Raw genomic sequence first — 57,671 nt, 5'->3', positions numbered from 1 at the left:
TATTGCTAGGGAAGCCATGCGCGATTACATCGTTGGCGGAGGCACAGGTCGCATATTGATAGCCCCTATAACCTTTCTGGTATGGCTTTGCGCCGTTCTTCAACATAATGTCCTCGAATATGCGCTCAATCTCGTTGGTGGTAATACCCGGTTTGATAAGCGGGGCGATTGTACGATGACATTCAGCCACCACTTGGCATGCCTTGCGGATAGCCTCAATTTCATGCTTGCTTTTTAAAATGACCATGTTCGTATCAGGCCTCCTTCGTAATAGCTTGGATAGCGAGTCGGGCGATTCGATCGACGTTCAGATCGGAATTGCCCGCATAGTAGTGCAGCCCACAGCAACCGACCAGCACGGCAAGCATATGGTCGACGCTATCGTCTTCGCACTGGGCGATCGATTGGAGTGGAACGTACAGGCGTTCCATAAACCGTCTCTTGGCATTTTGTCGATCCCTTTCAGACAAGCCTACATAATGTTCCGCCGCCATTTTGTAGACGAGATATGCGCGGGCGTCCGACTGCCACAGCTGGAGCAGCGCTTTACAATACATCAACAACTGCCAGTCATCCGGTGGGCTGCCGCTGATGTTCACCCATTTTGCGATAACTTGTTCACATCGCTCGAAGCCGCTTTCTAACACATCTTCTATTAATAAATGTCGATTGGGATAATAATGGTATACTGTGCCGTAACCAAGACCTGCCTCGCGGGCGACGTCGCGAATATCAAAGCTGCCTCCCGTGCGAAAGTAGGAGCGCGCGGCGACGTCCAGGATCTGTTCTTTGCGCTGTATGCGTATGAGCTCATTTTGTTCTTTGGTACGGGGGCACATAGCGTGTAACCTCCTTATTTAGACCTGCAAATTTGTCAATATAAAAATAGTAACCCATGGGCTGAAGAAATGCAAAAGATTTGTTGATTTCCGATAAAATGAAGTACTGAACAATAAGACTGGGCGCTGGAAATTCTTCAATTTAAAAATCGCATTAATTCAACGAATCCAGTCTAATACTTTATTTCCACCGAAACACGAAGCGATCTCTTTTGTTAAAAAACTGCTTTTGGTTTAAAATGAGAACTGTAATCAATTTTGCTGCAACGGAGGAATTCACTATGATTTTTATTGATAACACAGGGATCACTGACGCTTCCATCAATTTGGCGATTGAGGAATATGCGCTGAAACACTTGCCGATGGACGAGAGTTACCTGCTTTTTTATATTAACAGCCCATCTATCATCATCGGTAAACATCAAAATACGATTGAAGAAATCAATCAAGAATATGTTAAAGAGAATGATATTAAGGTTGTGCGGCGTTTGTCCGGCGGTGGAGCTGTCTATCACGATCTCGGAAATCTTAACTTCAGCTTCATTACTAAGGACGACGGCCAATCCTTCCATAACTTCCTGAAATTCACCCAGCCGGTGATCGACTACTTACAAAGCATGGGTGTAAACGCTGAGCTTAGTGGACGGAATGATCTTCAAGTCGGCGAACAAAAAATTTCCGGAAACGCTCAATTCTCCACACGTGGACGCATGTTCAGCCATGGCACACTGATGTTTGACCTCAATTTGGACAATGTACAAGCCTCTCTAAAAGTAAATCCAGAGAAGTTCAAATCGAAGAGCACCAAATCCGTACGTAGTCGCGTAGCCAACATCAAAGAGCTGCTAGGTACAGACATGACCATTGAAGAGTTCCGCTCCGGTCTCCTACGTTCGATCTTTGGCATGGAGCCATCCGAGGTCCCTCAGTATAAGCTTCAGGAAGCAGACTGGGACAAAATCCACGAAATTTCCAAAGAGCACTACCAGAACTGGGACTGGAACTACGGTCTGTCACCAAAAAGCAACGTCAAACACACACGTAAATTCCCTGCTGGAATTATTGATATTCGTATGGATATTGAGGATTCCCTCATTAAGGACATCAAAATCTATGGTGACTTCTTTGGGGTTGGTGACGTAGTAGATATTGAAAATGCACTTCGTGGCAAACGTTATAATGAGGCAGAGGTTAGAGAAGCATTAGCTGATCTGGATTTGAAGCATTATTTCGGACGTATTGAGCCGGAGGACTTTATCGGACTGGTTTTCTTAGAGGAATAGTTATACAAAAACTAAAGGGGCCTGCTTATCCTCTGCGCAATTTGCGTAAAGAATAGACAAGCCCCTCTTTCATATTCATTTTAGTTCAAGGAGAAAGTATAAATACATAGACAACGAACGCTAGAGTCAGCATGATGCAGATGTTCTCTACGGCTCCACCTTTTTTCGTGCCTGTACTCATTAGCTTGAGACGCAGCTTAAAGGGGATTGGCGGCAATGGTGTAATTCCTCTTTGAGTAAGGGAGTCTGCCAGTAGATGAAGTGCATACGACATACCGCCAGCTATCCATAAACTGCCACCGTTATTTATACCGGCTGAGGCGAAATACAATAAGGCGCTCCAGCCCGCAACACCATACAAGGTATGTGTCAGGCCTCGGTGTGGGACAATCGATGAAACGACGAGCACGCACGCTGCAATGTAGTTCCATGGATCATAGGCTTCCCCGAAGGCAAAAAGTGCTATGGCGATTAAAATCATGACCAAATGGCGCAGCTTTCGGCTTGGAAGGAATGATACACTACCTACAAGCAATGCCAGCACCATATTCCAAGGGCGTTCCACGATTCCGGCAAAATAGAGATAAATTGCCGCGCCTATCAAAGCAATTTGCAGCGCTCTCAATAGAAACTCTGGAATCGCCTTGCGCACGAGCAGCGAATTCGGTTCATCGATATCAGGCAGCAAGGAGCTTAATGCCGTGACAGCAATAACCGGAATCGTAATCTCATGGTTCATCAAACTCATTACAGATAGGGTAACCCCAGTGCTGATTATTAAATGGGATCTGCCCATCATGGTGAAACCGCTCCTTTCTAAGATGCGAAAAACAAGAACAAATGTGCGGTTATCGAAGTATATCAAGACCCTGTTTTTTTGTCTAGCCTAATCCCTTTAATCCCTTTAATTATAAGCCTTTGAGCGATTCCTATCTTGTCCTCCCCATGAATATACGATACAATTTGGACAACTTGACCTTGTCGTTCTTACAAGGACGGCATTTGCCGAAGAGAGGATGACCTTAGAAGTGAAGCGTTCCCGTATGGCCGATTTCAGCCTGCTACTTGTGGCGATGATGTGGGGATGCACCTTTCTGATTGTTCAAAATGCTGTCAAAGTGCTCCCTCCGCTCGCGTTTAACAGCATCCGCTTTACAGGTGCTGCCCTGTTGCTGGCTCTAATCACTTTTATTTTTTACCGCAAGGAGTGGAAGCAGTTAAGCTTCCGCATGGTACGCGATTCTCTGCTGCTAGGCCTTTTTTTGTTTATGGGCTATGGCTTCCAGACCATGGGACTTCTATATACAACCACCTCCAATACCGGATTTATTACCGGTCTATCGGTCGTATTGGTTCCGTTTCTCTCTCTGGCGCTACTAAAGCATGCTATTTCACGTTACACTTGGTTCAGCGCGGCGCTTGCCGCAGTAGGTCTTTACCTGCTGACCTTCACAGGCTCTGCTTTGTCCCTGAATAAAGGTGATGCTCTTATCCTGCTATGCGCCATAGCTTTTGCGCTGCAAGTCGCATATACTGGCGTTTATGCGCCTCATTATCCGGCTTTGCCGCTGGCAACCTTGCAGCTCGCCTTCGTTGGACTGTTCAGCATTGTCGCTTCGCTTATCTTTGAAGGAGCTGCACCGCTGGCACACAGCGCAGAGCTTATCAAGGATCCAGACGTTCTCTGGGCACTTTTAATCTCTATTGGTCCTACCAGCGCTTTTGCTTTCTGGATTCAAACCGCCTGCCAGAAATACACTACGCCTTCCCGGGTAGCCATTATTTATGCCACAGAACCTGTATTCGCTGTGCTGACAGGCTTAGCCTTTGGGGGAGAAACGCTTGGTATGTCCGCTCTGCTCGGTTGTGGTTGTATTCTGGGAGCTATGCTTATGGCAGAGCTGAGTCCGGAACCGGGTCAGAATCAACATAAGAAGAATTATTTTTCCAAATTACATTTATTTAGAAAGAGATAAGGAGAGAGACAAATGTACAAATTGATCGCAATTGATATTGATGACACTCTAATTAACGATGACAAGGAAGTAACTCCCGCTACACAGACTGCGCTTGAAGAGGCTGTAGCCGCTGGCGTTGTTGTAACCCTAGCTACTGGCCGAGCTTATGCTTCTGCGCAAGCCATTGCCCGTCAAACTGGACTTAACGTGCCAATCATCACTTACCAAGGCGCTCTCGTTAAGAACTTGCTCGATGAAAAGGTACTATATGAGCGTTACGTGCCACAAGATGCGGTACACAAGCTGTTCACTTACTGCGTGGAGCATAATCTGCATTTGCAAACTTACATTGACGACAAGCTGTATGCCCGTGAAGACAACCAGAAGATCAAAGATTATACAGACCTGAACAAAACGCCATATTATATTGAACCAGATTGGGAGAAGCTTGTTCCACAAAAAACACCAAAAATGCTGATTATCGATGATCCTGCATTCTTGGATGAGCTGGCTCCAATTCTACGTGAATTGCTCGGCGATTCCGTGCATATTACCAAATCCAAACCACAATTCCTAGAAATCATGCATCATGAAGGAACCAAGGGAATTGCGCTTGAATTCCTAGCCAATCATTTTGGTTGTGATCTCTCCGAGACTATGGCTATGGGTGACTCTTGGAACGACCATGAGATGCTGGAAGCTGCCGGTCTTGGCGTTGCTATGGCGAACGCTATTCCTGCGCTGAAAGAAATTGCTGATTTCGTAACCCTGAGCAACAATGAAGATGGCGTAAAATACGCGATTGATAAATTCATTCTCAATAAAGTGAACTAAATCGGCTGAACTTAATAGTTTTATATACGTTAAACTTAAGATTTTTCTATTAAGGTAAGTGCGTGACTGCGGGGAATGTTTTAAAGTTCAACTTATATAGAGTTAAAGTTCAATCTATATAAATTCACTTTCTTAAGAAAAGGGTGCTGTAACGTCATGATATATGACGTTGCAACACCCTTTTGTTATTTCAGCAAGCTCGGTACTCCTGTAGATGCAAACTCTAATGCCTCTTGCTCACCCTCCCCAGCCTCTTCCTTTTCCAGCTGAGAATAGTACAAATCATGATATCTTCCTTCTGCTGCAAGTAGCTCCTCGTGGGTACCACTCTCCACAATTTCACTGTTCTCCATCACTAGAATGACATCAGCGTTCTGAATCGTTGATAGACGGTGAGCGATAACGAGTGTGGTTTTGTCTCCCATTAATTTACGAATCGCTTGCTGCACCAGCTTCTCCGATTCATTATCAAGCGCAGCAGTAGCTTCATCCAGCAACAAAATTGGAGAGTTCCTAAGAATCGCTCTCGCAATCGATAGTCGCTGGCGTTGTCCACCGGACAGGCGTGAACCTTCCTCACCGATATCTGTATCGAGGCCCTCCGGTAAGTCCATTACAAAATCATAAGCGTTCGCTTGTCGCAAAGCTTCCAGAATTTCATGCTCATCTGCATCTGGATTTCCATTTCGGATGTTATCACGGATACTTCCTGTATAAAGCCCGGACTCTTGCGGCACATAAGAGAAGTGACTCCTAAGTTTAGCTAAACTCATCTCGCTTGTCTTCTCATTATTTATAAACACTTCACCCTCATCAGGTTCATACAACCCAAGGAGCACCTTAAAAAGTGTAGATTTCCCTCCACCGCTCGGTCCCACAATTGCCATTTGAGCCCCTTTATGAAGCTCTAAGCTGATCTTGTTCAAACTATGTCTCTCCGCTCCCGGATAAGAAAAGGATACCGAGGACATGACCATACGCTCAAATTCAGGCTGTTTCGTAGCTGCTTCGGGTAAAGCCTCCACTTCTACAGGGCTATCCAACACTTCAAAGATCCGTCCCGCCGCCCCAAGTGATTGCTGCATCGAATTGATCAGTCCTGGCAATGCCGAGAACGGCATCACTAAATAATTCATGAGCTGGATGAAAGCAATCATCGCACCGACCTCAAGTGATCCTTTGGCCACAAAATAACCAGCCACGACCAGCGCCAGAAGAAACGTAAAGTTTCCCAAAAAAGAGGAGAATGAGCCAGTAGCTCCCTCAATTCTTCCCCGTTTTAATTCTTCGGAAGTGATATTCTCACTATGTTCCTGATACTGCTTCATTAGTCTGCGTTCAATGCTAAAGGATTTAAACACCATACTACTGCCTAGAATGTCATGTAAAAAGGAAGTAATCTTGCTCATATTAGTCTGAATCTTCACACTGTTCTCACGCATCGCTGAACCGAAGATTTTTCCCGTAAGGAACATCAAAGGCCCCATTGCAAAACAGATCAATGCCAGTAGCCAGTTAATATAGAGCAAATAACCAAAAGCCGCAAGAGCAAGCAAAGGGTTACGGATTAAATCAATCATTACCTCGCCGGTAGCATTACCCACAGATTGATTATCATTAGTAAAGCGGGACAACAAATCTCCGGAGTGATTACGGTCAAAATAAGACTGAGGAAGAGCTAAAGCATGTCGCATCATATCTAGCCGCAGTTCATTTCTGATCTTGGCTGAGATTTTATTTTTGAGATAGCGATCGAAAAAACCGTTGATTGCACTCACTAATAAGTAGATTAATCCGAATACAACCAGCCCTTTAAAAGCTTTCACATCAAGTCTAACTGCCGCATCCGTAATTACTGAGAGCAGCCAAGCAATTGTTAAATCCAGAACAATCCCAAATAAAGTCGTAAATAATAAAACCGTATATAAGAGCTTGTGCCTTAACATGTATGTACTTAATCTTGAGAAAACACCTTTCTGTTTCAAAAAAATCAGCCCTCTCCCCTATTAGCTACTTATTACTCCCTTCCTGTCGTTGATAATTATTCTATATATGTAAATATAAGACGGCAATACTTTCTGATTATAAAGTATATACCTGCTTCTGAATACAGGATGAAATAGAAATCACAAAAGGGACATCAACAGGCTGATTGTTGTTTTCTTTTTCATGTATACTAGAACCAGTTTGACTATCTTAACAAAAAATAGAGGAGTAACTTCACAACATGATCAAAAGACTTTCTGCACTATTTTCAATTCCCTCTTATGCCTTACTCTTTTTATGTATGCTACTTCAGGGAATGGGGATTTCACTCAGTTCACCCTTCTTATCCATTTATTTCACGGAGCAGCTTGGTGTATCTGTCGGATTGTTTGGTGTTTTTCTAGCCACCACGTTAATCTCCGGAATATGGATCAGTACACTAATCGGGAGACGCTCTGACCTCGGCTTAAATCGAAAAAACATTTACCTTGTTGCCACACTCTGTAATGCGCTGGCATATAGCGGGTACTTGCTCATTCAGGATTTCACGATCTTGTTCATCTACATGATTGTGTTCACCGCCCTCGGTGCACCAGGGATGCCTCAATTGTTCGCCATTGCTAGAGAAGCAGTGAATAAGAGCAATTTTACGGATACTGCGTTTGCTAATTCTACCTTGCGTTCAGCTTTCTCTCTCGGCTTTATTACAGGTCCTTTAATCGGCACCCTGCTAATCGCTGCTGTTGGATTTAAGGGGATTTTCACGGGTACGATCGGTGTATTCCTGCTTATTGCCTTACTCGTTTTCTTCTTTCTCAAATCAAATTCAGATACAGAGCTGAGCAGCAACAAGGCTGAAGTTAAAGTGAAAACTTTCCGGCTCAGTCAGAACCGCAATATTCTGCTTCCTTTTCTGATTCTGATACTCATGTATGTAGCTCACTGGACGAGCAGCATCAATACAGCCCTCTTTATTACAAATAATCTAGGGGGATCGACAAGCGATGTCGGTCTAGTCAGCAGTATATGTGCTGCGCTGGAAATTCCGTTTATGATTATGCTCGGTTTACTCAGTGCGAAGTACAGTAACCGAGCCTTGATGATGTGTGGGGCCATTTTAGGAGGAGCATATTATCTCGTTGTCATTTTCTCAGGCGAGATGTGGCAGATGCTTGCAGCCCAAGTTCTACTAGCCGTTTTCGTTGCTGTGATATCAGCGATTGGCATTAGTTACATCCAGGACCTGCTCCCAAACATGCCTGGGTATGCATCCACGCTTTATTCTAATTCATCCACGATCGGTAGACTGATTGGGAGTCTTGTTGGCGGGGGCTTAGCCAGTATTGTAGGTTACCGGTATTCATTTGTGCTCTGTTTTATACTCATCATTGTTTCCTTAGTCATGCTCGCGGTAAGCGGACGTCACCCTTTAAATGAACCAGAACAATTAACTGTTTAATCCGTTTATTTCTACTTGCCCATTCTCTTCTAAAGTGAAGAGAATGGGTTTTTGTATATTGGAATTCTCATACCTGTCTGGGCTAGAGTAACGTTCTCCGGTAAAATATATGCTTCTCTCATATCCACATCATGCGACATATGGGTATACACTGCCTTATTAGGCTTCACGATTTGCAGTAGCTCCGCTGCCTCCGTCATGTCGTACACAGAGCGAGTGGATAGCTCCGCCGCTTCATAATAGAAGCTTGTACCAAGGACCAGCAAGTCCGCTCCATGCATCAGGCGTGTTTCCTCAGCCCCAAGAGATATGGAATCAGGACAATACACCCATATATAACCCTCCTTTTCTAGCCGAAAGGCGTACGAATATCCATTCTTACCATGGTTTACTTTCCAGGTATCTATCTTCCAGCCGTCCAGTTCTATCCCTTCATCACAGGGAATCATCTCGATGTGATTTCGCAGCCAAGGGTATTGCCTTTCGATAATAGGAATAACTTCTGTTGGAGTATAAAGTTCACCCTTAATGCCCGTCCATCGACAAGCATCTGCCCATTCCGGTAGCCCACCAATATGATCAAAATGAGCATGCGTCACCAGCAGTCTTCGCATATTCCGAACTCCCTGCGCCTCCATCTGACGTCGCCAATCTGGCCCACAATCAATCACTAGAAAGTCACTGCCATTATCTATAAGTACAGAGGAACGCAGCCTTGTATTGCTCCCATGCTCCCTTGCTTCTGTGCAGGTCTCGCAGCTGCAATATATCCGTGGAACACCCATGGCATCCCCAGTACCCAAAAATACCAACGTATCCATAATCTCTCTCTCCTTCAGTTCCCATCAAGGAAGTCTTAAATTATCATATGTCTATCTTAAAGATGCTCACCAAAATATCCCCACAAAGTGGAGCTTTGCGGGGGCCCCAAATATATTCTCTCGTCAAAAAAGTCATCCCTTAAGCAGGAGCCCTGCTAGGATGACTCTATTTTTACACGTATACCTATATTCCGGCAAGTACCTGATACCAAATCCCCCGCTTGGAATAAAGCGTGCTTCGCACCTCATCCCAGCCCCCTAAATAATTGATATCGAAGAGACCCGCTGGATCGGGGTAGCGGCTTTTATTCTCCGCATAGACCTGTTTATCTACGGGACGAAAGCCATATTTTGCAAAGATCTCTTGTGCCTGTGGGGTCATCAAGAAATCAACTAATGCTTCTGCTGCCGCGCGTGTCCCATGCTTATCCGCATACTTCTCTACGACAGCCGCTGGGTTCTCAATCAGCATTGTATTTTTAGGAATAATGACTTCATATTTAACACCCTGAGCAATCCGGGCCAGCAGTTCATTCTCATAGGTGACAATGACATCACCCACTCCATACTCGAAGGCAGCCATAGATGCACGTCCGCTCTTATCCAAAGACTCCACATTGGCATGTACACTTTCTAAAAAAGCTTTCGCTGCTGCTGGATCCTTAACGCCCTCTTGCTCCTCTGACAGCTTCAGACCAGCCCCATAGATCGCGTTAATATCCCACTGCGCACCGCCGGATGTTTTGGGATTTGGGTATAACACTTTAATCCCTGGCTTGGCTAAGTCTGCAAAATCGTGAATTCCTTTGGGGTTTCCCTCACGGGTACCAAGTGCGACTACCGAACGTGTCACCATGCCTTGTTCACCCTGCTCTTTCCACGTTGGCGCTACGAGTCCAGCCTTAACCAGCTTCTCGACATCACCTTCCATGGCTAGCAGTGTAACATCTGCTTCGAACCCGCCTACGATTGCACGTGCCTGTGTTCCGGAAGCTTCATAGGACTGTTGAAAACTAATCTCCTGTCCAGTATCCGCTTTCCACTGCGCTGCAAATAACGGCAAAATATCTTCCATCGCATCCTTAGCCACGCTGTATGCGCCAACGACTAGCGTAACATCCCCTTGCTTCGAAGGATCTGCCATCGTCGTAATCGCCTTCTCATTCCCGCAACCGACTGCTGCCAGCGTGAGTATGGCCAGCATTAGGGCAGCAAAACATCCGTGCAGTTGTCTGCTCCTTTTGAAATTCATTGCGGCCCACATCCTTCGAGATAATGATTTTAAATATTTCCTTGAAAGTAGCTCTATGGCTGAACTTAAAATTCAAGTAACCAACGTTCGGTATTTGCCGTAATTACGCGGAATGTTTGGACTTTCGGCCGCTGTTATGCTCTAATTTCTTGATTGGAACCGTATTACGGTTGAAATTAGAGCATAAAGGCGGTCGCTACCGCTCCTACAGTTCCAAACTTCCACTCCATTACTTTTTACCTTTACATCATTTTCTTATATTCTTAGCTCATCTCACTTCGCTACTCTTCAAAAAACATTCAAAATCATATTTTTATTAAATAAAAATCGGCATCGGATCTTCTTTCAGGTTGTTCTCCTGGATCCAGCTTCGCTCATCATTAAACAGGTAAGCGCGGTGCACAAGGACTGAGATATCCTGTCCCGGCTGCAATGTTTCTTTCTCCAAAGAACGGTAAGTGACCAGTTTATGACCATTAACTTCAACCTCAACGAGCCATTCACTTCCACGGAAGTGCAGATGCTTTACGACGCCTTTTTCCGTAGCTGAAGCCATCTTGAACTCATGCAGGTTACCCACTTCAATATACTCAGGACGAATCAGTGCTTTGGTAGGCTTACCGTCTCCAGCGCCTTTAAAGCCTTTCACCTCAGAAGCATCTTCAATCAGTGTCGACTCCCCGATAAAAGTTGCCACAAATGGTGTTTTAGGCTCCTTATAAATATCCCAAGGTGTACCCTTTTGTTCCAACTGCCCTTGGTTGATGATCATAATCTCGTCCGCGACTTCAATCGCTTCGTCTTGGTCATGCGTTACGAAGATGGAAGTGATGCCAACACGCTCAATCAGCTCACGTAGCCAAGCGCGCAGCTCCTGACGGATCTTCGCATCAATAGCTGCGAACGGCTCATCTAAGAGTAATAGCTGTGGTTCAGGCGCAAGTGCACGGGCAAAGGCCACACGCTGACGTTGTCCACCAGATAGCTGATGCGGATAACGCTTCTCGAAGCCTTTTAATCCCGTAAGCTCCACCAGTTCCATAACACGGTCACGAATGGCAGTTTTGCTGGCCTTCTTAACTTTTAATCCAAATGCAATATTATCAAAAACAGTCATATGCTTAAATAATGCATAGTTCTGAAAAACGAAGCCGATCCCGCGCTCTTGAGGAGGAAGATTGTTAACTGTCTGACCATGAAAAATGATCTCGCCATTATCCGGTGTCTCCAGCCCTGCGAGCATACGAAGAATCGAAGTTTTACCGCCACCACTCGGGCCGAGCAGTCCGATCAGATGACCTTTTGTAATGGTGAAATTGACGTCCTTGACCGCATGAAAATCTCCAAAATGCTTATTTAATCCCCGCACTTCAACATGCATATTACTGCACTTCCTTTCTTCTCTTGGTCCATTCCATCAACAACAGTAGACCTGCGGAAAATGCAGCCAGAACTAGCGCTATTCCTCCAGCAGCCGTTACATTAAAATTCTCAACATCCTGATAGACTAGCGTCGTCGCCGTCTGGGTTTTGTTCATAATGTTACCCGAGACCACGAGCACCGCCCCGAACTCACCTAGTGAACGAGCCACCGTAAGGATGACCCCATACACAACCGCCCAACGAATCGAAGGCCAAGTCACCTTCCAAAAAATTGTCCAGCCACGAGCGCCCAGTGTAGAAGCAGCTTCCTCCTGCTGTGAACCAATCTCCTGAAGCACCGGCATTACCTCACGCACCATTAAAGGAAAGGTTACGAACAAGGTGGCAATGATCATTCCGGGAATCGCATAGACGATCTTCAGCCCAATCCCTTCAAAAATCGCACCCAAGGCGCTATCCGGACCCAGCAGCAGGACAATCATCAGCCCGCCAATGACAGGGGACACAGCATAAGGCAAATCAACAATACTGTTAAGCAAGCCCTTTAGACGTCTATTTATCCAGTTCGCCCGGACAAGATACAGAGCCATCATAATTCCGAACAACGTATTTAATAACGTAACTACGATCACAACAAGCCCAGTCATCATAAGCGCATGCAGCGCTTCAGGCCTAGTCAGTGCATTCCAGAAACCACCAAATCCTTCACTAAAAGCACCTATAGCCATTTTCCCTAGCGGTGCAGCGATTAGCAGAAAAAACACCAAGTAGGTGAGTCCGATCCACAATTTTCTCATGAGCGTCTCCCCCGCATCTGCAGCATATTAATGAGCCAAAGAATGAGAAAAGATAAGGTCAAGAGAATGACAGAAACCGCTGCTGCGGAAACCGGATTATCACTTTCAACTTCACCAAAAATAAAAACAGAAGATACGAGTGTACGACCTGGAATATTGCCTGCTACGAGGACTACAGCGCCGAATTCAGCAAGCGCCCGCGAGAATGCGAGCATTCCACCGCTGATCATCCCAGGAGCCATAGAGGGGAGAATAACATGCCAGAAGACTCTAGTTCCCTTGGCACCCATTGTATATGCCGCTTCCTCTTCGGAAGGATCAAGTTCCTCCAGCAAGGGCTGAACCGCTCGAATCACGAAGGGAAAGGTTACGAAGACCATAGCAATTACGATTGCCGGTTGATGAAAAACAATTTCAAAACCAAGCGCTTCTGCAGCCTTGCCGATAAGACTACCAGGTCCAAGCAAGAGCAAAATCATCAAACCACCAACTGCTGTCGGCAGTGCAAATGGTAAATCCACAAGACTATTAAGCAATGCTTTACCAATGAATTGATAACGAATAAGAACCCAGGCAATCATTGTTCCTAAAAAGACATTAATTAAAGTAGCGATGATCGCCAGCTTTAAGGTTAACAGCACCGACTTCCAGGCTATCGGGTCGCTTATGCTTTCCACAAAATTACCGAAACCCAGTGAAAAAGAGTTGTAATAGACCCCAAGTATAGGCAGCACGATCAATACTACAAAATAGAGCAAAATTGTAGTTCGGAAACCCCAAGTCCAACCTTTGTGTCTAAGCAGCGAATTCAATGCTTTTGCCCTCCCACCTCCGGATAACCGGTCGGTATACTAACCAACATCTCCATTAATTATTCCTATTTATATACTTGGTTTTATATTATTACTACTTTACCAAATCCTTCTCGTTGTCGTCAATTACTTTCAAGTGAATTTGGGGTAAAATATATATAACAAAGGTTAGGAAAAAGTGGCACATCACAGGAAGGGGAATGATTATGCTGCATACACTGGAGATTACTACAACGAAACGGGATGAATTACGGGATATTACTCGTGAAGTCATTTCTTTTGTGAAAAAAAGCGGGGTGCGTAGCGGGGTGATCGTAGTTTATTGTCCACATACCACCGCAGGAATTGCAATCAATGAGAATGCAGATCCTGATGTGAGGCATGATGTTCTTATGCGTTTGGATGAAGTCTACCCTTGGGAGCATCCGAAGTATCGACATGCTGAAGGCAATACTGCCTCCCACCTTAAGTCTATTACATCCGGACCTTCCCAGAGCATAATCATCCATGATGGCGAACTATTACTTGGACGTTGGCAGGGTATTTATTTTTGTGAGTTTGATGGACCTAGACGTAGACAATGTTTCTTAAAAATTATTGAGGGATAAACAATGAATGGCCGCTTCCGTTATTGCTACGGAGCGGCCATTAAAATATAACTAGAATTAAATATTACTTTGACCAAGCAGAGAAGTAGCGTTATACCAATGCACAGCTTTAAAGTGTGAACTTATAAAAAAAACAGCATGTTAAAAGCTGCGACATAAAACCTTGATATGAGCTGATGCTGCCTCTTTTACATCCTCAAATGATACTTTATCTTGGATATAATAAGATATAAATCCGTGAGCGGATAAGAACAAGGTTAGCGGCACATTCTGCCAATCCTCGGACACATATCCCTCTTCCTTCATATGACGGCGTACAATACTTGAGAATAAATCAAAACATCGTCCCTGCTCTGCTCTACAATAAGCCAGCAGCTCTTCATCACGAATCATGAACATAATTTCATACTGGTATGGATGATCTATTCCAAACCTTATAAACTCCATAATTAGCTGCTCTACTCGAGTCATACCCTCTTCAGGTGGCTTATTCATTACTTGGCCAAGCAAAGTAGCCACATGATTAAAATCTTCGACAACAATGGCGTAGAACAATTCCGCCTTCTCTTTGAAATGATAATAGAGAGAGCCGTGGCTGTATCCCAAATGCTGACCGATGCTTCGCATTGAAATCGCTCGATACCCTTTGGTAATAAACAGATGCCTAGCGGCCTCTAATATTCTTTCCCTCGACAACTCCTGCTCCACTGCTCTCCTTGCCATATACCTAATCCCCTTCGCTGTAGTAAATCCGCCGCCCTTCTGTTACCAAGGCTTGCCCTTGGGTTAGATCTGTTATCCATGCCATAAATGCGTCTCCCTCATCATTTCGCGGTAAACATAACAACGTTACTTTATCGGTGAACAAAGTCTCGCCGGTCTGAATACCCCTTCCCCGAAGTTCGTTCTCAACCTTGCCTAGCCAAGTGTAATCAATTTCTACGAATACCTCTCGTCTTAGCACACGGGTGATTACTTCTCCTGCTTCAAGCGCAAGCACTGCCCCATCCGTATAAGCTCTAATCAGCCCTCCGGCACCCAGCATAATGCCTCCGAAATAACGGGTAACAACAATTGCGACATTTTTAACTCCCTGGTTGCGAATCACTTCCAAAATCGGTTTGCCGGCTGTTCCACTCGGCTCCCCGTCGTCCGATTGCCTCTGGATTTCGTCTCGCTCCCCAATCACATAAGCAGAACAGTTATGCGTTGCGTCCCGATGTTTCTTCTTGATGTCTTCGATAAACAACAATGCTTCTTCTTCATTCTCAACTGGCATAACATGACCAATGAAGCGAGATTTGCGGATTACGACTTCCTTAGAACCGGAAGATCGCACCGTTCGATATTGTTCTAACATAATTATTCCAGTCCTTATATACATATGATGTCTTCATATAATGTCAGGAGCAGCCCCGGTATTGGATTACCTATGGACTGCTCCTGGTGACTTACACTAGTATGAATGGTCTCTAAATTACTGCTGCAATACTATTCTGTAAGTCTTGCTTCCAGCTCTGCCTTTTCTTTTTCGTAACCCGGTTTGCCAAGTAGCGCAAACATATTCTTCTTGTATGCTTCAACGCCTGGTTGGTCGAATGGGTTAACACCGAGCAGGTAACCGCTGATGCCGCAAGCTTTTTCAAAGAAGTAAACCAAATAACCAAATGTGTATGGTGTTTGATCAGGAATAGTAACGATAAGGTTAGGTACTTGACCATCTGTATGCGCAAGCATTGTACCTTGGAAAGCCTTCTTATTTACGAAATCCATAGTCTTTCCTGTTAAGAAGTTCAAGCCATCCAGATCATCTGGATCGTTCTCAATGGTCACATGATGAGCCACTTGATCTACTTGAATTACCGTTTCAAAGATATTACGGTTACCTTCTTGGATAAATTGACCCATGGAGTGTAGATCCGTAGAGAAATCAACGGAAGAAGGATAAATTCCTTTGAAATCCTTACCTTCGCTCTCGCCAAACAATTGTTTCCACCACTCCGATACAAAGTGTAAGGATGGCTCATAGTTAACGAGGATTTCAGTTGTCTTACCTTTGCGATACAGAGCATTACGAACTGCAGCATATTGATAAGCTTGGTTAGTAGCTACATCTGGATTATTGAACTCATCCGCAGCGGCAGCAGCACCTTGCATCATCTCTTCAATGTTAATACCTGCTACAGCGATTGGAAGCAAGCCTACAGGTGTCAATACGGAGTAACGTCCGCCTACATCGTCTGGAATGATGAAGGATTCATAACCTTCTTCAGTAGCCAATTTCTTAAGGGCACCTTTTTCCTTGTCTGTAGTAGCGTAAATACGTTTGCGAGCTTCTTCCTTACCATATTTCTTCTCCAGAGCTGCGCGGAAAATGCGGAAAGCAATGGCTGGCTCAGTCGTAGTTCCTGATTTGGAGATTACGTTCACGGAGAAGTCTTTGCCTTCTACTAAATCAAGCAAATGCGTGATGTATGTAGAACTGATGTTATTACCAGCGAAATAAACTTCTGGAGTTTTGCGCTTATCTGTAGAAAGGTTATTGTAAAAAGAATGCGAGAGCGCTTCAATCGCTGCGCGTGCTCCCAGATAAGAACCACCAATACCAATTACAATCAGTACTTCGGAATCGCTCTGGATCTTCTTTGCGGCTTGCTGAATGCGTGCGAATTCTTCCTTATCATAAGCTGATGGAAGATCAATCCATCCAAGATAGTCGGAACCTACACCAGTCTTATTATGCAACTGTTCGTGCGCTAACTTAACTGGAGCGGCAAGGTTGTCAATTTCTTGTTGGTTGAAGAAAGTAAGGGCTTTGGTGTAGTCAAAATTAATCTTCTTAGACATCGGTAATGGAAACCTCCTATTTATCTCTTTAAATTTGAAACCGCTTGTTACAACTTTATAATTAGGATACTTTAATTTGCCTTGACTGGCAAGGTCTTAGGGCACATCCCGGGCTTTAGAACCAAGTTTTCGAAAGTTTCATGGAAGCGTTTCCCGCATCATTAGGCATGGCTGAGCTGTGGTGCTAGCCTAAGTGCCGTGATAGAATGAAGAAAACGGAAGGTGGCTATACAAATGAAACAAATCGGTTTTATCGGACTTGGAACAATGGGAGCGCCAATGGCTTCCAACTTGCTTCGTGGCGGCTTTCAGGTGACGGTGTACAACCGTACAGCAGCTAAATGTAAACCTCTTGAAGCAGAAGGTGCCCTGACTGCCCTTACGCCACGTGCCGCCGCTGAAGGTAAGGATGTTATTATTACCATGATCAGTAATGATGATTCGGTTCGTGAAGTGTTTTATGGTCAGGATGGTATTCTTGATGCACTTAAGCCAGGCGGCTTAATTATTGATTCCAGCACAATTTCTCCAGGACTAGTTCACGAAATTGCCACTGCTGTAGAAGCTCGAGGTGGACATTTCCTTGACGCGCCAGTGACTGGAAGCAAGCCGGCAGCTATTGAAGGAACTTTGGTGTTCATGGTTGGCGGCAGTGCTGAAGTTATAGAACAGCATCGCGATATCTTCGATACTTTGGGCAAAAAGCTGATACATATGGGTGAGAACGGCAGTGGTGCTGTAGCCAAGCTGGCTCATAATGCTATGGTCGGCATTCACAACGTTGCCCTGGCTGAAGGATTCGCTATCGCTGTAAAATCAGGTGTTCCAGCTGACAAGTTCCTTGAACTAGTACAGCTTGGTTCTGCGGGTAGCAAACAAGCAGAGCTTAAAGGCCGTAAAATCATAGAAAATGATTTCAGCAATCAGTTCTCCCTTGCATTAATGTTAAAGGATTTGAAGTTAGCCTCCGCCCACAGCGATTTCACAGGCGTCCCTTCTCCAATGCTGGAACTAGCTAAAAGCATGTTCCAAGCTGGGTTTACCCAAGGCTATGGCGACGAAGACCTCTCCGCTGTAGTGAAATGCTATGAAGAGTGGATCGGACAAAAAATGGGTTCTACTGTATCCGAATAACATTTCACTTACTCATGACCGTTTCCCACATGATTTCCAATGTGAGAGGCGGTCTTTTTAAACGAATTTTCAATCTAAAAATACGAACACTTGTTTGCAATAATAATACTAAATTATTCTTTGTAGTGCAAGAAAAAAAGGAAGCCCTGCTTTTCAGCAGAGCTTCCTTTAGTTATATCTTTATAGAACCGGGTAAGAACAGCAATAATCAGTTACTTCAAATACTTCCAACGCAAATTTTGAGTTGCCAGGGACATTGAACGTTGCCGCTCCCTTAATCTCCTGCCATACCTCAGTGCCGGGAAGCAGCACTTTAAGATCGCCGGACAGAATCTCCATAATTTCAGGTCCATCCGTACCAAATTCATATACACCAGGCAACATGATACCAAGTGTGACCTTAGTTCCATCTTGCAAAATTACCGTACGGCTTGTTACTTGTCCGCCATAATATACATTGGCTGCTTTTTCAATCGTTGCGTTGTTAAACTGACTCATTACTTGTTCTCCCCCTAATGATTATTCAGTTAATTACAGAAGTGCTTTCACACGGCTAACTACGTTCTCAACAGTAAAGCCGTATTCTTTCATTACTCTGTCTCCAGGTGCGGAAGCCCCGAAAGTAGTGATGCCGAGGATATCGCCTTGGTCACCAGTGTAACGTTCCCAGCCAAAGGTTTGTGCCATTTCGATTGCAAGACGAGCCTTAACGCCTGGAAGAATTACGGAATCACGGTATTCTTTATCTTGTTTTTCGAACAGATCCCAGCTTGGCAAGCTGATTACACGAACATCGATACCTTCTTCAGCCAAAGCAGCTTGTGCTTTAACAGCCAATTGTACCTCAGAACCAGTAGCGATCAGTTGTGCTTGTGGAGTGCCATTCTTGGAATCAGAAACAACATAACCACCACGTTTGATGTTTTCACGAACGCCATCAACTGTTCCAGCAAGAATTGGCAAGTTTTGACGAGTCAGAACCAAAGCAACTGGATTCTCTTTGTTTTCCATAGCATAAGCCCATGCTGCAGAAGTTTCGTTAGCATCAGCCGGACGAATAACAGTCAGACCTGGGATGATACGCAGGGAAGCCAATTGTTCGATTGGTTCATGCGTAGGACCATCTTCACCAACTGCAATACTGTCATGTGTCAGTACATAGGTTACTGGCAATTTCATGATCGAAGCCAAACGGATGGCTGGACGCAGGTAGTCTGTGAACACGAAGAATGTTCCTCCGAATACTTTAAGACCTGTGTGCAGTGCAATACCGTTCATTGCAGCAGCCATACCAAACTCACGTACGCCGAAGTAGATGTTGCGGCCATCATAAGATTCTGGTGTGAACGATGTCAAACCATTCAAATGTGTCATAGTGGAGCTTTCCAAGTCAGCGGAACCACCCACAAGCTGAGGAACGCCAGCAGTCAGACCGTTAAGCGCACTACCGGAAGCTACACGAGTCGATACTGCCTTATCTTCAGTAGTGTAAGTTGGGAGGTTAGCATCCCAGCCTTCTGGAAGATCGCCGTTGATTACTGTTTCGAACTGTGCAGCAAGCTCTGGATATGCTTTTTTGTAAGCTGCAAATTTGTCATCCCAAGCTTTGTTAGCTGCGATTCCGTTTTTCTTCACTTCTGCAAAATGAGCACGCACTTCGTCAGGTACATAGAAATCTTCTTCGTATACCCATTTGTAGAAATCTTTGGTAAGCTTAGCTTCTTCTGCTCCAAGTGGGGAACCGTGAGTACCGCCATGGCCGCCTTTACCTTGTTTGTTAGGGCTACCATAACCAATTACAGTTTTCACTTCGATCAAAGTCGGTTTGCTAGTCTCAGCTTGAGCTTCAGCAATCGCTTTGGCAATAGCCGGAAGATCATTTCCGTCTTCAACGCGAAGTACTTGCCAACCATAAGCATCAAAACGTTGAGCCACGTTCTCGGAGAAGGAAAGGTTCAATTTACCATCAAGGGAAATATCATTTGAATCATACAATACAACCAATTTGCCCAGTTTCAAATGACCAGCGAGTGAAGCGGACTCGGAAGAGATCCCTTCCATCAGGTCACCATCACCACAAATAGCGTAAGTATAGTGGTCAACCACTTTATGTTCATCTTTGTTGTAGGTAGCTCCCAATTGAGCTTCAGCCATAGCCATACCAACAGCCATACCAATACCTTGTCCAAGTGGACCTGTTGTTGCATCGACACCAGCGGTGTGACCTACTTCTGGGTGACCCGGAGTCAAGCTGCCCCATTGACGGAAATTTTTCAATTCTTCCATAGGAAGATCATAACCACTAAGGTGCAACAAGCTGTACAGAAGCATAGAACCATGTCCTGCGGACAATACAAAACGGTCACGGTTTACCCATGTTGGATGATCAGGGTTATGTTTCATTGTTTTTGCAAACAATTGGTAGCCCATTGGTGCAGAACCCATTGGCATACCTGGGTGGCCGGAGTTTGCTTTTTCAATGGCGTCAATCGCCAAAGTACGAATCGTTGTAATGGACAGGTTATCTACAGTTGAGTTTTCTTCCTTTTGAATCGCTTGTTCTTGTTCACTCATTTAATAGTTCCTCCTCTGAAATCTCAAGAATGTCATTTTGACTCTTATTGTATCATTAGTGTGGAAGCAATTCCAATTGTTTTTAAAAACTCTTTATTTGAACAGCTTATCTTTTGCAATATCGACGTATTTATATACACACAAGAACTATGAGACAAGCCAGAATTGCACTAGTCTATGGTCTAGTTTTTAATTGCGACTAAAGATTGTTTTACAATGCTCAAATATACAGTAAGATGGAGTTAGTTAAGCATAATTTTCATTCATTACCCAACATTTCCTAGTGGAAAGGAACTTTGAACATGAGTTCGAATAAGGACATCTTTATTGTGCTTACCGGTACAGGTACGGCCTTTAGTGGTTTTATTAAGTGGTTTACAAAAGCCGATCTGAATCATGCTTCGATCGCCTTTGACTGTGAACTGCGGGAGGTATACAGCTTCGGAAGAAAAAAAATGCACAATCCATTTGTGGCAGGACTAATCCAGGAGAACTTTATCGACCCTTTTTATAGCAGTGCTAATTGTTCCATCTATCAGTTGCGTGTTAGCGCTGAGGAATACGATACGATGTACAATCACGTCCAAGGGATGATGCAAAATCAAGAGCGTTATAAATACCATCTTTTAGGATTAATCGGTGTGCTTCTGAATATTAAAATCGATAGAGAAAATGCTTATTTTTGTTCCCATTTCGTTGCCTCTTTATTTGAAGAAACTGCAGTTCAGCCTGTGAATAAGCCTTCCTGCTTCGTTACACCGGAAGATTTCGCGCTTTCACTCTGTGCACATAAGATTTTTACTGGCAAGCTATCCTATTATTTACGTAGAGCTCAGAGAGCCTCTGCGCGCCCATCCTCTTTACCATTACATACTACTTCGGTTACCGCACGAATGATGCGAATGAATGAAGACCGGACTGAAGGGGTCGTATAAAAGGTTCTATGCTTGTGAAAAAGGACTAAGCGGATTTAAATCTGCTTAGTCCTTTTTCATTAACCATCAAACAACAAACTCAACCATGTACTGTTTGCACATAAGCTCATAACCGATGGATTGATATAGAGAAATTGCGCCTACATTTTCCTCAAGGACATTCAAATACACGTTAGAGGTAACCCTTCCCCCCGCTCTGGTGAGCTCAGCACAGATCTTTTTCCCGTAGCCTTGCCTTCTCCATCTTACATCCGTTCCGATGTTCCCCAATTCAACGTAATCTTCGCTATAAATATGGTATCCACCTACCGCAATCAGCTCATGTTGTTCCATCACACCATAGAACGGATACTGTAATTCTTCTTTTGAGAACGCCATTGTATCTAAATCGGCCATTTTCGACTCAATAAGCTCAAAATTAGAGGGGCCCAAATGTAAAACACTTGTATCCACCGGTGGTAACGCTTCTTGATGGATATGCTTCATTAGAAGCAATTTCTTGGGAGACTTAACAAGTTCAAGCTGTGAAGCGAGTACAGCCATAACTTCTTCATTCACGATTACATTACCAACAACATCGTCAGGTAAATTCAGTTGTGCTTTCATAAATGAAAGCACGGACCGGAGACAAAATGACTTCTCCACAGGGAATACGGAAAAAGCATAGAATGGAAGCCCTCTTAAAAAGGCCAATACGCCGAGCAATTCTCCCTGGTCAGTAAAATGTCCAAAGTGTACCGAATTATGCTTACGAGCTGTAAGGTATGAATAGTATAAAAAATGTTGTTCCCTATTAATTGAACTCAAGATTGATTTCATTTCCGCTGGTGTTAACTCTCGAATCATGTCCCTACCCCTATCAATGTATGATACAATGCTTCAACATTAACATGATCCTGTGAAGTCACGCAAAAAAGATAGGCGATATAGACTCCTACTCTACTTAATTCGATGACTCTGGAAATACTCCGACCAATCCGATGATATAACAACGGTAACTGTATCCGTTTTGGTGTTGTACGCATTCTGAGCCGTAAAGGTAAAAGTAACAGGGCCATCTAGTAGATTTTCAAAAGAGCTATCGTACATTTCACCTGTCCAGAAGGTTTTATCATCATTAGTTGGGCTGAGCTGCGTAGTGAACCCTCCGTTCATGGTTACTTGCACAGTATCAGGGAGACCTGTTGCTGTACCTTGCAGAACAAAACGTTCTCCTGCCCAGAACACGTTGTAGCCTCTTGGACTTTCTTCATTACCACTCTTTTTCAGATTGTACGCTTTGCGGTTATTGTTCCACTCCTCGGTATGCTTCACTGCACCTTTTATACTTAATAGGTTCACCATGAAGTATTTTCGTGCAGAAACATTACTCCAGCTGAATCCGTCAAAAACTTCAACCTCAACGGCATACTTCTCGTTCTCAGTCAGTGTACCAGCTGGAATCTGCCATTGTTTTGCGCTTGAAACTTGTTCAGCAGATTGTACCTTGATTGCACCGGTGGCCAAGTTAATAATTCGCACCTTATAACGTTGCTGCAGATCTCCATCCTCATCTTGATAATCCCATTTAATGATCGGTGTGAGTGTACTTGCAATTGTTGGGTTGGATGGATCAACACTGGTTGGGTACGTTATTGTAGTCGTCGGTATCCGGTTGACTACTGTGATGTTCTGAGAAAGCTCACGTTGCAGACCCAATGAATCTGTAACGATTTGTCTAAAGGTAAAGACACCGTTACTACTAAACTGCTTCGTGAAGTCCTTTTGGACGCTTGCAAGGGCTTCTGTACCACTTGTTGACTTTAAGTAATACTTGTAGCTGATGGTATCTCCTTTTGGTTCGTCCAAATCAGAGGCGGTACTCTTAATGGTCAGAATGTCCGTCCGGTAGATCGGTACCTTAGTCGCATCTTTACCAGTATCTGTGATCAGAGTGAATCCCGGCTTAGGTGCGTTATCGATGATGAATGTTTTTTCATTTGATACATCTGACCATGAAAATTTGGAGTACGCCCGACCTTGCACTGTAAAGTATTCAAACCGTTCAAATGTATGATTTGGGATTTGATATTGTCTGAGCAATCCTGAAGGATCCGGATTTTCTATCGTAGAGACCAATAGACCATCCTTTGTAAAGAACTCTAACCTGTATTTCTCTTGTGAATCATTTTCTGGATCTGAGTAAGTCCATTTAATTAATGGATCGCCTTGTTCCGAATCAATCACAGATGGGTTTGTTGCTGTACCTGTAGGGCTAGTTAAAGTCATAGAAGGTGCCAAATTCTCTTTCACTTGGACTTGCAATCCAGCGATATTCGACTTATCTCCTATCTGATCGATTGCCCAATGTTCTAGCGTATATACCCCTGGATCTGAGAAGGTAAGCGTAATATCCCGAGTAAGATATGATTTTACTTCACCCGCACTGTTCGTTACTTTCCAGTAGTATTCTAATGAGCCTTGATCTGATGTATCCTCATCGATATCCCCTGAAGTATATTGTTTCGTATCATACTGATTTACGGATGAAGGTCCGTTAATCTTAGCAACAGGAACATGATTCTTAACCATAAATGTACGCGTAGCATAAGAGCTTAACTTTCCATCAGAGGCTGTGAGCTGCATTTCCCAGCCATCAGAAATGGCCTTTTTATGTGAGATACCGTTACGATTAATAAGATCACGAATGGTCATAGATTGATAACGGTTGTTTCCTGCCCAGTAGTAAGGAGAATCATTAAATTTTGCATTCCAGGCATAAGATAAAACATCTCCATCTTCATCCGGATCTGGTGTTAAGTTATCCATTGTTATGATCGTATCGCGGTATATTTCGTTAGGCATTGTAAATGCTGCAGCCGGTGGATGATTGACTACCTGTACATTTTGACTGTACCAATCTGACCACAAGCCACGGTTATCATGGACTTGTAGATTGAGTTGATAATTCCCTTCACCGAATGATGCGATATTCGGCGGTGTTGTTGCTCCACCCCAATGTTCCCATACTTTATTCCATCCGTCTTTGATTACAGTCCAGTAGTATACATCTAATGGATCATTATTTGGATCGAAAGATTTGTCTGTAATGGTCGTAGATTTACGATAGGAAACGATATTCGGATCAACGGTAAATAGCGCAACCGGTGGTAGATTAACAGCAGCATTCCCCACAGTCCGTTGACACCAATCACTCCATACACCGATTCCATTATCTCCATCCACATCACGGACTCTTAAACGTATGTCGTAACTGTCCTTTTCAAAAACTCCCCCAGGTGGCTGCCCGTCGATCCACATCTCATCAACGGTCTTTTTATATTGCCATTGCCACTGCATAATCCCTTTATCAGAACTTGTAATATGATCTAAATCGTAGGACGAATCTATTAATTGAACATTTCCATTGATAAGCCTGGCTGAAAAAAGCGCTATTGGCTTGCGATGGACTTTAAAGCTCATCGTAGATGCGGCATCTTTACTCCACATCTGATATTCAGCAAAGCGAGCATCCTGTTTCGGGATATCCTTAGCTTGATAACTCACTACATATTGTCCGGTATATGGAAATGAAGTGTAAAGGCTCGTCCTCCATAGTCCCGAATCCCCTATAATCCCCATTGCGTTATCAAAGTAATTCGGATCATGATCATATCTCACTCGATCAGCGTACTTAGCATCCCACTCATAATCTTCGTAGGTGGTGCCGCTATTCTCTATAGGACTATTAACGAGAACAAAAGCGTTTCGCTTCAGTCGGTTTGTAACCTTAAACGTCATATTCACGGATTCCGACATATTTGAAGGATCCGCTACTTTTACAGTCATCGTATAATCGCCTGGCGGGATCGAATCAGCCACAGCGTCTACGGGGATAGAGAAATACTGATACCCTTTCGTTTGAGATACTACCGTCTTCCTATAAAATACATTTGGTATCTCCGCACTTACGATAAGATCATCATTATCTGGATCGTGGACATATCCCTCGATGTTAAGTGTGTTGCGTCCAGGCTCGTTCTGCAGGACTTGATTATTAGGTGTATTTAACGAAATAGTAGGTGGACTATTAGGTATCAAAGGAAATACTTTTTGAAAAGTATGACCTATGTACGGCCCTCCATATCCTTTATCTGGATGAAATCCACCCCATGCATCCTGTTGACCTGCACCAACAGCGTAGTTAAGTACTAATCCTATTGGAAGTTCACCATAACTTAAATTCCCTAAAACATTTGAATAAGCATCTGTCGCTAGATTAAATGTATGATCAAATCTATTATCATCAAACGGTCCAGCAAAAAAGCTCCTGTACAATGGGGTCCAATTGGTATTTGGATTGCTCCAGTGGCTCGGACAATTATATTGGTAGACTGGTAAATCTAATGGTGCCCCCTCTGGAATTGCCGCTACACATAACTCCGCTCGAACGACACGTCTATCTAGAGCACTTTGTGAAGGAACCAAGTTTACTCCTACAGTCAATGTTGCATCCGAACTAATGTCAAATGTAAGTTGCTTAGTGGTACGATTAAATTTAATATTTGTTAGCTTTTGGTTATTTATAGTCCCACGCATAGTACCATAATTCCAGCCAGCATCATAAAACGAAGTTTCAGCGGGTATATCTATATCTTTATAAGTAATGAAATTAGGATCACCCGTCGCAGCCTCTGCTGTCTGAAGATACACTCCCTGACTAGGAAAAACTCCGAATAGGATAGTGATTATAATTACTAGTGAAAGTATTTCTTTTGTCTTTTTCATTTAAGCACCTCTCCTACCAGGACCAATCAACTTCTGGCGCTCGATTTTTCACTTCTACAATCCGTGAGCTTAACTTTTGTCCATCTGAATTTGTGGATTTCCGATCAGCTTCTGTCACAAACTCATCAATGGTTGGTTGACCAAACTCTTCAAACACAGTAAGTCGGACTTCATATTTACCTACCTCGCTCAGCTCTAAATTTAAGCGATCTTTGTTCTCATTACTGAAGATCACCCATGCTTCTCCGCTAAAACTCCCGTCATTATTTGAATCATAGCGATACTCCCAGAGTCTCCGACCCACTACATCTTTATCAGGAGAATAGGAGATATCATCCAATGAAACCACCGCTTTATTACCGTAATCAGGACTTCGATATACCACTCCAGGCAGAGTAAAATAGTTGTACGGCGCTTCATCTGGAATAATATCAAAAGTAATCTCATCACTATCAGAATACCCAAGCGTATTTTCCACATAAATCGTAGCCTTATATTTTCCAGGTTTTTTAAATAAGATGTCTTTGCTTTCAAGTTCAGATAATGTACCACTATATTTAATATCTGCGTTCGTACCACCAGATACAGCAGTGATGGTAACTCGTGTTTTCGATGGTATTAACGGAAAGCGTGTTGGACTCTGGCTTCTATTGAACAATGTCGTTTTACGATTTTGTTTAAGTATTCCTTCTATATTTATAATTGCTGCTGGCTTCGGCTCAATGACGGTAACTTCTGTGCTTGTACTACCTATTTGTCCATCATTGTCAACGACTGTGAGAGCTATAGGAAATGTCTCTCCAACTTGCTCTATGGTATACCAGACATACCCACTTGGGACATTTCCGATTTCTCCCTGCGCTCCAGATGTGCTCCAAGCATAATCAGTGATATATCCATCCGGATCATAGGAAGCATTTCCACTAACGAGCATATCAGACCCTGCTTTTATGTATCTAGCTGTTGATATTCTTGCAATAGGTGGCTTTCCTTCAGGTTCTGCTGGCTTGGTCGGAGGTGGCGGGAAAGTAACTTGAGGATTGTTTTTATAAACACCTGCTGAAATCTGTAGAGGCTGTTCCAGAGAGGTAATGGTTCCACTCTTTGTGACAATTGGCTTTTTAAAGCGGACGAGAACGGTTAAAGCATATTCCTGAGTAAAATGTTCGCCCGTTACACTCGACTTTTTGATCGCAAAATCAAATAAAGTGCTTACGTTAAATGTCTTTGCAGATTCCTTTTTCGTTTTGAGTGTGTTGTTCCTGTCTTTCTCTTTAGCATAGAACACCCACTCATCAATGTTTGAAGCATCATTGTAGCCTTGCAGCTGCCCCATTAATGAAATTTGTACGGGTTCATCTTTATCTCCCAATTTTGTTGGATTGGGATTAGGTTTATTTAGAGTTACCGTACCGGTAAGGGTAGGTTCTGTAGGGAGAGTGTAATCGAAGGAGACGTTTCCACTATACTTATACGTAGTCACATTAGCCGAACCTGTAAAAAAGTAGCTTAAGTCTGTTTTATAACGTCTCCCCAGCGCATGACCACTTGGATCAAAATTTGAACTTAATTGTTCAGGAGCATAATTTCTTAAAGCTGCGTTAGTTTTATAATAAATAATAAATTGATTCCCATTTACAACATTATGATTAACATAGGTTGTTGAAAGCGATTCTTTAGGTACAACTAATTGGACAGTTGACTCTATGATCTGAGACGAATCAATTACCGAATTTACGTTTTTGTCGTACCATTTAATTCCCGAACGTGATACTGCAGATTGAGTCACCACTGTCATATCAGGTGGATCATTTCTAGGTGTACCACTACCTTGTCCATTTTTATCATAATGTTTTTGACCATTAATGTATGGGTCCCATTCATTTATCTGCCATCTTACTCCGTCTGAATATCGCCAAATAGAATTACCGGGAATTGTTACAAAAAGGGTTTCAAATGAGCCGTGATAACCGAGCACATTATCTATTCGTTGCTTTGCTTCTACGCCCTTTAAAGTAACCTTTATTTTCCCATTCTCCATTGTCAGAGCAACCTTTTGATTGGTCCCATTATATTTAAGAGAAGAGACATCAATTGCCGAACTGGATACTCCACTTGGAAGATCTAAGTAGTAAGATTTTTGGGCATTTACAGACCCACTTAGAATTTCTGAAGGTATTGACACTGTTTTATTTTGCGAATTAGCTGCCTTAATATTCTGTGGGATATATACAAAAATTAATATAACTGTAAGCAGAACTATCCAGATTTTTTTCATAAATATTATTCTCCTGGACGTTTAACAATATATTTTTCTTCAAAACCCCCACCAAAACTAGCATATATAGAAATAACCGAAGGGTTTTTAAAGTACCCATACATTTGATAACTAGACAATTTTTCACCCGGTTTCAACACCCAATTCCACAATGCTTCCTTATTGTTCAACTCTAACATTGTTTTTCCTGGAGTTGGTGCAAGAAGATTAACACTATCCACTTTAAGATGCCATTTTTCATTCAAATCTACCGCACCTACTTGAATGACTTTACTCCCCTTATTTTCAATGGTGAGTTTAGTCCAAATCATATATTTAGTAGGTGATTTATAAATATTATCAGAGTAATCATACAGCTTCATTAGAGATTGTGCTTCTTTAGACTTTACATCGTAAAACATCAGCTTCTCCAACGTGTACGTTAATCCTCCAGCGCTGATTGTTACTGGAAGATCCACTTCTTTTTTCAGCCCAAATTTAAACAAATTATCCCTCATAATAGGTGCTGGCGTTGCTGTAGGTTTCACGGTCGCTGTTGGTTTTACCGTAACTACTGGTGTAACCGTTTCTGCTTTTGCAAGAACTCCCTGCCCCAAAACCACACTAAATAACATTGCCGCTACCAAAGTCGCCCCTACAGCTCTCTTCTTCATCCCAAATCTCTCCCTAGTCTCAATTGGATTTTTCCTACTTATTGAACTTATACTCCTGAACTGCTGGTACTCTGATTGGCTCTTGTGTTTTGGCTCTGGAGATCAGCAGCGGATGTTCCGTCTCAATGACGGCAATAACCGAGGGACCCTCTATGTATTTGGTAATGCCATATTCACTATCCTCGTATAAAAGCGGAAAAGTTACTCCATCGGAATCATCAACAATATCAAACTTCACGATCTTTACTTGATTCTTAAAACGGCTGCCTACTTGGGGAGAAAGGCCGTTATCAAGCCCAAGATTCGCCTGCAAGGCATGCTGAAAAGTATCGTAAGCAAGCGCGGGATCGATAATTAGACGACCTTGTGTGAGTTCAGTTTCATCTAATTCCTGCGCGGCATCGTGAACAGCGATATTGTTTGCATCTTTTAGCATGCTGCGCAGCATGTCCCACTCCTGATTCTGGATCTGAAAGAACCAGGAGTAGATAAAGATCAGTAGGACAAATGCCAGCTTAATAATGTAATCCATAAATTAGGCTCATCCCTTAATCAATCGAGATATTCACTCATAATTGACCCATGTCCATAATATCGGGTCGGCTGCGAAACCTCGGAAAAGTTATACGGAAACAAATTTATCCGCGGCGCAGTTACATACACATCAATTCGTTGTTTACGTTCTTGAATGGTATCTGTACTGCTCGTAATTTCTATAGAACCCTCTGAGAACCCAATCGCCTTCAGATTTGAAATCACTTCGTTCCGCATAGACGCTGTGACCATCCCCTCCGTTGCAGCTTTTTGTGTGATGTAGGACGTATTAGCTTTGACCTGTAAATCTAGCAAATAATCAATATAGGTGAATATGGGCTGCAGGATAATAAACAGGACAAGCCACATGAATAATGCCCGGAGGACGGTCTCCTTCAATAGAAACGCCTCCTTCTAATATTGCTCTACTTGCTTAGTATGTGTGATGATATCGTCCTGACTGCTGCCAATGATTTGCGTAGCTACTGTGATAAACATCCCTGCGATCACAAAACCAATGGACAGAAACATTGCAATGGAGATAGAGTCTTTTTTCATAATCGAGTTAAACCGAAGTGTGGGTTAAGACCCGAGTAGTTGCAGTTTGGTTGGAATCCAGCGGTTGAATAAATGTCACACCCGGAATCGTCGGTTTATTATCATCCGTAGCATCAATGACCTCTCGAACTACAGGAATCAAAACAGCGATTACGATGGCCACACACAAAAATCCGATAGCAATAAACAAACCTGTAGAAATAGCGTCCTTTTTCATTGTTAAAATCTCCCTTTTATTTTATATTTTTTAAATAATATTGAATATACAATTTTTCACTGGAACATGCCGACCCCATTAAAATTCCCTTTGATCAGTAAAATGTACTGCATCGCCATCGCGACGATCATCAAAAAAGTAGCAATCGATGGGATAACATTAATGATCGTAGATAGATCACCGATAAAAGACCACTTTTTCAAATACTGATCACTGGAGATTTTGGAGATAATCTTACCTTGCTCACGCAAATAATTCGCCGCTTCTGTGTCGTCGTCCATACCCTCAGTAGCCAGCAAAATGGACCGAATGTCATTAATAAAACTATGATTATCCGGAAACTTTGCACAAAACCATTCAATCGCCCCCTCCACACCCTCATCTACTGCTCGTTCTGACAACTCGTACAAGTCCTGACGTATATATTGAAAATGTCCAGCCGTACTCCCACAAAAAGTGCCAAATTGCGCATATCCGCGCTTGCGTAGCCGATTATTCTCGTATAGACGGATGAAAGAGATCAGCTCACCGTCTTTTTTAATAACCGTTTTTTGATGAAGCCATGCAAGCACCCAGCCAAACGGAAGGTAGCGCATCGGACTGCTGATTACGAGAATAAGTAGAGCAATTAGAGGGTCATAGATAGAAAAAGAATTAGAACGAATGAAATCACTGACGACTTGAGTTATTAAATAAATCAGCGCAGCAGAGTAACGGAAAAGCGTAACTTTACGAGCCACAATCGATAAACCAGAATCATTCAATAATTGCTGAAGTCTATCACCATGCACCCGTTCCCCAAGCTCATTCCACCGTAGTCCTAAACGGACAAGATATCTTTCCTGTTTACTACTACTGCTTACAAAGACAAGTAATGCGACATATACAATCCCTATTACAGTAATTAATAGTAACAATCTGTCCATAGTCATCACCTTAGTGGTAGTCCAGTTTAGGTCTGGCGAGAATAGTGCTGATCACAAAAGAAATAAAAAGACCGGAGACGATCACCATCAAAAAAGAAAGTCCTACTGTAGTCTCAAACTGCAATTGGAAGTAGATATCAGGCTTCAGCATGTACATAAAAGTTCCAACCGTTGATACCAGCACCAAAAGATTCCCGTATAAACCAAGGCTAATCGCATCTCTACTTCCCGCTTTTACAGTCAAAATCGTTTCCCTCTGTTGCTCCATAGAACGGTTTAACAGCATCAGCGAGCTTTTTAAATAACGGGTCCCTTCCTTCTCCGCATAGAGCAGATCCGATATAAATTCTAGGGCGAAGGTAGTGCCAATCGCATTAGAAAATCTCCCGGCTTCCTCAACAAGCTCCTTCTCATTACTGTAATTGGAAAATGCAGCCCCTAGCAGCTTCAAGGGACCCTTCAGCACATTCTTATCCGTAAGAAAATCCGCTGTCCGATCGAGAACAGAATCTACCGACAAGTGAGTGAATTTGGTGGAGATTTTGACGACATCGAGTAAATCATAGCTTCCATGCACCTTCCTCTGTGCGTAGATGTATCTCATACGAAAATAAGGAATCGTCGCAAAAATCACAGCCATAAAAAGTGGAAATCTCCAAGCCCCCTGAATCGAACGCCCTTCATTAAAAGTTATCCCCTCCAGAAAAGGATTGTTAAAGCTCAGTTGCCCAGGAAGCTCGCTTAGCGTTAGTAGTCCTGATAGAAAAACCGCGATAAACACTATTGCTGTACGCATGACAAAACGCATAACGCTAATTCCCGGCTCATACTTTTGGTGTACGAAATATAAAAGATTATCTAGATGACGGTAGAGCCACAGCCTTTTTTTCACCGAGCTAACTCTCTTGCCAAAAATACTCATTTTATGTTTGATACGAAAATCGAATTTCTGACCTACCTGTCGTAAATGCCGTTCGATTAGCGGTTTAATGAGCAGCCAAATTCCCCATACAATTAACAAATGAAGGATAAAACGAAGAATATACAATAATAAATCCACGGTTTCACCTCCTCACTCGTTAAGAATGATCTTAGATTTCAAGCTTTCTTTGATAGGCTGATCCATTGGTTTTGCTGCTGCAAGCCGTCCCAGCTCTTTCTGGAGCAACTGTGTTGCCTGCTCATTTTTCCTAGTCATTTTCAGAATCAGGTTCTTCGTCAGCTTGTCATTATAGGACCAACACATCTTCTGGGGTTCCCAGCGCATCAGATCATTCGCAAATACAGAGTTCTTCTCCTCGTCATAAAAGACTTCCGATATTCGCGTTAACCGCTTCTTCCCGTTCGGAACACTTTCCAAAATAAAGACCAGCTCGCATGATTTCAGTGCAGAGATCAAATGCCCCTTAAGGCTCCCGCCAATCCTTGTCGACACGGCAAAAGCGCCTTGATAAGGAATATCCTCCGAATCAACGGTGTGGAAGGTTCCGGTGATGCCGTCATACCCTTTTTCCCCACTCCACAGATAAAATTCCCATTCGTTATACCGCATTTCCGTCATATACAAAATGTTTGGGTCATGCCGCAGTGACTCTACCCCTACCTCCATCAATTCCTCATTCGCAGCCTGGATTGGAATAATTCGGTGCCCTTTAATCTGGTAAGGTAAAATCGACTCCGGATGCTTCTCTATCATCACTACACCCATACAGGATGAAGATCCGAGCAGTTGCTCGCCGACGATCGTATTTGCAAAGGTTGTTTTTCCCGAGCCTACAGCGCCCGCAATAATGGTATTGCGAAAGGTAGATGATAACGCCCGAATCATTCCAACCGCTTCCGCAGGAATACATTCCGTACCCGCCTGATCTTCTAGACTCAGAAACTCTACAACCTGCCGCCGTAACGATATTGTGGTGAAGCCATCCCATACTCTCGGGGATACCCAAATGGCAAGCCTAATAAATCGACCAGGCCAGAGCGGGTCATCCATTTTAAACTCCACTGAAGGGTTGTCCTTGTTCAGCTTTTTGTTGGGATCACTTTTTAATAAGGAGCGCTTTAACTGTTCAACCCGATCTAATGAAGGCATCTCATATGGATAAGCTACAAACTCACCTTTCTGGTTATAAAAGATCTGCTTTCCGATCATTTGTAGCCCGGTTGATTCACTGTATGCACGATCCGTAAACCAACGATACGCCGGACCAAAACCCTTCCATTCATGATAGAGCGCTTCTGCAACCGTTCGATATGCCTCTGGAACCTTGCCCGTAAAGGGTGTCTTCCGTAAGTATTTCTCTATCTCATTCATAAAAAAACTAACCGCCTGTGGATCGCCAATTAGCGCCTTCGCATTTAACTCGAAGTATGCATCATCCTCACGTTCCAGCCCTTCGTTCATATCGTTTTTCATCTTTTGCAAAAATGCATAAAAGTCTTCCTTGCCTGGTTTGCTCATGCGTAGGATACTTTGTTTTAGAGAGAACAACGGACTATTCAGCTGATTTCCATTCATAGGAATATACCTTTCTTTTTAGCTTCTGGCGCCAGGCTCATGGACACGAGCAGAGAATGTACTTTATCATCCACATGCTGCAGCTCTTTTTTGCCTAGTGGTAAGCTTTCCTGTAAGGGCTGGTAATACGGTAGCTCCAGCAAGATTTCAGTCCCAAAGCGAAGCGCTAGATTTTTAGGAGAAGATATTTCCTCCACATTATTGCGGTTAATAATTAGTTGAAAATCATGTGGACGTAGATCCATATGCCCAGCAAGCTCTAGTAGAGGTTCGAGTCTGTATTCATGCTTTGGATGAGTGACAATCATACGCAGTGCCGATTTGTGCATTCCGACATACCATGCAGCACTTTCCGGAATAGAGCCGAAGTCAGCAATAACCACATCTGCATTTGCCCCAGCCCTAGCCAAAAAATATTCAATCTCATCCTCCAGATAATCTTGTGCACTCAAGTAATCGTAATTTCCTGGGAGATACGAGTAACCATCTTGCTTAATCAATTGCTCAAAATCCTCATCATGAATCATCTTTCCTGTTAGCCTTGATCGAAGCCTATCCAGACTAATGGTAGCTTTGCGGTCATAGCCGGGATCATATAAATCAAGTCCAAGGACAATAACACGAAAGCCTGCCGCGGCAATTCGTCTTGCGAACAGTTTGGCTACACTAGTGCAGCCGATCCCCGGACCAGATCCAAAAAAACCAACCAGATTACTTCGTTCCTCCCCATCCTCGTCTAGAATAAAGCGAATCTTCTCTATCACCACTGACGAGGTAGAACGAGGAGGGATAAAATAGATCCCTAAGCTTTCACACAGCATATGTACAGCTTGGTAACCACTGATTCCCTTTTGCAAATATACATATAGGATCGTTGAGCTCGGATAATTCCGGCGCAGTTCGCTAAGTGACTGAGCTTGAATCTGGTCACTGGTAACCATGAGCATATGCCCTCCTGCATGAGATGGATCAGGAAGTACACTTTGTGTAATTACAATGAATCCTGCATTTTTGATATCATTAATGGTTAACTGATCTATGCCTAGACTAAATATTTTCAAGACTCTTCCCTCCTACTCGACCCGTACGATCCACAGCTTCTTTCCCTGCTCCAAAAATTGTCCGAGCCGCTCGCCATCACTTTTCTTCAACTTCAATTCTGGTGTCGCCACCTTGCCAGTCGAAGTGAACCGATTATTGTTGTTTCCCTTTTCTGAATCCAGCACATCATTATTGTCTTCGGTTCGCACATAATTCACGGTGACTCCAGATATAAACACCTCCTTTGCAGGTTCACTAATTGAGCTCTGCACGATCAGTTCCTCCTCTTCCTTCTTGTTTGGGCTAAGCGATTCACTCCTCCTCTCCCGGTCTCCATCAACAAGATAAATATCTACCTTATCCCGGCTGCGCAGTGAACCATTGATGGCATAGATCGCTTCCTTTGGTATAGGAAAAATCCCTTCATCTTTGAGGGGTTCTAAATCACTAACATCCACTAAGGATGCCGTCAAAATACTTCCGTTGGTCAGATTTACATTCGTAATTTTGTGCTCCACTTGTGCGATTTCTGTAATTACACCTGAAGGTATATCCTTGGTCTGAACAGAATCCAGATATAAATCACTTGCTTTCAGCTCATAGTTTTTTGGAAGAAGCTCCCCGCCTTCCACCTTGATTTTGACCACAGTTTGGGATAGTACGTAGGGCTTGAAATAGAGATCATAGCCTAGCAATCCGCCGACTCCAGTAATCAAAATGAGACTTGCGAAGAAATAATTGCGTTTCAACAGTTGCCTACGCTGTAAAGCCAAGCCTTCCACCTCCTCAAAAACACAGTTTTGAAAAACGACAAAAAGCAACTAGGCGTAAATAGCCAAGCTGCTGGTAAAATTCTTTTTTACCTGTAGAGATTTAGAGAGCTATTAGATTATAGAGTTCCGGTAAAAGCGCTCAGGTTCATACCATAGGCTCTCACCGGAAAACAACCTTTTACTTAAACACTACGGTCTTATTTTGATGGACGAGGATCCGATCTTCGATATGCCACTTCACCGCACGAGCCAGAACAACCCGCTCAATGGTGCGTCCAATCCGCTTCAGCTCGATGACATCATCACCGTGGCTAACCCGCTGTACATCCTGTTCAATAATCGGGCCACCATCAAGCTCTTCTGTAACATAGTGAGCAGTTGCTCCGATAATCTTTACCCCGCGTTGGTACGCTTGAGCGTAAGGATTACCGCCAACAAAGGCTGGCAGGAAGGAGTGATGAATATTAATAATTTGGTGGCGATAGTGCTCAATAAACGACGGTGAGATAATCTGCATATACCGAGCCAGAATTATAACATCAATGTCGTCTCCGATGACCTCAAGCTGACGTTTTTCCGCCTCAGCCTTAGTATCCGCTGTAACTGGAATATGGTGAAAAGGAATGCCGAAGGATTCGACATACGATTTCATATCTAAATGGTTGCTAACGACGAGAGCGATGTCGGCTTCTAGATCACCAGCTTGCCACTGCCAGAGTAGCTCCACAAGACAATGGTCTTCTTTAGAGACAAATATAGCTAATTTTTTCTTATGACGAACATTGAAAATTTTCCAGTTCATCTTGAAACGTTCAGCCACCCCGCCGAACAAAGAACGTATCTCTTCCAGACGATCTCCTAATTCTGGAAGGTCAAACTCAACTCTCATGAAGAACATTCCGCCATCTGGATCCATTGTGTACTGATCCGATTGCACAATATTCGCGCCATGCTGATACAGAAAGTGTGATACAGCCGCCACGATTCCCGGTCCGTCAGGACAAGAAATGAGCATACGCGCCCGGTTGGAATAAGACTCAACACCTGACGAATTGTTTCTTTTTACGTGTAATTCCATGATCCTCATCCCATCCTCTCATCTACATGTGCAATCTGAAGTCTAACTTATGCGTGAACGAGCACTTACTTGCCTGCTAACCATGCAATCAAGCGATGATTAATGGCTTCCTCGCTCAATTGCGGGAACAGCTCGGCAGCGATGACTTCATCATATAGACGCTCCAGCGGTTCACGTGGATCAGCTTTTTTAGCCTTGGCATCGTTCTTCAGCATCTCCCAGACATTAAGCACAAATTGACGGGAATCGATCTCCTTATTAGCAAAAAAATCACGCAGTTTTTCAACATCCTCTATAAACTCCGGTCCAAATCGTTCCGCTACGTTACCACGGAGCAAAGCAATCTCTACCTCATACATCGGACGCTGTTTCTTCGCATCTTTACCAACCCATGGCGTCTCAAGAATGAATGGCAGACCTGTCAATTTCTCATGATGGACGATTTTGTTAATCGTATCAAAACCGATCCAACCCGAACCAATTGGAGTGTGACGGTCTTTACCTGCTCCACATGGATTTTTGCTGTCATTGATATGGATAACCCCAAGACGATTCAAGCCGATAATCTCATCAAACTTGTTAAGAACGCCATCCAAATCATTAACGATATCATAGCCAGCATCATGAATGTGACAAGTATCAAGACATACGGACAAACGCTCGTTATGTTCAACCTTATCAATAATAGAAGCAATCTCCTCGAAGCTGCGTCCGATCTCTGTTCCCTTACCAGCCATAGTTTCTAGGGCGATATGAACTTCCGTTTCATTGGTTCCCCCTAGAACCTCATTAAGGCCATCTGCAATCCGCTGAATGCCGTATTCTGCATCCTTATCAGTGAATGCACCCGGATGTAATACGATATGCTTGACCTCAAGTGCGTGCGTACGGCGGATTTCCTCTTGTAAGAAATCAACGGCCAACTGATACGTGTTCTCTTTATAGGAAGCGAGATTAATAATGTAAGGTGCGTGGACGACAATCTCCTCCACACCGTTTTCTTTCATTGCTTGCTTTCCTTCAACCGGATACATGGCATCAATCGGCTTGCGGCGCGTGTTCTGTGGCGCTCCTGTATATATCATAAATGAGCTGGAACCATACTCATTTGCTTCATTTGCTGCGGTCAAAAGACCCTTGTCCGAGCAAGACACGTGTGAACCTATTTTCAGCATACTTCTTCCCTCTTTCCTTCACGAATTACCCCCTATTCTACCGTGATCAGAAAAATAAATCTAGACAAGGTCAATATGCTGGGTTCTGCTTCGCAAAACTTTGGAAATAAGCTATACTTTAATATAAGATTAAATTATGTGAGAATACTCATTGCCAAAAGGTGGTGTATGCATGTCTATCCAATCAGGACTTGGTTTATTATCCGCAACACCGAGCAATTGGTTCATGAACTCTATCGCTTTCTGGACATTTATGCTGCTGGGTTCCATGTGTATCGGCGGTTTTTTTATGTTCCGGAAATTCCTAAAGGTGTTGCCGAAAGCTGATGGAAAATCAAAGCTGGACTGGCAAAATTACTGGGTAGAACGCAGCCGTTCACTCTGGAGTGATGAATCAAAAGCTTTCTTAGACCAGCTTGTTCAGCCTGTGCCTAGCCCTTTTCGCGATATCGCCAAGCATTCCATTGCTGCCGAGATCGGTAAGATCGCTGTGGAAAGTAATGCGAAAGAGGTTACTCGTGATCACTGCATTAAAGGTTACATAGCCGCCACGCCACGGCGTGACAATCGTTTCCTCGTCAATTTTCTTGAAAAGAATAAAATCGACTACTCTGCTTACCAGCATTTGTTCAAGTGATTGATAATCTGATGTTGTGTTCAGAACGGAGGCCAACCTTTATGAAATATGTAATATGTGGCGGCACCGGTTTCATTGGCAGTGAACTAACAAAATACTTGCTACAAGCAGGAAATGAAATTGCAATCGTCGGTCGCAATCTACCTAAAGCTGCGCCATATCATCCTAAGCTGACTTACCACACATGGGACAGCCTAAACGCTGATTCAACACCCGTGGAAAATGCGGATACTTTGGTCAATCTTGCTGGAGCTTCTCTCAGCCAACGCTGGAGTCAGAGCGGCAAAAAGGCAATTATGCAATCCCGTCTTTGGGCCTGTTCCGCTGCTGCTAAGCTACTCGCCCGCTTGAAACACAAACCTTCTGTAGTCATTCAGGCATCAGCTGTGGCTATTTACGGAACCTCCTTGCAAGATACCTTTAATGAATCATCACCAGCCCATGTCATGGACTTCCCTTCTGACGTGGTTAAGACATGGGAAGAAGCTTCAGATGAAGCATACAAGAATATCCGTATGATCAAGTTGCGTACTGGGGTTGTGCTCGGCAATGAAAGCGGTGCTTTCCCAAAAATGAAGCTACCTTACTTACTAGGTTTTGGTGGTAACATCGGAACGGGAAACCAGTGGGTCTCCTGGATTCACCTGACGGATATCGTCCGTCTGATTGATTTTTGTATTCAGAATCCCGAAATTTCCGGACCTGTTAATGCGACTGCTCCACATCCGGTTACGAACGAAGAGTTCGGGAGAACGATTGGCAGAGTGTATAAACGGCCACATTGGTTCCCACTACCTGCCTTCCTATTAAAAGCAGCAGTAGGTGAATTGTCTGAGATCTTGCTCAAAGGACAACGCGTCCTTCCATCGGCGGCATTAGAACAGGGCTTTAACTTTACCTTCCCTACACTTCAAACCGCTTTAGAAGACTTGAAAGGCCAAAAATAGCAGAATCAACACTCTTTGCTTGCGCTCTTCATCCCATGTGGAATGTGTAGCTTCCTTTTACAATCTTGAATACGGTCCCCTCTGACAGCGGGTACTCTTTGTAAGGGATCATGGCTTCGCCTTGAAAAAGCGTTCCATTTCTGGAGTCCAGATCCTTAAGTACGTATCCGCTTGGGCTCCTAGATATCTCCGCATGTACTCTTGAAGCTCCTTCTGACCTTTCTACATACTGAGCTACTTCTGCCGATCGGCCAATGATAAAGCTAGTTCGGTTCAACGCTATGGTTTCCGACTCTGCCTCTTCCTCATCGCTTCTTTTGAGATAAGGAACATTTCGAGCTAGCTTCTCATTTCGTTTGTCTTGCTCAGGTGTTTCCTCCCGTGATAATAAAGCGGTCGGGGCTATTGGACCTGGTGATATTACAGAACTATCCTCCTCTTTCCTTGATTCAGATTGCACAAATGGAAATTTAGATAAAGGGTCGGATGGATGCTGATCTCCCTTTGGAATCGATGCTGCTGGACGTACAGTGGTCACAGGATTCCTACCGAAATCCCACTCCAGTTCTCTTCGATTCGGACTCCGGTTTGTATCTTCAGAATCCTCACTCGTATGTTCCTTTTCTTCGCCACTTCCAAACCTTATCCTTTCGTTCCATATCATCCAGCTAAAAGTAGCCAAGGCAATCGTTGCCATTCCACAAACGGCTAGCCATAACGGTTTTGGGTTATTCAAATATAGGAATTTCCATAATAATGCATCACCCAATAAGCAACCTAGAATAATATAGGTTCTTGAGCTTGAGGGTTGTGAATTCGTCAACCTAATCTCGTCTGTAGACCGAAGAGACCTTTCCTCTTCTTTCAACCTAAGATTCGGACTGGAATAGCTGTTTAACCACGGAGCTGAGTTCTGCTGCGTACGCAGACCCTCCTCCTCGTTCCGCTCACTCTTTTTTTTCTGGGGAGCAGCTACCTCATTCACAAACAGTTCCCTTACTCTCTCTTGCATTCGTCTTTCAGGCTCTGCCGAACGTACTTCTGTCATCTTAGGTGATGTGTATGCCATTTCTGCGATACTACTGAATTGTCCTTTACTAGAGTCGCCCTCTGTCAACAGCTCTGAGAGAAGACCCTTTAAGCCCGCTGCCGTAAATTCTTCTTCCCCACAGTATTGCAGCACTCTTTGAACACCACTCCCAGTAAGCTCTGTGATAGAAGCCATCATCACCATGATCAGCGATTTGAGAGACTCTCCCAGCCTAGAAGCAGGCTCATTCCCCTGCACAGGGATATAGGTGAGATATACCTTACCACTCTGCAATGATCCTTCAATAAAAATATAATCTTCATGCAAAGCATACTGATCCGCCCGAAGCATATATAACCTGCCATCTTCCATCCCTTGCGCAATTTGCAGAAGTAATCCAAAAAATGAGGTCATGCTCAACTTCTCACTTTTGAGCAAATGACTGAGCATTTTTTTACGCAGAACAGCATATTCCATCGTAACCTTTAAATCAATTTCCCTAAGTAACAACCTTAAATGATGAGGAATGTCAGTGTTCATCAGCATACGAGCTTGAACCATATTAAGCTTACCCACCGGCATTCCTTCTGGTTCGCCAAGCATCATATATATACCGTCCTGCTGCATAAAGTCACGGGATAATCCGTACAACAAGCATCACCACCTCCTATTTTAAAAATAAAGATAAGCGCAAATGGTACCGGGGACTACAGCCAGCATAAAGGGAAATCTCAACAGCTCACTATCTTTATTTCTTATTAGGAATGAACTCTTCAATATTATAAATCCGGAAATTGAGTCAAAGATCCTGCGCGTACGCCTGCCTGTCTCCCGTCTCTTTAAGACAATTAGCCAGCCTATCAAGGCCCCAAACAGTACGGAGTACATCACAACCTGCAATGTAAATAGCATTCCTGTCCACGCCCCAATCCCGGCAAAAAGCTTAACATCCCCTGCACCAACCGCCCCAATCAAATGCATAATTAGAAGCACTGCAAATCCTGCAGCGGCACCCACACCAGACTTAAGCAGTCCATCCCAGCCGTTCATCAGCGCTTGAGCAAGCAGACCAGCAAGCAGGCCTGAGACAGTGATCCAGTTTGGTATTCTCATCGACTTTATATCCGTAATAAATGCAGCTGCCAGAAACGGCAGACATCCCCAGAAGGCCCACTCCGCCATGGATTACGCTCCTTTCCCCTTCACTCATTTCACTACTGTGAACAACACCTCAATAGATCTACCGTCATCGAGCTGAATTACAAATGGCCACGAGCCCGGTGTGGTATTCACACCAATTTTCCACTCCCACTCGATATATCCGTCCGCATCCGCTTGTTTCCATCCTAAATATTTAGCAGTGCTTCCCCCGCTTTTATAAAAAACGGATAAGCTAGCGGAAGCATTCGGCGGAATTTTAGCACGAACTTTGCCTTGCTTATTGGCTACAGCTGGATTCGGTTTCTCCAAAATCTTAATAAAATCCTCTGGTTGACCAGTGCCGTCATTGCCCTTATTTGTACCCTCTCCTGTATCCCCGATCCAAAGACGTTCAACAGCACTTGCCTCAAGTACAATGCGTTGGTTTAGAAAGGGAACCTTCATCGGCAGCTCATAGCTAACAACCAATCCAAAGTAAGGTCGGGTACCCTTCTTTAACTCAGGCACGATAATGTTGGATACATGAATTCGATCATAATCCAGTAAGTCTGATGACAGATACGGCTTTAATAGGGGTTTTATCGCTAGATCCAGTACACTTTCAGAGGTCTCAGCCTGTAGCTTCTGCAGAGGTCCCTCGCCCTTCTCTAAAGCTGACATGACCCACTCATTCAGCGGCTTAGGTAATGACATTGCATAACTGCTGCCCCAATCTGTAAGTGACAAGCGAGGAATCGTCCAATTCGATTCGGCTTGATTGCCAGCGGATAGGTCGGTGCCATCCTTCACTGGATTAGCGCCAGCTTCGCTTGTTGCTCCCCATTTCTGCACTGCCAAAGCTGCCGGGTACATATGCGTTGAAATAGATTTCACAGTATCAGATGCTGTGCTTTGTAAGGCTGTTGAATACAAGGTCATCTGTACGATAGAAATTAGGAACAAAACAAACAGTAGGAAGATCGGAAGTACCATCGCCGCTTCTACTACCATGCTGCCTTCTTCCTGCGTCTTCCTCCTAATCCGGTACCCGTCCCCCATATCCTTACCAACCTCCTGCTAGTATGAAAAATCAACCTGCACTGCTCTCATATATGTACTGCCTTGCACTTCTCCAGAATACCCAGCGCTATAATCCAATAGCTTCACAACACCCGGTAGAAACCATAGCCGCATTCCAAGCTTAATATTCGATGAGACATACGTACTTCTTTCATCTGAATTTATTCCTGTGTTCAGTCGAATGAGAGCCAGCATCCGAGATAATTGAATATTCCCGCCTCCATGCAGCATCATGAACAGACGCAAATGATCGCGATAAGTCAGCTGGGCTGGTAAATATTTAGACAGTGGTATGGAATCTTTCTCACAGAGTAACAACATGTCCTGAATAGCTTGCTGGATGCCATACAACAGTGCTGCGGCCAAAATCGCCAATGGGTTTCCTAAACTTGCCTTCTCAATAAAACCTTCCATCGTTCGAATAGACAGCCGCATAGCGAATATTTCAGCATACGCTGCGGCTACATTTCCTGCGGGATTATGGAATCCATAAAGTATGTATTCCAGCTCTTGTGCTTGAGGATTTAACTGGTCTGTAAGTTCGGCTGTTCCCTCAGAACCTTGTGCTAGAGTAGCTAACTTGGAAACATCAAAATGTTGAAAATAGAGAGCAGAATACTCCGTTTGAAAAAGTCTATCTCTAGCCCCTCCCATAATGCCACCCATCGCTGCATAGATTCCGTCCATATCGTCCATCGCCGAACTCCCAGCAGTATACGGGTTAGTGCTTACTTCAGATTTAACAAGTGGATCTGATACTAATTCCTTATTAAAAGCAATATTCTCCTCGTAATATTGACGAAGTGTTTGATAGCTTTCCAGAGAATCTGTCACTCCGTTACCCATCATTCGAATCTTATTAAGCAATGCTTTCGCTTCACCCAGCTTCGATTTTGCTTCTCTCTCCAATTGCTTACGCTCTTTATCTGAGCTACGGTGCTGTTCGATTAAAGCCAAATCACTAACGATAATACTTCCCTTCTTACCGTAATTCTGCAGATAGTTATTCACTACGCGTGAAGCTTCAAGAACAGAAGAGATCATTTGATAGGAGTCACCATATTCACTCAAAGCTTCATACAGCACACCCGACATTCCTGCTACGGTCGGTTCAATGGCCACGTAAGCGCTTTGCTGCATAGATATACTATTCTCCATTTGACTAAGATCAGTTGAGGAGAGAATCAGTGCATCTTCCTGCTCACGCAGCTTTTTAAGCGGGTCTGAGCTTATCTCTCCTGAGCTCGCCGGAATATCCCAGTCATTAGCAGGATCATTTGATAGATCCACCCCCTCCATTCGTGACTGTTCCAATATATTTCTCATCTCGTCATTCAATTGCTCTGCCTTCTTTAACGCTTCATTCGCTCCCTCCATTGATCTTTCATGATCTTCACGAAAAGCTGTTAATAAGGCAGGAAGCCGCGATAACATTTCAGTAGTTCGACTCCGGTATAGAGACAATTGATAAGTGTACTTTGCAGGCTTTTTACTATCACGATAAAGATCATCGTAATATTTCCCAAGATAGTCACTATACTGTGCGGGAATATCCGCCGCTGATTGCATACTTCCGAGTGAACTGGCAGAAATGGACTCTGCAGGCGGATTCATAATCCATTGAAGTAACCTTCTTCCACTCTCCGCAGCTTGGCTTCTCTGCTCTAACATAAGATCCAAAGCCTCTTCTCGCTCGTCATATAACGGCTGCAGCTTACTGAGTAGTTCAGTAGCCCGTGAGGCCTCTGCCATTACTCCTGACATCGGTTTGAATTTACCTGCCAATTCTAAAGCAAAATCCACCGGAGCCTTATACTTCATTTCCTCCAGTATTTGTCGACTCACAACATCATAGCTACCCAGCGGCCTGCTCCATTTCAAAGATGACGATTCCAAAGCGAAGGGTACAAGGTTGAACGCGTCACCCCTACCACTTTTATGCATATTATCATTGAGTACCTGAGATAGCAGCATATCTCCGTCACTCTCTCCAAAGGCGAATAAACCATACTTTTCTCGTAGCTCAACATCGTAAGATGACATTACAGAGCGAACGCTAGCCCTCGCTAGACGTTCCTCCTGAACATTGAAGGCAGCAATCCGCGCATAGTCAATCAGCACAGCGGTAAATAAAAAGACGAAAGCCAGTACCATAATTAAAAAAATTGAGACTGAACCGTCCGTTTTGCCCTTACCCTGCTTCTGTTTCTTTCGACTCTTACCGCTAACAAGGCAACTGGTAAAGATGCTCCTCATCAAAACCTCCCTCCTTACCCCTACCTTCAATAGATACAAGATCCATTAGCAAGGAAATATTCACTTATCCTGAAGCTTGGTCATCATCGCGGAGGCATCCTTCTTCTCCATGTGGACTCCAGACCCACTAGTACCCTCTGAGCCTCCCTTGAACTTAGCCCCGAAGTAACGCATCAGGTCGACCGTACGGATAAACTCAACAGGCTCAGCGATGATAGATTGAGTTTTTACAGTTGGCTTTGCCTCATCAGACAAAACTTCATCAAGTACAGGTAAGTGCAGTAGACGATTTAATTCAGCACTTACTTTCCGTCCTGCAAGTGAATATGCGTAGTTCAAATTTCCCGACATATTATTCGGAATCATAGAGGACGAATGTCTGAGTTTAAGATCTGGTAGATCACTTTCCTCTGACACTTCACCAGGTAGCTCTATTGTCGCGCCATCACTTCCAGCTTCTCCGCCGAATAAAGAGGCTAGCAAAGCATCGTCTCCAATTCTCCAATAAAGGGAGTCATACTCACCAACAGCATAGGAGCCAGAAACCTCTTTATGGCTGTTGTCCCAATTGTAAGCCGCACGCTCAGTAGCCCCTGAGGCCACTTGCAGGAGCATAGACTTCTGGTAGCTATACAAACAGAAGAACAGAAGAAGCATTGTAATACACATGACCATTGGTAGTAGAATTGAAGCTTCAATGGTAAAGCTGCCTCGATCGTCCTTAAACATTTTCACTCGAATACTTCCTGGCTCTTTTCTCCCGCAGTTTTAATCAAAGCCTCCACTACTTCCTGAATTTTGTCCTTAAACAAAAGAACGACCGCAATCAGCACTGCAATAATCAGAATCATTTCCAGTGTCCCCAGACCTTCCTCGTCCTTCCAAAAACTCTTCACGCTACCCAACATTGTCGTCATCATTAGTTTCACCCTCCTACATTTTTAACATCATGAATGCTGGCGTTCCCACCAGTACAATTACTATTAAAAAGATAACTACCATCGGAAAGACTAGTTTAGAGGAAGCTTGCTCCCCTCGCGTTCGGCTGATAGCTTTCCGTTTATCCCACAGCATCCGCGAGAGATCGCGTAGCGATAACACAAAATCCGCTCCACCTCTGCGATAATTCAGAAGAACCGTCGTCGTGAACAACGATACCTCCTGCACTGCACATCTCTTGCTAAAATTCTCGAATGCCTGCTGAAATGAATACCCTCCTTCCCATTCACTGGTCATGATCCTAAGTTCCTTATACAATGGGTGATTAACATCACCTCGGTGGCTCTCCACACAGCGGATAATCGCCCGTTGCGCAGTCTCACCTGCTCCTACCAGCAATACAATACTGTTCAGAAGTTCTGGTAGCTCGAGCATAATATTCTGCTCTCTCACCCTCACCTTTTTATGTAAATCACTCACCATAGCAGCTGGTAAAGCTACCGCCAAGAAAAAACCTAGAATCAGACCTGTCTGATCGCCGCTAAATCCTGTGATCAAACTTCCACCCACAAGCAGCAACCAACTGTAGCTAAGCATCTCACCCATGAACAACAGGGTTCTTTCTGCACTGTAACGCATCCCATAACTTCGCTGCAGGGAACGTTGAATCCTGAACATCAATGATGGAAAACGACTGACAATGCCGGTTTTCTCAATGAGCAGCAACAGCGGTTCACCCAGCTTCCGAAGTCGTAATCCTTCCATAGGAAGCTCTCTTAATCCGTCATATCTTTTTCCGCATTTAATTCGTAACAGAGCCCAGACAACAAGTAAAAATATAGTGACTACTGCACATAGCCATCGCATGATTTCTTCCCCTTCACAGCGGAATGTCCATTATTTTAGTAGTCCAGAGATAACATAAAAACAAAGCTACTAATGCAAGCGTCGATATGGCTATACCCACTCCTGTGTACATGGGCTGCATATAGTCTCCTGCAGTCAAACTCATAAAGATCACCATAATTAGTGGAGATATTAACAGCGCTTTCGCTTCGAATTTCTTCTGTGAAATGCTTACAGTAATATCTTGCTGAATATCCAGCTTCTCTCCAATAATCGTAGACGTACGGCGCACTACTTCTACCAGATCGCCGCCTGTACGTTTACATACAGTGAACACGTCAGCGAACCGCTCAATATCTTCCATTCCTGCTCTTTCACTGAAATCCCGAAGCGCTTCCTCCACTGGCTGACCGTATTCCATTCGTGTACAGATAATATTTAGCTCCGAGATCATATCGCCGCCCCCCTCCGGGTCCAGCATACGTAAGTCTTGGACCGCTTCCCGGAAAGCATTCTCGACCGATCGCCCTGCTGAGAGTGAGGAAGACAATGAAAATAACGTCTGTTTAAACTGTAAATTAAGCATACTCCGGCGTCTTTTCAGCAAATAATTACGCAGCATACGAGGTGCATACAGCCCACCTGGCATAAGTAGTAACGACAGTATCCAATGATGATAAAAAAGATATCCCACTCCAAACAGCAGCAAACCACCTACTGCAATAGCCAGAGTTTTCTGTACCAAGGTTAACTCGTATACCGTATAATCCGGCAATAATGAATGGCCTTTGGAATCAGCTTTCTTAGGTTTTTCAGCAGCAAACTTAATCTTAAGCACTACCTCTTCCCCCTTTTGGAATTCACAATCCAGCCTGTGATAACGGGTAGGAGGTTACACCAGCCATTCTAAGCTTTGCTGTATGCATAAGCGGGTTTGCGCAAGAAACCAGCCCTCCTTGTACCCGGCCCTCTCGTTCACCGGACTCTCGAAATTCATATAGAGGGTTCAAGACCACTTCTCCATCTTTCAGGCCTGCAACCTCACTAATCTCCATCACTCGCCTAGAACGATCACGGAGCCTGGATAAGTGTACGAATATATCAATCGCCGATGAGATTTGCTGACGAACAACCGTTACCGGCAGGTCCGCAGCACTTAACACCATCGTCTCCAGCCGACTGACCATATCTTGCGCGCTGTTGGAGTGACCCGTTGATAACGAACCATCGTGCCCAGTGTTCATCGCCTGTAGCATATCGAGGCATTCCGCTCCCCGTACCTCACCCACAACAATTCGATTGGGTCTCATCCGCAGCGAAGAACGAATCAAATCTCGAATGGAAATCTCCCCTCTACCTTCTGTATTCGCGTTCCTAGTCTCCAGGGAAACAAGATTTGGCACCGTTACAATCTGTAGCTCAGCAGAATCTTCTATTGTGATGACCCTCTCCTGTGAAGGGATAAACTGAGATAATGCATTTAGAAAGGTGGTCTTCCCCGAGCCCGTTCCCCCGCTTATAAAAATGTTGTATTTAGCAGCTACTAAGATTTGTAGTAGCTCTGCTGCTTCCTGACTTAAAGCTTCACGGCTCACCAATTCATTCATCGTCATCGGCTTCTCCGGGAATTTACGTATGGTCATCGCTGGTCCTTTCAGCGAGACTGGCGGAAGTACAATATTCACACGGGATCCATCCTTCAGCCGAGCATCAACGATAGGAGAGGAGTCATTTACTACCCTGTTAACACCGGATACTACCGTTTGGATAATGTCCTCCAGCCTGCTACTGGACTCAAATTCCAAAGGAAGACGACGAATCTGACCCTCCTCTTCTATAAAAATTTCAGTATGACTATTGATCATAATCTCCGTAATCGCTGGATTATCCACTAATGGCTGAAGCACATCCAATCCTCGGAAGGAGTCAAATAGTCTCTTAACTAACTCATGCTTCTCCTGTGCTGTTAAGTAACGGAGGCTTTCACTTTCTAGAATCGTTCGTTCGATAAACCCAGTAAGTTCACGGTTTCCTACTGCAGAAGTCACATCAAGCCCTGCACGAATCTCACTACGCAGCGCCCTGAACATCTCCTCATTCATGGATATTCTTCCCTGTAAAAACTAATGGGAGTGCTGGCTCTACAATCCGCTTGCACAACTGCAAGATCTCCTGCTGAAATTGTGGAGAGTTCAAAAAGAGCTCCTCACGGTGTTGCAGCGTCCATGATGGGATAAAGGGGCATACGCCTTCAATGATAATTCCTTCAGGAGGCACCCACTCTTCCAAACGATCCACTGCAAAATTCACTACAAATTTACTCTTGTCCATCACATGGGGGGACATGCCAGAGTTAGGAGCGATGCAATGCGACAGCCATCTCATAGTCTTATACATGCTTACATCATCATTTTTCAGGACCCAAAGTAGAATCCCACTTCGCTGCAGCACAGCTTTCGCACGCTCTTCCTCGATGCTGCCGGTGTCCACAATAACAACATCAAAGTTTCTCTCCGCAACCAGCCGCTCTAACAAATCCAGCGTATCTTGCAAAGTCATCTGCAGCATTTCCTTCACATTAATAACTGGTCTGAAAGCAGCAGTTCGGAGGTGATCATATCTAATGAAGTATTGTCCTAATTCAATCGTATCCGCTTCATCCTTATCTCGATTAGCCTTTATTTCATATAGCAGCCGCTCTAGTCCAGCCGTATGACCTGTAGGGATTCTGAGAAACAACCCACTGCTGTCTACACTCTCAAGGTTCAGATAAAACACCGAAAGGCCCATTTCACCAAGCTGCTTCGCCATATTCAATGCTATCGTTGTTTTGCCCATGTTGCCGCTAGCAGAGACAACCCCCAGCAACAGCGTTTCATCTAGCACAGAGGATCCTCTACCTCTTTGGACTTCACATAACTGGAGAAATGCTCCTAGGAGGGAAGGAAGTGCCTGATATTTGGCAATCATCACTCCCCCTCCCAGACTTTTAGCACTCTTACCGAGATAACCTCCATCCTCACTCAAAACTGCCCATGGAACCGTGCTTTTCCCCTCTACTAGCCAAGCCTCGATAAAAGAAGAGTCCCCCACAACAGCATCCGGGATGTCCTCTCCCCTCATAAATTCGATAAAAGCATCCATTCGGCTAAAAGCCGTAATACGCAGCATTTCTCCGTACTCGCTGTGATGAAGATAGTGCAGTAATGGTTCGATATATTGACTTTCACGCACTGCGAGCACAATCCTTGCCGCCATGAAACCACGCTCCTTTCGATAAGAAGAAATCCATTATTTCCTCAAAAAAAGACAGCAAAAAAAGCACCGACAATAACCGTGGATACGGTAATTGAACGGTGCTTCCGTTACTATTCCTTTAATTTACAGCTATAGTAGCATATATATAAGAAGGCAGCAATAAGTTTTTTCGCACACTAGCTGGATACTATACTCTCATCTTATCTTCGCGCCAGCTCTTAATGGCAGACCGAATATCGGCAGGGTTGAGCTTCTCCTTCACCGCCCGCTGACACAGTGCTGGAAACTCATCATCACCTGCATAGCGTAGCGCTATAATTTGGGCTATTTCAAGCTCTGGATTCAAAACTTCGCCTGTCAGACGGAAATAGCGAAACTGCTCTTCCACTCTCACGACGCGGTCCTGATTTTTTGTCGCATATATACGAATTCTTGTAATCGCAAATAGTAGGCATAAGGACATGCCGAATAAAAGCAAAGGCACCGTTAAAGCACTATCATCACGTATCTCTTGAACAGCATAAATCGCCGACCACATAAACAAAATTAGCGCAAGCGGCATCGTCACAAAATGAAAAGGCCAATCAAAACGCATAAATCCCTTGGGCTTCCCTTTATTCATAATTCATCTCCATATTTTATATGACTTGTAGAGCGCTTAAAGCTTCGTCTCGCCGGGAATAGCCACGATAAAGGGCTTGTTGTTCTCCCAGTTCAGCGACTTCCCTGATACTTTAGTCGTTCCATCCGCATTAACGATTCCGCAAATAATCTGACTTCCCCATACACTCGTATAATAATAGGCATAGGACGGGGCTAAAACAGGGGCTTTACCATATTCCTTCGCAATGGGGTGTCCGAATATCGCGGAAAAATCTTTTTTATCAGCCTCTTTCGAATTGTCCAAATCTGCCTCCCATACGACTGTTCTAATGTTGTCTTTAATCTCATAATACGATACAAAATGCCCATAGATTATGAAATATCCATCAGATCTGCCTTCAGGAAAATAATACGACATAGACAACGATTCATTATCACCCGTTAATTGGGACGGTTCTCTTTCTTCAACCGGGAATTGTAAAGCAGCAATGCGGGAAACTACCAAGTCCCTACTAGTATAATTCTGCACAAGCTTCGCATTTGCACGTTCCTGAACCCAGACAGTATTCGTAGTAGCATCTACCGTTACTCTAGCTCCAAGAGCTTCCGCAATAAATCTCAGCGGCACCGTAACTCTTCCATCCATGATGCTAGCAGGTACATCCAGTTGTACAGATTCGGAGTTCTTCCACGCCGTTCGAGAACCCACAGCAAGCTTAATCTTCTTGAAGTCTCTAACGATCGTTACTTGCTTTGTACGGGCTTCCCACTGAATAGAAGTATTCTTGAAGCTCTCAAAAGCCTTCAGCGGAACCATCGTCTGTCCAGAGACGATTTGCACGCCGTAATTCACGCTCGAATTATTCACCATTACCTTGAGCTTAGCATCTGCAGATACCGTTCCCATCGTACCTAAAGAAACTAGCATAACTATTAATAGATAAAGCCCAGCCTTTCGCAACATCCCTTCCCCCCTCGCTAAATATCCTTAATTATACCAAATTATGGTTACATTATAACATCTAGCCAAATCCCGGATTACAAAAATCTTTGTTTAATCTCCGGTGTTGGGAGTAGACACTGCTCATCGCGCCCGAACCAACGGTAACGATTCCTTGCAACATAGCGGTAAAGGATATTCCGTATTGGGCGCGGCACTATAATGAAGATATACGCAGCAGGCCAAGGCCATCTCAATCTACGTGCAATCCGCAGTACAGCAGCCGACTCTGTATAATACACACCGTTCTCGAGCAATACAACTGTGTTCAACTGCCCAGGTTGGAGTCCAGCCTCACTCATTAGCTTAGCGGCAATTTCACTTTGTAAAGGGGCGAATAGAAATTCAGCCTTGGGATCACGCGGGATGATGAAACGAATCAAACCTTGGCAAAGATGACACACCCCATCGATCAACACAATGGATTTATTTTGCATAATGTTCAGCTCCTCGTTCATAGCTCCCCCTCCCTATAAAGATAAGTGTATCGTATATTTTGGGTAAACAAAAACGCGGGATAGAAATCCCGCGCCAACATGTACTGTTCTTTAATTATTCAGCAATTGCCTTTTCAATCCATTGATCACCGATCATTTGTCCTTCGAAATCAGCAGTGAATGCCTCCATGCATTTACAGATGAAATCTTTGCGGCAAATTGGACATGGAGTTTTAAGCAGGCGGCTGATGTTCGTCATTTTCCATTCCGGAAACCGATTATAAAAAGCACGGCACTCCGTTCCATCAGCAAGCTTGATAATGAACTCGTACAATCCTTCCTTATCGTTGCTGCTGGCTTTGGTCACATTCGTAATATTCGGTCTGTAAGACATCTTCATCACCCATTATTTAAATTTTTGGTTGTAAATTGCACACGCAACATATTCTCAGATACTTAGACATATTAAAGAATTTTAAGAGTGATGTCAACCAAAGACGCCTAACACGGAGGCTATTTATTGCTCTTTTCTGATCAACGCCTTTATTCAGTCATTATTTCCATAAAATATATACAGATACATTTAATTTATGATCATTCATTTTGCTGTGATTTGATAAACCGAATGGGCGTTAATGGTTCATAGAATTTTCTTATTTGGCTCACCCTTATAAATAGTGTACAATTAAATTGTGATAAATTAAAATTGAGAATTACAAAGGAGGTGGCATCCATGAGTATTTATGATTTTGAGGTCAACACTCTTCGGGGTGCAGAAGAATCATTGTCCAAGTACAAAGGTAAAGTACTCCTTGTTGTGAATACAGCTAGCAAATGTGGGTTTACACCTCAGTATAAAGGGCTTCAGGAAGTGTACGAGAAATTTAAAGATCGTGGATTTGAGGTTCTTGGTTTTCCAAGCAATCAGTTTGCTGGCCAAGAGCCTGGCGAAAGTGATGAAATTGCAGAATACTGCGAGATTAACTATGGGGTAACCTTCCCAATGTTCGAGAAGATCGATGTAAAAGGTGATGAAGCACATCCATTATTCAAATACTTATCAAAGGAAGCACCTGGTGTTCTAGGCTCAAAAAGCGTGAAATGGAACTTCACCAAGTTCCTGGTGGATCAAGAAGGCCGTGTCCTTAAGCGTTTTGCTCCTAAAACTACTCCACAGCAGATCGAATCCTATATCTCCAAGCTTCTGAAATAATCCATTCAATAAGAATTTTTAAAAAAGGATACTGGCCACATCACTCAGCCCACCAGGTGATATGCGGTCAGTATCCTTTTGTCTTTAATCATAATATCGTGATAAATCCCCCTTCTAACCCCTTTGGAATAATTTATAATATTGATGAAGAAAATTACTGGGAGGGTCAAGCAATGGTTGAACTGCGTGATTTGCCAGAACTACAGGTTATCGGTTGGACAAATGTTAATGCCTCTGGAGAGCCTTATCCGAATCTTTGGGAATTTGTTTTTGGCGAGTTAGATATTGATGCTAAATTTGACTCCATCCCCTCAAAAGTTCAAGACAGCGGTTGTTATCTGGGTCTATTTCAGAATCGTACATCCGTACCCCGATTGTGGGAACAAGCTGCTTGGGATCATGAGTTCTTCCTTGCGGTCGAAGTGAAACAGCTCGGCTTCATTCCTGAAGGGCTTGTGCAGAAGACCTTTCCAGCATCAACCTATGCTATATTTACGGCAAACGGGGTGCCTCACTCGGCTTTTCAGGCCACTTGGAATCATATACATAATGAATGGCTACCGCATTCCGAATATAATTTCAATCCTGATGGTGTCTTCTTCATACAATATACGGAAAATTCCGGACCGGATGATGAGCGATTCGAAGCCCATTTATGCGTCCCTATTGTGAAAAAGTAGTGTTTTCCTAATGCTCGTGAAGCACAAAAAAAAGAAGCCTTGCATCGCAAGGCTTCTTTCGTCATTCTGTATGCGGTAGAGAGGACTCGAACCTCCACGGGTATACACCCACTACCCCCTCAAGGTAGTGGGCTAGATTTGATGCATTCCGATTAATTATGATATAGCCCTTTGCAGTAGGCTTTTTTTATTTAATTATCTGATCTAGTACGGTTAATTATAGTTGCAGTTGTTGAATTTGGTCAACAATTCGTCAACAAAAAAATTATAAAACCCATCACCTAAGGCAAGAATGATTGGAAGAAGGAAATAAATAATGGTGGTGGGATAAATGGCAAGCTTACAAAAACGTGGACCCAACTCTTACCTGCTTGTAGTTGAAGCTGGTTATAATGCAGATGGGAAACGAATCAAAAAAACAAAAACGATAAAATCACGCACAAAAAAAGAAGCCGAAGCAGAACTTGCACGATTCATTGTGTTTGTAGAAAGCGGTATGTACAGAACCCCTTCAAAAATGACTTTGGCTGAATTTACTGTAGAGTGGAAAACCAAATATGCACAGACTGAACTCTCTCCATTAACGTTGAAAACGTACAACCATCATTTAATAAATCACATTTTGCCGACACTTGGCCATCTCAAATTAGACGAAATTAAACCAATGCATATTTTAAGTTTATTGGAAGACCTTCGTAAGCCTGGTGCAAGAAAAGACAAATTGGATGGGACACTCTCAAGTGGAACTATCGAGTACATTTATCGAGTAATAAAGAATATATTCAGCCGTGCTACGGATTGGGGCATACTTACTCATAGTCCTATGGCATCCATCAAAAAGCCAAAGGTTACACAGCAAAAACTAAAGTTTTATGATGAGCAAGAAGCTGCAGATGTAATAATTTTGCTCTATAAAGAAGCACCTCTTATGTGGAGAATATTTTGCATTTGTGCTATTCTCGGGGGGTTCAGACGCGGGGAATTATTAGCTTTAGAATGGTCGGAAGTAGACTTTGAAAACCATACTATCACAATTAATAAAAGCATCTCACTGACAATAAAAGGGCAGGCAATTATTAAATTGCCGAAGACGGATGACTCCATAAGAACTGTTGATATGCCCGCTTGGTTTATGGAAGAGCTCGCAATTTTTAAGGAGTATTGTAACAAGGAACGTGTTGCGTTAGGAGATAAGTGGCTTGGAGGGGATAAAAATTACGTTTTTCATGCCGGATTTGGAAAAGCTATTTATCACACACAACCGAGTAAATGGTGGAAACAGTTTGTAGAAAAACATGAATTTAAATATATTCGTTTTCATGATTTAAGGCACAGTTGTGCAACAATCTTGTTGGAGAATGACGTTTCACTGAAAGTAATTCAAGAACGCTTAGGGCATTCGAAGCAACAGGTCACCGCTGATCTGTATGCTCATGTTTCAAAATCGTTGAGCCGTGAGACGGCGAATAAATTTAATAAATTGAATCCTAATATGAAATAAAAACCTCTCTGCTCTGAATTGCTTGTTATAACAATTACTGAAATGTCACGCTGAAAAGTAACAACACTGTTTCCGTCACGATTAGCAACAAGAAGGAATCGATAATCTGGGGTCAGACTAAAGTTGCGCGGATGGCCTCCGCGTGTCGACTCGTATCCCACGATCTCAAGGAAACCGTTAGCCGAATCTACGGAGTAGATCACTATACTTTCGTGTCCATGATTAGAACCATAAAGAAAACGTCCGGCTGATAAAATGTAAATATCAGCCGTAGCATTATGTCTCTTATAATCGTTTTGCAATATCGATACTGTCTGGACGACAGTGAGTCATCCAATATTCACATTATAAGAGTAAACTGTAATCTCACTGCTCAACTCGTTTCCTCCACCACCGTGTAGATCTGATTGTTCAGCTCGTCAACATCCAAAAATGTTGAGTTTCGCAGACCTGGCTACGGTGACTGGTTTTTGTGGTCCTGTCTCAATATCATACGTAGGCACAAGCCAGGGCTAATCCCGTCTGGAATATGATCCGATAATTGTATATGTTTGTTTTGTCTTCATTGAATAGATGTTCTTTTGGATAAACATTTTTAATCTCATGACTTAAGAGATTTTGAATCTGAATTCCTTTTTTGTCCTTTCTATCGCATAACTAGTATAGGTTTCTATCAAATCCAGTTGGTCTAACGTAAAATTGCTAGTTTAGTTTCTAATATTTTTAGGCAGTTCTAGAAAGTTGATATATAGATTACTTACTAAATTGAGGAGCAAATATGACTTCAAGGGGGAGTTAGAAGTGCCAGAATCTACTAAAAGAAAAGGGTTCGAGAGACCTTATATCAGAGCTGTATTAGAGGAACTCAAAGCATTCGGGTACAATAATGAAGATGCTAAGATAATAACTTTGCGATACTATCGAGTGATGAAACGCACGCTTGGATTCTACTTAAATGTAGATGACTTTGCAAAGGAATTGTATAGATTAGAAATAGCTTCAAGAGTTAAATATGATAAGAACAATCCTGATCATATACTTCTTGAACCTATAAGAGAAAGGATAAGACAAACTAAAGCTTCAAAACTCCAGAAGAAACATCCCGAAAGTCATTAAACGTTTCAATTACAATAATTCATAGCTTAACTAAACGAATCGAAAGTTCAGATATGGACCTGGAACGATGAAAATCGATACATGTGACTTAACTAAGATACTCTATTGAACATCGCTTTATCTAATCTACTCTACACCTTCTTACTATAAATACAGAGAGTAAATTTCAAGTACGCTATTCAAGCCATCTAGCAATTCTTTAACTTCTGGACTTCTCTCTGAAACAGCAACATGATCTGAATAAGTACATTTTGTTGGAGTTATAGAAATGAGAGGAGTTATGAAATAGTTAACTGGCAGATCAAATGTTTTATTGATCTTTTGGATTTGCTTATTATATTGCTCGAAGTTCAAACCTTCACCTTTGATGATCAGATCAATGGTAGGTCGGGTGATGTCTGAAAGTTTCGACAAAGATAATTTAGAATACCCCTTTTGTCGAAGAAATGTTACCAAGTTTTTAGTAATCGTTTCACGGTGATCGAAAAAATTCAAGCTCATGTTTTGCACCTCTTTTACACTTATATTTTCTAAGATCTTGTTAGTGAAAGAAATTCCATTCCTAAGTTTTTTAGAATCTAAATTGTTACTCAGTCGAATAGGACTTGAATAATCAGGTTATTTATTCTAAACATCTTCATCAACTAGCCAGTTCAGATCAATATGAATTTCTATCTTAACTTATTAAGAGATTCCGCTAATACTTTAGTTTTCCCCTGCTCGAACTCGCTTAATCTTCTTTGTGAAATTCCTATGGTCTCCGCAAAATTAATTTAACTTAATTCATGATATTGTCGAATGGCCTTACATGTTGTCCTATGCTCCTCATCACCATGCCCCCATTAGAAAAAATGGACCGTCCTAAAATTGCAGGACGACCCATTATATTTTATAAGTATTCCCACACTTTTATATCATCAGATGTCAGAAAAAAAATAAGTTCTAGAC

57 protein-coding genes and 1 pseudogene (1 of these 58 running past the window's edge) are annotated in these 57,671 nt (G+C 43.3%); 13 read left to right on the top strand and 45 right to left on the bottom strand.

The genetic code is table 11. From position 1 onward, the window contains the following. Both map and ACWNM1_RS15395 read right to left on the bottom strand, forming a co-directional pair. A protein-coding gene (map, locus tag ACWNM1_RS15400) for a type I methionyl aminopeptidase (RefSeq protein WP_449601622.1) crosses the window boundary here: on the bottom strand, positions 1-247 show its 5' portion. The gene continues 500 nt to the left of window position 1, outside the view; 247 of the gene's 747 nt are visible here — the first part of the coding sequence; the start codon lies at positions 245-247; its stop codon lies off the left edge, out of view. Positions 248-254: 7 nt separating this feature from the next. Then, on the bottom strand, positions 255-839 hold the full coding sequence (locus tag ACWNM1_RS15395; protein ID WP_449601620.1) for a TetR/AcrR family transcriptional regulator: 585 nt from the start codon (positions 837-839) through the stop codon (positions 255-257). Positions 840-1,120: 281 nt separating this feature from the next. Between ACWNM1_RS15395 and ACWNM1_RS15390 the strand changes: the two genes are divergently transcribed. Beyond that, on the top strand, positions 1,121-2,122 hold the full coding sequence (locus ACWNM1_RS15390) for a lipoate--protein ligase (RefSeq protein WP_449601618.1): 1,002 nt from the start codon (positions 1,121-1,123) through the stop codon (positions 2,120-2,122). Between the two features lie 85 nt (positions 2,123-2,207). Here ACWNM1_RS15390 and ACWNM1_RS15385 read toward each other — a convergent pair whose 3' ends face one another. Then, on the bottom strand, positions 2,208-2,921 hold the full coding sequence (locus tag ACWNM1_RS15385) for a metal-dependent hydrolase (protein ID WP_449601616.1): 714 nt from the start codon (positions 2,919-2,921) through the stop codon (positions 2,208-2,210). Between the two features lie 229 nt (positions 2,922-3,150). On the opposite strand from ACWNM1_RS15385, the gene ACWNM1_RS15380 reads away from it, so the two are divergent. Both ACWNM1_RS15380 and ACWNM1_RS15375 read left to right on the top strand, forming a co-directional pair. Beyond that, entirely contained in the window at positions 3,151-4,098 is a 948-nt protein-coding gene (locus ACWNM1_RS15380; protein WP_076284092.1) for a DMT family transporter, read from the top strand. Between the two features lie 12 nt (positions 4,099-4,110). Next, positions 4,111-4,914 (top strand): Cof-type HAD-IIB family hydrolase, encoded by an 804-nt coding sequence (locus ACWNM1_RS15375; RefSeq protein ID WP_042124947.1) that lies wholly within the window; start codon positions 4,111-4,113, stop codon positions 4,912-4,914. 185 nt (positions 4,915-5,099) lie between these two features. On the opposite strand, the gene ACWNM1_RS15370 is transcribed toward ACWNM1_RS15375, so the two are convergent. Then, entirely contained in the window at positions 5,100-6,899 is a 1,800-nt protein-coding gene (locus tag ACWNM1_RS15370) for an ABC transporter ATP-binding protein (RefSeq protein WP_449601613.1), read from the bottom strand. Between the two features lie 242 nt (positions 6,900-7,141). Between ACWNM1_RS15370 and ACWNM1_RS15365 the strand changes: the two genes are divergently transcribed. After that, positions 7,142-8,359, top strand: coding sequence for a sugar efflux transporter (locus ACWNM1_RS15365; protein WP_449601612.1), 1,218 nt, complete (start codon positions 7,142-7,144; stop codon positions 8,357-8,359). Between the two features lie 29 nt (positions 8,360-8,388). Here the strand turns inward: ACWNM1_RS15365 and ACWNM1_RS15360 are convergent, their stop codons facing one another. The 5 genes from ACWNM1_RS15360 to cysT all read right to left on the bottom strand — a co-directional run bounded on the left by ACWNM1_RS15360 (position 8,389) and on the right by cysT (position 13,424). Beyond that, positions 8,389-9,180, bottom strand: coding sequence for an MBL fold metallo-hydrolase (locus ACWNM1_RS15360; RefSeq protein WP_449601610.1), 792 nt, complete (start codon positions 9,178-9,180; stop codon positions 8,389-8,391). Positions 9,181-9,364: 184 nt separating this feature from the next. Further along, positions 9,365-10,432 (bottom strand): sulfate ABC transporter substrate-binding protein, encoded by a 1,068-nt coding sequence (locus ACWNM1_RS15355; RefSeq protein WP_149645169.1) that lies wholly within the window; start codon positions 10,430-10,432, stop codon positions 9,365-9,367. Positions 10,433-10,748: 316 nt separating this feature from the next. Continuing rightward, positions 10,749-11,813, bottom strand: a complete 1,065-nt coding sequence (locus ACWNM1_RS15350; protein ID WP_042124940.1) for a sulfate/molybdate ABC transporter ATP-binding protein — start codon at positions 11,811-11,813, stop codon at positions 10,749-10,751. Position 11,814: 1 nt separating this feature from the next. Continuing rightward, positions 11,815-12,612, bottom strand: coding sequence for a sulfate ABC transporter permease subunit (locus tag ACWNM1_RS15345; RefSeq protein ID WP_042124938.1), 798 nt, complete (start codon positions 12,610-12,612; stop codon positions 11,815-11,817). Then, entirely contained in the window at positions 12,609-13,424 is an 816-nt protein-coding gene (gene cysT / locus ACWNM1_RS15340; protein ID WP_042185592.1) for a sulfate ABC transporter permease subunit CysT, read from the bottom strand. Before cysT ends, ACWNM1_RS15345 begins: the two co-directional genes overlap by 4 nt. Before the next feature lie 206 nt (positions 13,425-13,630). Between cysT and ACWNM1_RS15335 the strand changes: the two genes are divergently transcribed. After that, positions 13,631-14,032, top strand: a complete 402-nt coding sequence (locus tag ACWNM1_RS15335; protein ID WP_042185590.1) for a secondary thiamine-phosphate synthase enzyme YjbQ — start codon at positions 13,631-13,633, stop codon at positions 14,030-14,032. A 141-nt stretch (positions 14,033-14,173) separates the two neighbouring features. Here the strand turns inward: ACWNM1_RS15335 and ACWNM1_RS15330 are convergent, their stop codons facing one another. The 3 genes from ACWNM1_RS15330 to ACWNM1_RS15320 all read right to left on the bottom strand — a co-directional run bounded on the left by ACWNM1_RS15330 (position 14,174) and on the right by ACWNM1_RS15320 (position 16,879). Next, the gene (locus ACWNM1_RS15330) at positions 14,174-14,755 is read right to left on the bottom strand and encodes a TetR/AcrR family transcriptional regulator (protein ID WP_449601607.1); all 582 of its coding nucleotides are present in this window, start codon (positions 14,753-14,755) and stop codon (positions 14,174-14,176) included. A 4-nt stretch (positions 14,756-14,759) separates the two neighbouring features. After that, complete coding sequence (locus ACWNM1_RS15325; protein WP_076284084.1) at positions 14,760-15,392, bottom strand: YigZ family protein; 633 nt, start codon at positions 15,390-15,392, stop codon at positions 14,760-14,762. Positions 15,393-15,523: 131 nt separating this feature from the next. Continuing rightward, positions 15,524-16,879: a glucose-6-phosphate isomerase gene (locus tag ACWNM1_RS15320; RefSeq protein ID WP_449601605.1), complete on the bottom strand. Its 1,356-nt coding sequence runs from the start codon at positions 16,877-16,879 to the stop codon at positions 15,524-15,526. 234 nt (positions 16,880-17,113) lie between these two features. Here ACWNM1_RS15320 and ACWNM1_RS15315 point away from each other — a divergent pair, with 234 nt between their 5' ends. Beyond that, on the top strand, positions 17,114-18,013 hold the full coding sequence (locus ACWNM1_RS15315; protein ID WP_449601604.1) for an NAD(P)-dependent oxidoreductase: 900 nt from the start codon (positions 17,114-17,116) through the stop codon (positions 18,011-18,013). A 180-nt stretch (positions 18,014-18,193) separates the two neighbouring features. Here the strand turns inward: ACWNM1_RS15315 and ppnP are convergent, their stop codons facing one another. Together ppnP and tkt are read right to left on the bottom strand one after the other, a co-directional pair. Beyond that, positions 18,194-18,511, bottom strand: a complete 318-nt coding sequence (gene ppnP / locus ACWNM1_RS15310) for a pyrimidine/purine nucleoside phosphorylase (protein ID WP_042185578.1) — start codon at positions 18,509-18,511, stop codon at positions 18,194-18,196. A 33-nt stretch (positions 18,512-18,544) separates the two neighbouring features. Continuing rightward, the gene (tkt, locus tag ACWNM1_RS15305; RefSeq protein WP_042185576.1) at positions 18,545-20,587 is read right to left on the bottom strand and encodes a transketolase; all 2,043 of its coding nucleotides are present in this window, start codon (positions 20,585-20,587) and stop codon (positions 18,545-18,547) included. A gap of 302 nt (positions 20,588-20,889) precedes the next feature. Here tkt and ACWNM1_RS15300 point away from each other — a divergent pair, with 302 nt between their 5' ends. Beyond that, positions 20,890-21,522: a hypothetical protein gene (locus ACWNM1_RS15300; protein WP_449601601.1), complete on the top strand. Its 633-nt coding sequence runs from the start codon at positions 20,890-20,892 to the stop codon at positions 21,520-21,522. 66 nt (positions 21,523-21,588) lie between these two features. Here the strand turns inward: ACWNM1_RS15300 and ACWNM1_RS15295 are convergent, their stop codons facing one another. The 15 genes from ACWNM1_RS15295 to ACWNM1_RS15225 all read right to left on the bottom strand — a co-directional run bounded on the left by ACWNM1_RS15295 (position 21,589) and on the right by ACWNM1_RS15225 (position 38,040). Continuing rightward, positions 21,589-22,368 carry a GNAT family N-acetyltransferase gene (locus ACWNM1_RS15295; protein WP_449601599.1) on the bottom strand — a complete coding sequence of 260 codons (780 nt, stop codon included), beginning with the start codon at positions 22,366-22,368 and terminating at the stop codon, positions 21,589-21,591. A 93-nt stretch (positions 22,369-22,461) separates the two neighbouring features. Further along, positions 22,462-26,289, bottom strand: a complete 3,828-nt coding sequence (locus ACWNM1_RS15290) for a hypothetical protein (protein WP_449601597.1) — start codon at positions 26,287-26,289, stop codon at positions 22,462-22,464. A gap of 13 nt (positions 26,290-26,302) precedes the next feature. Next, positions 26,303-28,567 carry a PKD domain-containing protein gene (locus tag ACWNM1_RS15285; protein WP_449601595.1) on the bottom strand — a complete coding sequence of 755 codons (2,265 nt, stop codon included), beginning with the start codon at positions 28,565-28,567 and terminating at the stop codon, positions 26,303-26,305. Between the two features lie 5 nt (positions 28,568-28,572). Further along, positions 28,573-29,220: a hypothetical protein gene (locus ACWNM1_RS15280; RefSeq protein WP_449601594.1), complete on the bottom strand. Its 648-nt coding sequence runs from the start codon at positions 29,218-29,220 to the stop codon at positions 28,573-28,575. Between the two features lie 34 nt (positions 29,221-29,254). Then, positions 29,255-29,752 carry a hypothetical protein gene (locus tag ACWNM1_RS15275; protein WP_449601592.1) on the bottom strand — a complete coding sequence of 166 codons (498 nt, stop codon included), beginning with the start codon at positions 29,750-29,752 and terminating at the stop codon, positions 29,255-29,257. A gap of 20 nt (positions 29,753-29,772) precedes the next feature. Then, a complete protein-coding gene (locus ACWNM1_RS15270; protein ID WP_449601591.1) occupies positions 29,773-30,153 on the bottom strand; it encodes a hypothetical protein in 381 nt (126 codons plus the stop codon). Positions 30,154-30,168: 15 nt separating this feature from the next. Then, positions 30,169-30,312 (bottom strand): hypothetical protein, encoded by a 144-nt coding sequence (locus ACWNM1_RS15265; RefSeq protein ID WP_449601590.1) that lies wholly within the window; start codon positions 30,310-30,312, stop codon positions 30,169-30,171. A gap of 7 nt (positions 30,313-30,319) precedes the next feature. Next, complete coding sequence (locus ACWNM1_RS15260; protein ID WP_449601588.1) at positions 30,320-30,529, bottom strand: hypothetical protein; 210 nt, start codon at positions 30,527-30,529, stop codon at positions 30,320-30,322. Between the two features lie 56 nt (positions 30,530-30,585). Continuing rightward, entirely contained in the window at positions 30,586-31,455 is an 870-nt protein-coding gene (locus ACWNM1_RS15255) for a hypothetical protein (protein WP_449601587.1), read from the bottom strand. Between the two features lie 10 nt (positions 31,456-31,465). Further along, positions 31,466-32,515: a hypothetical protein gene (locus ACWNM1_RS15250; protein ID WP_449601586.1), complete on the bottom strand. Its 1,050-nt coding sequence runs from the start codon at positions 32,513-32,515 to the stop codon at positions 31,466-31,468. A 12-nt stretch (positions 32,516-32,527) separates the two neighbouring features. Next, entirely contained in the window at positions 32,528-33,973 is a 1,446-nt protein-coding gene (locus ACWNM1_RS15245) for a hypothetical protein (RefSeq protein ID WP_449601585.1), read from the bottom strand. Next, a complete protein-coding gene (locus tag ACWNM1_RS15240; RefSeq protein WP_449601583.1) occupies positions 33,970-35,034 on the bottom strand; it encodes a hypothetical protein in 1,065 nt (354 codons plus the stop codon). The genes ACWNM1_RS15245 and ACWNM1_RS15240 overlap by 4 nt, the downstream gene beginning before the upstream one ends. A gap of 12 nt (positions 35,035-35,046) precedes the next feature. After that, positions 35,047-35,787 carry an SAF domain-containing protein gene (locus tag ACWNM1_RS15235; RefSeq protein ID WP_449601582.1) on the bottom strand — a complete coding sequence of 247 codons (741 nt, stop codon included), beginning with the start codon at positions 35,785-35,787 and terminating at the stop codon, positions 35,047-35,049. A 178-nt stretch (positions 35,788-35,965) separates the two neighbouring features. Then, positions 35,966-36,865 carry a formyltetrahydrofolate deformylase gene (purU, locus tag ACWNM1_RS15230; RefSeq protein WP_449601581.1) on the bottom strand — a complete coding sequence of 300 codons (900 nt, stop codon included), beginning with the start codon at positions 36,863-36,865 and terminating at the stop codon, positions 35,966-35,968. Positions 36,866-36,930: 65 nt separating this feature from the next. Continuing rightward, entirely contained in the window at positions 36,931-38,040 is a 1,110-nt protein-coding gene (locus tag ACWNM1_RS15225) for a deoxyribonuclease IV (protein ID WP_341061338.1), read from the bottom strand. A gap of 172 nt (positions 38,041-38,212) precedes the next feature. Here ACWNM1_RS15225 and ACWNM1_RS15220 point away from each other — a divergent pair, with 172 nt between their 5' ends. Together ACWNM1_RS15220 and ACWNM1_RS15215 are read left to right on the top strand one after the other, a co-directional pair. Next, entirely contained in the window at positions 38,213-38,677 is a 465-nt protein-coding gene (locus ACWNM1_RS15220) for a DUF2621 domain-containing protein (protein WP_449601580.1), read from the top strand. 41 nt (positions 38,678-38,718) lie between these two features. After that, on the top strand, positions 38,719-39,624 hold the full coding sequence (locus ACWNM1_RS15215) for a TIGR01777 family oxidoreductase (protein ID WP_449601578.1): 906 nt from the start codon (positions 38,719-38,721) through the stop codon (positions 39,622-39,624). A 28-nt stretch (positions 39,625-39,652) separates the two neighbouring features. Here the strand turns inward: ACWNM1_RS15215 and ACWNM1_RS15210 are convergent, their stop codons facing one another. From ACWNM1_RS15210 to ACWNM1_RS15145, 14 genes are all read right to left on the bottom strand, one after another. Further along, a complete protein-coding gene (locus tag ACWNM1_RS15210) occupies positions 39,653-41,308 on the bottom strand; it encodes a DUF6382 domain-containing protein (RefSeq protein ID WP_449601577.1) in 1,656 nt (551 codons plus the stop codon). Between the two features lie 18 nt (positions 41,309-41,326). Further along, complete coding sequence (locus ACWNM1_RS15205; RefSeq protein ID WP_449601575.1) at positions 41,327-41,836, bottom strand: A24 family peptidase; 510 nt, start codon at positions 41,834-41,836, stop codon at positions 41,327-41,329. Positions 41,837-41,860: 24 nt separating this feature from the next. Continuing rightward, positions 41,861-42,853, bottom strand: coding sequence for a TadE/TadG family type IV pilus assembly protein (locus ACWNM1_RS15200; RefSeq protein WP_449601574.1), 993 nt, complete (start codon positions 42,851-42,853; stop codon positions 41,861-41,863). A gap of 18 nt (positions 42,854-42,871) precedes the next feature. Further along, on the bottom strand, positions 42,872-45,130 hold the full coding sequence (locus ACWNM1_RS15195; RefSeq protein WP_449601573.1) for a hypothetical protein: 2,259 nt from the start codon (positions 45,128-45,130) through the stop codon (positions 42,872-42,874). Between the two features lie 60 nt (positions 45,131-45,190). After that, positions 45,191-45,859, bottom strand: coding sequence for a TadE family protein (locus ACWNM1_RS15190; protein ID WP_449601639.1), 669 nt, complete (start codon positions 45,857-45,859; stop codon positions 45,191-45,193). Positions 45,860-45,861: 2 nt separating this feature from the next. Continuing rightward, entirely contained in the window at positions 45,862-46,050 is a 189-nt protein-coding gene (locus ACWNM1_RS15185; RefSeq protein ID WP_149645191.1) for a Flp1 family type IVb pilin, read from the bottom strand. A 13-nt stretch (positions 46,051-46,063) separates the two neighbouring features. Further along, positions 46,064-46,939, bottom strand: a complete 876-nt coding sequence (locus ACWNM1_RS15180) for a type II secretion system F family protein (RefSeq protein ID WP_449601638.1) — start codon at positions 46,937-46,939, stop codon at positions 46,064-46,066. Between the two features lie 10 nt (positions 46,940-46,949). Next, entirely contained in the window at positions 46,950-47,753 is an 804-nt protein-coding gene (locus tag ACWNM1_RS15175; protein WP_449601572.1) for a type II secretion system F family protein, read from the bottom strand. Between the two features lie 22 nt (positions 47,754-47,775). Then, positions 47,776-49,017, bottom strand: coding sequence for a CpaF family protein (locus ACWNM1_RS15170; protein ID WP_449601571.1), 1,242 nt, complete (start codon positions 49,015-49,017; stop codon positions 47,776-47,778). After that, the gene (locus tag ACWNM1_RS15165) at positions 49,010-50,173 is read right to left on the bottom strand and encodes a hypothetical protein (RefSeq protein WP_449601570.1); all 1,164 of its coding nucleotides are present in this window, start codon (positions 50,171-50,173) and stop codon (positions 49,010-49,012) included. The genes ACWNM1_RS15170 and ACWNM1_RS15165 overlap by 8 nt, the downstream gene beginning before the upstream one ends. Before the next feature lie 187 nt (positions 50,174-50,360). Further along, positions 50,361-50,795, bottom strand: coding sequence for a DUF6526 family protein (locus ACWNM1_RS15160; protein WP_449601569.1), 435 nt, complete (start codon positions 50,793-50,795; stop codon positions 50,361-50,363). 36 nt (positions 50,796-50,831) lie between these two features. After that, positions 50,832-51,740 (bottom strand): copper amine oxidase N-terminal domain-containing protein, encoded by a 909-nt coding sequence (locus tag ACWNM1_RS15155; RefSeq protein ID WP_449601568.1) that lies wholly within the window; start codon positions 51,738-51,740, stop codon positions 50,832-50,834. 74 nt (positions 51,741-51,814) lie between these two features. Further along, positions 51,815-52,234 (bottom strand): thiol-disulfide oxidoreductase DCC family protein, encoded by a 420-nt coding sequence (locus ACWNM1_RS15150; RefSeq protein WP_449601567.1) that lies wholly within the window; start codon positions 52,232-52,234, stop codon positions 51,815-51,817. 94 nt (positions 52,235-52,328) lie between these two features. Next, a complete protein-coding gene (locus ACWNM1_RS15145) occupies positions 52,329-52,607 on the bottom strand; it encodes a hypothetical protein (RefSeq protein ID WP_042124803.1) in 279 nt (92 codons plus the stop codon). Between the two features lie 339 nt (positions 52,608-52,946). On the opposite strand from ACWNM1_RS15145, the gene ACWNM1_RS15140 reads away from it, so the two are divergent. The 3 genes from ACWNM1_RS15140 to ACWNM1_RS15130 all read left to right on the top strand — a co-directional run bounded on the left by ACWNM1_RS15140 (position 52,947) and on the right by ACWNM1_RS15130 (position 55,607). Next, positions 52,947-53,426: a glutathione peroxidase gene (locus ACWNM1_RS15140; protein ID WP_042124801.1), complete on the top strand. Its 480-nt coding sequence runs from the start codon at positions 52,947-52,949 to the stop codon at positions 53,424-53,426. Between the two features lie 173 nt (positions 53,427-53,599). After that, the gene (locus ACWNM1_RS15135) at positions 53,600-54,106 is read left to right on the top strand and encodes a GyrI-like domain-containing protein (protein WP_449601566.1); all 507 of its coding nucleotides are present in this window, start codon (positions 53,600-53,602) and stop codon (positions 54,104-54,106) included. 331 nt (positions 54,107-54,437) lie between these two features. Further along, positions 54,438-55,607 carry a tyrosine-type recombinase/integrase gene (locus ACWNM1_RS15130; RefSeq protein ID WP_449601564.1) on the top strand — a complete coding sequence of 390 codons (1,170 nt, stop codon included), beginning with the start codon at positions 54,438-54,440 and terminating at the stop codon, positions 55,605-55,607. Here the strand turns inward: ACWNM1_RS15130 and ACWNM1_RS15125 are convergent. Next, positions 55,538-55,924 (bottom strand): annotated as a pseudogene (locus tag ACWNM1_RS15125) (lactonase family protein); the annotation flags it as partial. The gene ACWNM1_RS15130 and the pseudogene ACWNM1_RS15125 overlap by 70 nt on opposite strands. 484 nt (positions 55,925-56,408) lie before the next feature. Here ACWNM1_RS15125 and ACWNM1_RS15120 point away from each other — a divergent pair. Then, complete coding sequence (locus ACWNM1_RS15120; RefSeq protein ID WP_449601563.1) at positions 56,409-56,723, top strand: hypothetical protein; 315 nt, start codon at positions 56,409-56,411, stop codon at positions 56,721-56,723. A 144-nt stretch (positions 56,724-56,867) separates the two neighbouring features. On the opposite strand, the gene ACWNM1_RS15115 is transcribed toward ACWNM1_RS15120, so the two are convergent. Then, positions 56,868-57,224 (bottom strand): hypothetical protein, encoded by a 357-nt coding sequence (locus ACWNM1_RS15115; RefSeq protein WP_449601561.1) that lies wholly within the window; start codon positions 57,222-57,224, stop codon positions 56,868-56,870. Positions 57,225-57,671: the final 447 nt, after the last annotated feature.

This window comes from Paenibacillus sp. Marseille-Q9583, from assembly GCF_976954365.1.
The sequence above is the reverse complement of the archived record's forward strand: the minus strand, read 5'-3'. Positions and strand labels throughout refer to the sequence as shown.

What these genes read in the sequence shown, in the direction of transcription:
- ACWNM1_RS15345 (WP_042124938.1), bottom strand. Translation starts at nt 12,612, where the DNA reads ATGAGAAAATTGTGGATCGGACTCACCTACTTGGTGTTTTTTCTGCTA.
- ACWNM1_RS15215 (WP_449601578.1), top strand. Translation starts at nt 38,719, where the DNA reads ATGAAATATGTAATATGTGGCGGCACCGGTTTCATTGGCAGTGAACTA.
- ACWNM1_RS15330 (WP_449601607.1), bottom strand. Translation starts at nt 14,755, where the DNA reads ATGGCAAGGAGAGCAGTGGAGCAGGAGTTGTCGAGGGAAAGAATATTA.
- ACWNM1_RS15170 (WP_449601571.1), bottom strand. Translation starts at nt 49,017, where the DNA reads ATGAATGAGGAGATGTTCAGGGCGCTGCGTAGTGAGATTCGTGCAGGG.
- ACWNM1_RS15390 (WP_449601618.1), top strand. Translation starts at nt 1,121, where the DNA reads ATGATTTTTATTGATAACACAGGGATCACTGACGCTTCCATCAATTTG.
- ACWNM1_RS15155 (WP_449601568.1), bottom strand. Translation starts at nt 51,740, where the DNA reads ATGTTGCGAAAGGCTGGGCTTTATCTATTAATAGTTATGCTAGTTTCT.
- ACWNM1_RS15320 (WP_449601605.1), bottom strand. Translation starts at nt 16,879, where the DNA reads ATGTCTAAGAAGATTAATTTTGACTACACCAAAGCCCTTACTTTCTTC.
- ACWNM1_RS15395 (WP_449601620.1), bottom strand. Translation starts at nt 839, where the DNA reads ATGTGCCCCCGTACCAAAGAACAAAATGAGCTCATACGCATACAGCGC.
- ACWNM1_RS15375 (WP_042124947.1), top strand. Translation starts at nt 4,111, where the DNA reads ATGTACAAATTGATCGCAATTGATATTGATGACACTCTAATTAACGAT.
- ACWNM1_RS15130 (WP_449601564.1), top strand. Translation starts at nt 54,438, where the DNA reads ATGGCAAGCTTACAAAAACGTGGACCCAACTCTTACCTGCTTGTAGTT.
- ACWNM1_RS15255 (WP_449601587.1), bottom strand. Translation starts at nt 31,455, where the DNA reads ATGGACAGATTGTTACTATTAATTACTGTAATAGGGATTGTATATGTC.
- ACWNM1_RS15160 (WP_449601569.1), bottom strand. Translation starts at nt 50,795, where the DNA reads ATGAATAAAGGGAAGCCCAAGGGATTTATGCGTTTTGATTGGCCTTTT.
- ACWNM1_RS15165 (WP_449601570.1), bottom strand. Translation starts at nt 50,173, where the DNA reads ATGGCGGCAAGGATTGTGCTCGCAGTGCGTGAAAGTCAATATATCGAA.
- ppnP (WP_042185578.1), bottom strand. Translation starts at nt 18,511, where the DNA reads ATGAGTCAGTTTAACAACGCAACGATTGAAAAAGCAGCCAATGTATAT.
- ACWNM1_RS15225 (WP_341061338.1), bottom strand. Translation starts at nt 38,040, where the DNA reads ATGCTGAAAATAGGTTCACACGTGTCTTGCTCGGACAAGGGTCTTTTG.
- ACWNM1_RS15220 (WP_449601580.1), top strand. Translation starts at nt 38,213, where the DNA reads ATGTCTATCCAATCAGGACTTGGTTTATTATCCGCAACACCGAGCAAT.
- ACWNM1_RS15245 (WP_449601585.1), bottom strand. Translation starts at nt 33,973, where the DNA reads ATGAATGGAAATCAGCTGAATAGTCCGTTGTTCTCTCTAAAACAAAGT.
- ACWNM1_RS15275 (WP_449601592.1), bottom strand. Translation starts at nt 29,752, where the DNA reads ATGGATTACATTATTAAGCTGGCATTTGTCCTACTGATCTTTATCTAC.
- ACWNM1_RS15135 (WP_449601566.1), top strand. Translation starts at nt 53,600, where the DNA reads ATGGTTGAACTGCGTGATTTGCCAGAACTACAGGTTATCGGTTGGACA.
- ACWNM1_RS15385 (WP_449601616.1), bottom strand. Translation starts at nt 2,921, where the DNA reads ATGATGGGCAGATCCCATTTAATAATCAGCACTGGGGTTACCCTATCT.
- ACWNM1_RS15260 (WP_449601588.1), bottom strand. Translation starts at nt 30,529, where the DNA reads ATGAAAAAGGACGCTATTTCTACAGGTTTGTTTATTGCTATCGGATTT.
- ACWNM1_RS15145 (WP_042124803.1), bottom strand. Translation starts at nt 52,607, where the DNA reads ATGTCTTACAGACCGAATATTACGAATGTGACCAAAGCCAGCAGCAAC.
- ACWNM1_RS15195 (WP_449601573.1), bottom strand. Translation starts at nt 45,130, where the DNA reads ATGAGGAGCATCTTTACCAGTTGCCTTGTTAGCGGTAAGAGTCGAAAG.
- tkt (WP_042185576.1), bottom strand. Translation starts at nt 20,587, where the DNA reads ATGAGTGAACAAGAACAAGCGATTCAAAAGGAAGAAAACTCAACTGTA.
- ACWNM1_RS15190 (WP_449601639.1), bottom strand. Translation starts at nt 45,859, where the DNA reads ATGTTTAAGGACGATCGAGGCAGCTTTACCATTGAAGCTTCAATTCTA.
- ACWNM1_RS15355 (WP_149645169.1), bottom strand. Translation starts at nt 10,432, where the DNA reads ATGAATTTCAAAAGGAGCAGACAACTGCACGGATGTTTTGCTGCCCTA.
- ACWNM1_RS15300 (WP_449601601.1), top strand. Translation starts at nt 20,890, where the DNA reads ATGAGTTCGAATAAGGACATCTTTATTGTGCTTACCGGTACAGGTACG.
- ACWNM1_RS15350 (WP_042124940.1), bottom strand. Translation starts at nt 11,813, where the DNA reads ATGCATGTTGAAGTGCGGGGATTAAATAAGCATTTTGGAGATTTTCAT.
- ACWNM1_RS15185 (WP_149645191.1), bottom strand. Translation starts at nt 46,050, where the DNA reads ATGATGACGACAATGTTGGGTAGCGTGAAGAGTTTTTGGAAGGACGAG.
- ACWNM1_RS15365 (WP_449601612.1), top strand. Translation starts at nt 7,142, where the DNA reads ATGATCAAAAGACTTTCTGCACTATTTTCAATTCCCTCTTATGCCTTA.
- ACWNM1_RS15200 (WP_449601574.1), bottom strand. Translation starts at nt 42,853, where the DNA reads ATGGGGGACGGGTACCGGATTAGGAGGAAGACGCAGGAAGAAGGCAGC.
- ACWNM1_RS15295 (WP_449601599.1), bottom strand. Translation starts at nt 22,368, where the DNA reads ATGATTCGAGAGTTAACACCAGCGGAAATGAAATCAATCTTGAGTTCA.
- ACWNM1_RS15205 (WP_449601575.1), bottom strand. Translation starts at nt 41,836, where the DNA reads ATGGCGGAGTGGGCCTTCTGGGGATGTCTGCCGTTTCTGGCAGCTGCA.
- ACWNM1_RS15150 (WP_449601567.1), bottom strand. Translation starts at nt 52,234, where the DNA reads ATGAACGAGGAGCTGAACATTATGCAAAATAAATCCATTGTGTTGATC.
- purU (WP_449601581.1), bottom strand. Translation starts at nt 36,865, where the DNA reads ATGGAATTACACGTAAAAAGAAACAATTCGTCAGGTGTTGAGTCTTAT.
- ACWNM1_RS15285 (WP_449601595.1), bottom strand. Translation starts at nt 28,567, where the DNA reads ATGAAAAAAATCTGGATAGTTCTGCTTACAGTTATATTAATTTTTGTA.
- ACWNM1_RS15360 (WP_449601610.1), bottom strand. Translation starts at nt 9,180, where the DNA reads ATGGATACGTTGGTATTTTTGGGTACTGGGGATGCCATGGGTGTTCCA.
- ACWNM1_RS15290 (WP_449601597.1), bottom strand. Translation starts at nt 26,289, where the DNA reads ATGAAAAAGACAAAAGAAATACTTTCACTAGTAATTATAATCACTATC.
- ACWNM1_RS15115 (WP_449601561.1), bottom strand. Translation starts at nt 57,224, where the DNA reads ATGAGCTTGAATTTTTTCGATCACCGTGAAACGATTACTAAAAACTTG.
- ACWNM1_RS15335 (WP_042185590.1), top strand. Translation starts at nt 13,631, where the DNA reads ATGCTGCATACACTGGAGATTACTACAACGAAACGGGATGAATTACGG.
- ACWNM1_RS15325 (WP_076284084.1), bottom strand. Translation starts at nt 15,392, where the DNA reads ATGTTAGAACAATATCGAACGGTGCGATCTTCCGGTTCTAAGGAAGTC.
- ACWNM1_RS15265 (WP_449601590.1), bottom strand. Translation starts at nt 30,312, where the DNA reads ATGAAAAAAGACTCTATCTCCATTGCAATGTTTCTGTCCATTGGTTTT.
- ACWNM1_RS15280 (WP_449601594.1), bottom strand. Translation starts at nt 29,220, where the DNA reads ATGAAGAAGAGAGCTGTAGGGGCGACTTTGGTAGCGGCAATGTTATTT.
- ACWNM1_RS15140 (WP_042124801.1), top strand. Translation starts at nt 52,947, where the DNA reads ATGAGTATTTATGATTTTGAGGTCAACACTCTTCGGGGTGCAGAAGAA.
- ACWNM1_RS15315 (WP_449601604.1), top strand. Translation starts at nt 17,114, where the DNA reads ATGAAACAAATCGGTTTTATCGGACTTGGAACAATGGGAGCGCCAATG.